The following is a 57,671-nucleotide window of genomic DNA, read 5'->3' as shown; positions in this document are numbered from 1 at the left end:
GTAAACTTGGCTGACTACGATAAGTATGTGATTACGCTCGAAGGATCAGAGCTACCTCGTGGTGGTGGTGGTGCTCGTTGTATGACTATGCCTATCCGTCGTAAAGCAGTTAACTGGTAAGCTAAACGATATATTTTAAAGAAAGCCTTGTAGATCTATGATTTGCAAGGCTTTTTCTATTTATAGACTTGCTATTCCATTTTGATTGCAAAGGATGTAAGACATCCCCAATTCTATTTTGTATTGCTTTTGTTCTATATTCTTTGGAGTTTGTTCACTCTTTCCCACAGTAGATTTACGCCAATATTTGGCTTTAAAGTCTTGTTCTAATCACAAAATAGCTTCTCCATCCATGGGAAATACATTTTTGTGATAGATGATATTCATTTCATAAGAAACCACCAAGGCCCCGTTATTACTGATGTTTTGTCTGTTTTGTGACTTGTTAAAAATCAGCACTCTATAATATAGAATACATCTAAGAGGTATGTACTTTGCAATGCTAGGTAAGTTTATTTATATTTGTTGACACGAAATCAATAATTGTTGTACGACCGCAATAAAAGGAGTCAATAAAATATACCCATCATGAACAAGAACAAATCCAAAGAGTACGATGTGATAATCATCGGGGGTGGAGCCACCGGTGCTGGGACGGCACGAGATTGTGCAATGAGAGGATTAAGTGTTTTACTTGTAGAGCGTCATGATTTTGCCACCGGGGCAACAGGACGAAACCATGGTTTGTTGCATAGTGGGGCACGTTATGCTGTAACTGATCCTGAATCAGCTTCAGAATGTATTAAAGAGAACATGATTTTGCGTCGTATTGCAAACCATTGCGTTGAAGAGAATAATGGATTATTTCTAACCCTTCCCGAAGATGATATCGCTTTTCAGTCTCAATTTGTGGATGCTTGTACAAGTGCAGGAATTAGCAATGAAATCATAGATCCTGATTTAGCTCGTCGAATGGAACCTTCTGTTAATCCTAATCTGATTGGTGCTGTGAAAGTACCTGATGGTTCTGTAGATCCTTTCCGTTTGACCATGTCGAATGCCTTGGATGCAAGACTTAATGGTGCAGAGCTTTTAACACAACACGAGGTGACGGGTGTGATTCGTGAGCAGGATAGAGTTGTAGGTGTTGAGTTAATCAATCACAATAATAAAGATAAAGTAAAGCACTATGGTAAGATCGTTGTAAATGCTTGCGGAATTTGGGGACATCATATTGCTAATCTTGCAGGTGTTAATATCAATATGTTTCCAGCCAAAGGTTCCTTATTGATTTTTGGTCACCGCGTTAATAAAATGGTGCTTAATAGATGTAGAAAGCCAGCTAATGCAGATATCCTGGTACCGGGAGATACCATTTGTCTGATTGGAACCACATCAGAACACATCCCATACGATCAAATCGATAATATGTTTGTATCCAGGGATGATGTGGATGTGCTTATTCGCGAAGGTGTGAAGCTATCTCCAGCATTGGCTACAACTCGTATTTTACGTGCCTATGCAGGTGTTCGCCCTTTGGTTGCAGCTGACGATGATCCAACAGGTCGTAGTATTAGCCGTGGCATTGTACTGCTGGATCACCAGAAGCGTGACGGGCTTTCAGGTTTCATTACCATTACTGGTGGTAAACTGATGACTTACCGACTGATGGCTGAAGAGGCAACTAATTTAATCTGCCAAAAACTTGCTGTTGATAAGCAATGTGAAACGGCAGAGATAGCCTTACCGGGATCAGAAAAGAGTGATTTATCCATGGAGAATGCTTCTAAGAAAATATATTCAGGTTTAAGTATTGCTCAAAAATCGGCGCAAGACCGTCATGGATCTTTGGCATATAAGGCTTCCAATGGAGGTGATAATGATGAGGCATTGGTGTGTGAGTGTGAAGGCGTATCTATAGGTGAGGTGAAGTATGCCATTAATGAATTGCATGTTAATAACCTGATTGATTTACGTCGTCGTACCCGTGTGGGTATGGGTACTTGTCAGGGCGAGTTGTGTGCTTGCCGTGCCGCAGGATTGCTTTGTGAGTCGTTGGAAGAAGCTGGCAGAGCAAAAGATGATTTGGCTAATTTCCTTCAGGAACGATGGAAAGGGATGTCGCCAATTGCTTGGGGAGATACAATTAATGAAGTTCAGTTTACTTCATGGATTTATGAAGGAATTTACGGATTGAAAGCAGATAACAATTAAGAAAGCATTAGTATGAAGTTCGATAACATTATTATAGGAGGTGGGTTGAGTGGACTCACATGTGGCATTAAGTTGGCAGAGCAGGGAAGAAAATGTGCGATTGTTTCATCTGGGCAGAGTGCCATTCATTTCTTTTCAGGTTCTTTCGATTTGCTTGGTCAAGTGAATGGCGAAGAGGTAAGTAATCCGATTGTGGCAATGAAAAGCTTAGCGGATACTCATCCCTATAAGCGCGTGGGAATTGAGAATGTTTCCCGTTTGGCAGAGGAAGCGCCTCAATTATTGGACCGCGCAGGCTTGAGATTTTGTGGCAAGGCAGATCAAAACCATTTTGTATTAACCCCTATGGGTATCATGAAACCAACATGGTTGACCCTAGATGATTTCACACGTTTCGATCAAAAAGATAGCTTTCCATGGAAGAAAGCGGTGATCTTAAACTTTAGTGGCTTTCTTGACTTTCATACTTTGTTTATTAAAGATGGTTTGAAAAAGTTAGATGTGCATGCACAGATTAAGAATGTTTCGATGAAACAGTTTGAAGCCATTCGTAAAAACCCAAGTGAGATGCGTTCTACCAATATTGCTAAGGTATTCGATAAGGGAGATGCACTAAAGGAATTTGCAGAAAAAGTAAATCTGTTGAGCGAAGGATTTGAAGTGGTTGTTTTGCCAGCAGTCTTTGGTCTGTTTAATAAAAAAGTTGTAGAAGATCTTAAGTCTAAAATAAATAAACCGATGGTCTTGCTTCCAGCTATACCGCCTTCAGTTCCAGGAATTCGTAGTCAGATACTGCTTAGTCAGCGCTTTCAGGAACTAGGTGGAACTTTTTTTATGGGAGATAATGTTGAAGAGGGCAATTTCGAGAATAATAGACTATTGGATATCAAGACCAATAACCATGGTGATATAAAGCTGGAAGCTGACGAGTTTATTCTGGCTAGTGGGAGTTTTTATAGTAAAGGAATTGTGGCCACTCACGATAGGTTATACGAACCTATTTTTGGTTTGGATATAGATGGTGATACCGATCGTGCAAACTGGTTAGATGAGAAGTTTTTCAATGATCAGCCCTATATGCATTATGGTGTAAAAGCCGATAGCAATTTCCGTGCTTTGATGAAAGGACAAACCATAGAAAATTTATATGTAGCAGGTTCGGTACTTGGAGGGGCTAATGCCCTAAAGGAAGGCAGTGGAGCTGGTATCAGTTTATTGACTTCGCTACATGTAGCTGAGCAAATTTTAAAATAACAGGACGATGAAGAAGGAAATATTTGAGCCGTTTAATATCAGCGACAATAATTTTGAACAATGTGTTAAGTGTACAATTTGTACAGTGTATTGTCCTGTTCTGGAGGTAAATCCTGAATATCCGGGTCCTAAACAATCAGGTCCCGATGGGGAACGATTACGTTTAAAGGATCCCGGTTTTTACGACGAGGCATTAAAATTATGTTTAAACTGTAAACGTTGTGAGATTGCTTGTCCTCATGGTGTGAAAATTGGAGATATCATCCAGATGGCACGCATCAAACACAGTAAGAAAAAACCAAAGTTTAGAGATATGATTTTGGCCAATACGGATATTGTAGGAACCATGGCAAGCACATTTGCACCCATTGTAAACCCTATGGTTGCCCTTAAGCCTGTCCGTCGAATAATGGATGGTGTGCTTAAAATAGATCATCACCGTATATTTCCGAAATATGCAGGGATGAGGTTCGAAACATGGTACCGCAGATATGCGGCCAAGAAACAAAAGGATTTTAAGAAACATGTCAGCTATTTTCATGGCTGTTATGTGAATTATAACTTTCCACAACAAGGTAAGGATCTCATTAAGATTATGAATGCGGCAGGTTATGGTGTTCATCTTCTTGAAAAGGAAAAATGCTGTGGGGTGGCTTTAATATCCAATGGTTTGATTAAACAAGCTACCAAACAAGCACGACATAATGTTGAGGCCTTTAAGAAATCTATTGTAGAGAAGAAGATGCCGGTTATCTCGACTTCTTCAACTTGTATATTTACGATTCGCGATGAATACCCACATTTGTTAGGTGTGGAGAATAAAGAAATTCGTGATGAAAGTGAATTGGCAACCCGTTTCTTATTTCGTTTAGTCGATTCTGGAAAGCTTAAGCTGGTTTTCAAAAAGGATTACAAAAAGCGTATTGCTTATCATACCCCATGTCATATGGAAAAGCTGGGTTGGTCTATTTATTCAACTTCGCTATTGCGAATGATTCCAGGAGTGGACTTTGTGACGCTTGAATCACGATGTTGTGGTATTGCAGGAACTTATGGATTTAAGAAAGAGAATTACGAAACCTCACAGGGCATTGGTAAACCTCTATTCGATCAAATAGATAACTCTGATGTTGATTTTGTAGCTACAGACTGTGAAACCTGTAAGTGGCAAATTGAGATGTCAACATCAAGATTGGTGCAGCATCCAATCTCTATACTTGCAGAAGCATTGGATGTGGAAGCTACTATGAAACTATGGCAAGAGCAAAATGTCGAAAGTCTAGAAGAATGCCCTAATTAGTAAGGCACACATTAAAAAAGAAGTTAGATTAAGTAAAGGTTAGTTTTAGAGATGAATGCCGTAAATATAGGATAAGTAACACCTATATATGCGGCATTTTTTTATACAAACGGGTCTTAGTTTGAATGAGATATTATAGCTTATCTCTACTACAAAAGTGTTTTTGTATTAATGTGAGTAATGTGCTTGTATTAATGGGTTTTGCGATATAATCATTACACCCTGACTCTAGCGCTTTTTTTCTATCTCTTGCTAATCCATAAGCTGTTTGTGCAATAATAATAATAACTTTATTAAACTGGCGTATTTGTTTTGTGGCTTCATAGCCATCCATTTTTGGCATTTTAATATCCATTAAAATCAAGTCAATATCTGAATTGTTGCGACATGCTTCAACAGCTTCAATCCCGTTAGTGACTTTTATAATTTTATTGCTGAATTTTTCAATGGAAATAGTTAATAATGAATCTGAAATTTCATCATCTTCTGCAATTAAAATATTTAATCCTTCAACTTCAGGAGGAATAATCTGATCTTGTTTATCTAGTGTTATCACATTATCAGTAAGGGGTTCTTCATTTTTTTCAGATTGATAAGGCAAAGTGAAATAAAAAGTAGACCCATATCCTTCTTCGCTTTCCACCCAAATAGTACCGCCAAGCATTTCGATATATGATTTGGTAATTGATAGCCCCAAACCTGCTCCTTGTAGAGCCATTTTATCAACTATGTCAGCTTGGATAAATCGTTTGAAAATAGCTTCTAATCGTTCTTCGTGAATTCCTATCCCCGTATCTTTCACGTAAAATTCTAGATTTGCACCCTTCTTATTATAGCCAAACTCTATGGAACCGTAGTTCGTATATTTAATAGCATTCTTAACAAGGTTTGTTATGATAGCAAAGACTTTCTCACGGTCGGTGAAAATGATCGATTTTTCTGATGGTAATGTGTTATTGAAAGTAAGTTTGAGTCCTTTTTCTTCAATTTCTGGCTTGAAAAAAGTGTAGATATATTCTATTTGCTCATTTATATTCGATTCATTCAGATCGATTTTCATTAGACCAGCTTCAATCTTCGAAATATCTATAATATCATTGATAATATTTAGCATTCGAATACCGCTTTTCTCAATTATATCGATAAATTTTTTCTGCTTATCGGTTTCAAGTTGTGGGTTTTTAAGCAAACCCGCAAAGCCTAGTATCCCATTCATTGGAGTGCGAATTTCATGGCTCATATTGGAAAGGAAAGCTGATTTTAAACGATCACTTTCTTCTGCTTTTTCTTTGGCTTCAATTAGTTCCGATTCAGTTTGTTTTAATTTTGAAATATCAACATTCGTTCCAAGTAAACGATACACATGACCATTTTCATCAAGAAGAGGTTTAATTGTTGTACTTAGATTAACCTTTTTGTCAAGGAGTATTCTTTCCTCATATAAAGTGGTTGATTCTTTTGAACTAACCACCTTATCATATAAGTTTTTGACATAATCTACCAATTCCGCATCATATTTATTTAGTAATACATTGATGTTACGCCCAGCTAATTCAGAATTCTTAAAACCAATAATTTTTTCAGAGATTGGATTACTGGAATTAAAAATATATTCATTTTCTTCATCTATGTCAACAACAAATATTCCATTTGGCGAAGAGTTAAAATATTCTTTGAACATTTTCTCACTAAGCTCAGCACGTTCTATGGCAATTCTTAATTCCTCGTTTGTTTGATTAAGTTCTTCGTTTTGCGCTTCAATTTTAGCGGTTTGTTTTTGCAACAATAAGGCTGCTTTTTTTCTTTCCGTAATATTTGCCATGGTACCAACCATACGCATGGCTTGTCCGTTCTCATCCCTTTCTACAACACTTCCTCTGCCAAATACCCATATCCAGTGTCCTGATTTTGTTCTAAGTCGATGTTCTCTTTTCCAAAAGTCTGTATTCCCTTTTAAATGATCTTGAATACTTGCAATAATCACCTCTCTATCATCTGGATGGATTCTATTTAGCCAAGATTCGTATTCCGGATTTACACTTGTCTCACCTAGTATTTTTGAATAAGACGGGCTAAAATAAACTGTTCCTGTTTGTATATTCCAGTCCCAAAGACCATCCATAGTGGCATCCATTGAGAGTCGATACTTCTCTTCGCTATTTTGTAATAATTGAATGGATTCGGTCTCTTTTGTAATATCACGAGAGTTATAAAGAAGATAATTCTTTCCATCTACCGAGTTAAATATTGGCGTATATGATGTCTCAGAATAATAGGGTTTTTCCTTAAGAATAAAGCTTTCTGTGATAATTATTTGTTTTTTAGTATCAATAGCTTTCTGATAATAATCAACCGTATAATCGAAAAGTTCTCTCTCAAGCTGAAGAGTATCAATAACTAATTCTTTTAAGTTTTTTCCAGTTAGATCTTTTTCTGTATGTTCAAATCCAAACTTATTTATCGTATTTATGTATGAATTATTTGCTGCAATAACTTTAAATTTTTTAATTCCTTCATATCTTGATAGTAATTGCGAATCTTTGGTGTTGTTAAATACCGCAGACAGATAATTTTGACTGTCTCTTAATTTAAGATCTAAAAGGTTACTTTCGGTAATATCTGTATGAGTTCCGACAATTCGAATTGCTTCACCATTATCATTAAAAATAGCCTCAGCTTTTGAAAGAATATCAATCCAATGCCCATCTTTGTGTTTCATTTTAAACTCCAACACAAAACGATCTATTTCCTTATTGATTAATTTTTGTTGGTGCTCCCATGATTTTTTAGAATCCTCTTCATTGACTCTTTCTTCCCAAACTGAAAAATCGTTCGGAAGTTCATGATCCTGATAGCCTAGCATATTTTTCCAAGCTGGAGAGTAATAGATATCATTAGTTTCGAGGTTCCAATCAAATAATCCATCATTAGAGGCTTTCATTGCTAGCTTAAATCTTTCCTCGCTTTGTTCGGCTCTATTTATAGATTCTATTAGTTCCTGCTCAGCTTGTTTACGTTTGCTTACGTCTGTAAAAGCAATAGCTACTTGTCCATCACATACTTTCCAAGCATTAATTTCATAATATTTGCCTAGTTCGACTCCATAATTTTCATGACTTTCAAATTTGCCAGTTTTATCAACTTTTTCGTATGATTTTAACCAATGATTTTCAACAATCCCAAATAGGTCTTTCGCTCGTTTACCTATTAATTCCGCTTTCTTTTTATTCACGAGTTTTTCAAACGCAGAGTTTACTTGAATATAATAATAGTCTATTACCTTATCATTTTTATCATAGATGAGTTCGATAATTTGGAACATAACAGCCATAGAATCAAAAATCCCCTTATAGTTCTTTTCGATTTTTTCTAGTTTATCTTTTTCTCCAGGATTGTTATGTTTCATAACGACTCTCTTTGTTTAAATCTTATCTATTTCTAGTTTGAAATTTTGCTTGATATTGCTAAGATATTTGTTGATATTCGTTTGGTGATAAAGGATTTAATTTAGTAAATAAAAACTGAATATAAAATTTACTAGATTTTTTGCAAGCAGCTTAGGTTAGGAATTAATATTTATATACACTTGAACGGAACCTAAATTTAGCTGTAGGGGATAACATCATATGTTTGCCGCATTTTATCACGGTAGCTATCGGATTGGGAACTTGCAAAGCTTCGATAGTTATTTCTAATTTAATTATAGATAAAGGAACGCGATACTACCGACCATAGGGAGTTCAGTGAAGCTAATCGCCCATCAACAGGGGGCAGTAGTGTTGTTAAGCTTTTTCTGTTTTTCATTTGTGAGTTATCCGATGAATTTTCATCATATAGAGTAATCATCGGATAACTGACCAATTATTTATCGATAAAGGAACGTGATACTACCGAAACGAAGTGTAGATCAGCGAAGCTAATCGCACACCAGCTTGGTGCATGTTAGCTGTTGTTTATTATTTATTTTTCGGATAATTGAGTGATGAAGCTAGATTCGGATTTATGAATTGAATTATATGTGTTACTTTTGAAGCATTGAAATATTCCATCATTAATCTTTAGTTTATGCCATATCAAGATATGTTTGTTCTTTTCTGGGAACAGGTAGAAGAAAGTGTGCAAGAAGGCCGTTTTGCCAAGTTAACCATGGCAAAGACCATTGGTAAGCCTAACTTGAGAAATATATTTGTCAGACCAGTCAATTCTGAGGATGGCTTTAAGGTCTTAGTGAAATTGCGTTACAGATCTAAAGAGACCGAGGATGAGGAAAGCGAACTTACACTAGAAGAGGCTTTTGTTGTCTTGAAATCACATCTAAAGAAGCATTTTTTTTCTGTTCTGTTATTTACCACAACAAAGGATGTTACTTTCAAAATTAACAAAAAGGGTGCGGGTAGCATTACCGAGAATTTGCCAACATTTCGTGAGGTTACACAAGCTCAAAATGATTCGGAATAACTGGGCTCTTAGCTAGTAAGCCAAAAGATATATTTTAAAAAGAAAGCCTTGCAGATCTATGATTTGCAAGGCTTTCCTTTTATTACGGTCTTGCGAAGTTTAGTTGACTCCCGATAGCTAACAGGATTAAAACTGTCTCCAATTGTTACCGAGGATTGTATCCTGTGGTTTTTAATTTATGAATAATGGAACGCGATACTACCGAAACCAAGTGTAGATCAGCGAAGCTAACGCGCACCAACAGGGTGTAATGTTGTAGCCAGTGCTATATTATTTATTTCGTTGACAAAATGCCCTAATAATTGGTTCTGCTTTTTTAAGATCAGATTCTTGGATAAAAAAATCAATTGCAGATGGGCCACCTCCAAAAAATCCTGCTAATACTCCAGAATTATAGTCATTTTGGATTAAACCAGATATCCCAATTTGATCTAATTCGTCATTAAGCAGGTTTACTTCTAATTCTGTACCTGAAAATACTCTTCTAATTTTATTTTCTTCTTTCATTTTGTTAAATTCTTATCCTTTAAATAGGCTTGATGGTCCCGACTCGTAGGGATTAATTGAACTATCCCGATTGCTATTGGAATAAAAATGCTCATCAGCGCCTATTAAATTTTGCTTTTGTTACCACACGTTTTTTTCACATATTCATATGATGAAACCCTAGATGAAAATTATCATCTGATATAAATCTGTTAAAAAATATATCTAGAAAACTCTTTAAGTCTTTATTCATAGGTTTTGTTTCGCTCAGAAATCCAAATCTTGGGTTTAAACTATGATATAAAGTTTTATCTTCTCTTTGCTTAAAAATACTATTACATAGAATTATCATCCCAAAATTCATTTCTTTATTCAAATACCCAAACCCTTTAAACAGCTCTTTGATAATTTCATTAATGTTAAGATTAAGTATCTTCTCATATGCTATAATATTGGTTATATCAATAAGCAATGCACATCTTTCGTTTGAGTATGGTTTGTTATTTTTTTCTAAAATACACTTTGTTATTTTTGAAAGAATTATTTCTTTTGATTTCGGTGGGTTTACAAATTTAAGAGTTGTTAATTCTATTCCCAGTTGCGTTTCATTGTGTTTAAATATTAGGTCAGGTTCAATTCCGTCAACACCTCTATTTAAATCATTAATAATATCAGGATTCGCCTTTATCAATTTTGAGTGGATATAGACTTCAAATTTTTCTCCCCAAAAGTTTAATTCGCCTTTAGTCTCATTGATTTTTTCAATATATCGGTCAAATGATTTTTTGTCAAAATCTTTAATATTACTCAAACCATTCAAAAAGTCCATATGAAATAATTCAAATTGTCTATTTAAAATTTCATTTGAACTACTCATTCTGTTTAAAAATTCAACAAGAACTTTATTTTTCTTAGTTTCTATTCCAAGCAATGAATAACCATTTTGAATTCTGTCTTTCATCTTAAAATGTGTGGTGACGTGTGTGTAAACGTAACTAGTTACGTTTATATCTCTTTTATCTATTTCAATTTATACGTTTATCCTTCTAATTTAGCTGTGTAAACGTATTAGGCTGTTTTTATTGTCTATTTTCTTATTTCAAAACAGTTTCTTCCATTGCTTAATCTAAACGTTTAAGTATAGTCTGTTGGTACATATGCTTTGAAATAGAAATCTAAAATTAAGTAAAATTGATGGATTAAAACTAATGTTCATATTGTAAAACTGAATTTAGTTTTAGAGGGTTTATATGAGAATTATTGAAAAAAGGAATCCGACTTGGTTTCCTTTTTCTATTTTTGTGCCCATAATCAAAACAAGAGTCAAAGATGAGGAAGTTGAAAAATAGCGAACTAAATCGCAAAAGTATCGATGAGTTTAAAACGGCAGAGAAAACACCATTCATTATTGTGTTGGACAATGTGCGTAGCTTAAACAATATTGGTTCAGTCTTTCGTACATCTGATGCTCTTTTGGTTGAGGCAATTTACCTGTGTGGTATTACTGCGACACCACCGCATCGCGATTTGCACAAAACAGCTTTGGGTGCTGAAGATTCTGTGGCTTGGAAATATTTTGAGAAAACAGAAGATGCTGTTGCCGATCTTAAGGCGAAAGGTTTCGATGTCTATTCAATTGAGCAAGCTGAGAATTCGATTTCTTTACCTGATTTTGAAATTGAGTCGGAAAAGAAATATGCTTTTGTTTTTGGTAACGAGGTGAAAGGTGTACAACAATCTATTGTTGATGCTTCTGAGGCGTGTATTGAGATTCCTCAGTTTGGAACCAAGCATTCATTTAATATCTCGGTAAGTTGTGGTATTGTACTTTGGGATTTATTCTCTAAGTTGAGATACTAAAAACTGTCCCTCGCAAAGGGCGCTAAGTTTTTCCGCAGATGTCGCAAAGAGATAATCTACTGTTGTTAAATCTTTGCGTTCTTGTAATTTTTCTCTGCGTGCTTTGCGTGAAATTTAAATTTATCTTATTGAGAGATGAATGTCTTAAACATTGAATTCTAAGGTAACAATGGTTCCTGGGAACTCTTTGCGGGTAAGCTTTGAGAATCTACGGTGCTTCACTTGTTTCCATACACCATTTCCCGATATAATTTGAATTTTACCATCGTTTTGCTCAATAAACTGACGAATGGTAAATAATCCCATACCATTGTGTTTAAATGGTTTTGATGTTGATCCTGACTCAACAGCCCATTGGATGGCTCCCATGCCATTTTGAGCCTTTTTTAAGACACCAGTTGCTAATTGTGGAATACTGGCTCCTCTATTTACAATACTAATGATTAGCTTCTTATTGTGTACCGATACGTAATGTGATATAAAGAGCTCTTTACGATTGCTATGAGTAAAAGCATTTCGGAATATCTCAGCGACACATAGCTCAATTGCCATTTTTAGCTGAGGGTTAAGCGCAACATCCGGACGTTCCGGGAATATTTTATTTTCCAGATAATCGGTTAGTTCACTTTCATCATCACTTTTAAAGAATTGGCATTTGATAAGGCTCTTCCAGACATCTTTTTTCATGCCACCTCTAATCATTTTCTTGGTATAGAAAAGGTTAAGGATGGAATCTTGAAGATTGATTAAACGAACCTTATTTTTACGTCTCTCAAGATCCATAATAAGACTTCCTAATACAGCAAATAGATTGGATTCAATAAGTTTAGTCTCATGAAAATTCAGAACAATTTCGTCCTTTATCAATTGCTTCGTAGAGGTGTACAATTCCGTTAGGAACAAATGACTCTGAAAGTTATTAGTAAGTTTTTTAGGGATAATGATTTCCATATTGCTTTGTGTTGAATTCAAAATTTTAAAAAGATGATACTTCTTCCAGTAGTTACTTGAACTACCTCTTTTGGTTTAAAAGTATCATAGTTTACAAAATGGAGAAATTTCAGTGGCGACTAAGATATAAAATATCCATCAGATCCATATATCCTTGACCAATTTAGATGGTTTTGGACTTGTAATTTGATGAATAGAAGAAAATTATAAAGTATATGAGCGAAAAAAAACGGCCCTTTAGAGAGCCGTTTTTTTTATATGCTTTAAGATTGAGTTTAATTACTCAACAATAGCTTTGAATTCTGCATTTTCAAAAACTGTATAGAATTCAAGATCTGACTTAGCGAAAGCTTTCAATGAAGCATCCTTAGCAGTAGCTGATTTCAAGTTAGAGAAAATTAAGTTGTTGTTGTTAGTTCTTGCACCAACAATAGCTTTAAGGTAATCAACCATAGCGTCATCACTTGTGTTCTTGTTCAATTTCTCAAGAGCAACTGTGTATTTTCCAGCTAAGATGTTTGCTAAAGCAGAGTTTACAGCGTAACACTCACCAAACTGCTGAGTTGCTAGATCGTACTGAGCTTTCTTGATAGCAACGATACCTAAGTTATAGTTTACTTCTTGACCTGCACCTGTAGCAGCACCAAACAATACTTCAGCTTCAGCAACATTACCTTTTACTAATTCTACAGCACCTAAATTGTTTTTAACAACTGGGTTGTTAGCAGAAAGTTGATCAGCTTTGTCGAAGTTAGCTTTAGCTTCGTCGATTTTCTTCATTCCGAATAAAACCATACCAGCATCGTTATGAGATCTCCAGTCAGCAGCAAATTGTTTCTTAGCTGTGTTGTAGATAGCTAATTTTTCACTTGCTACTTCAGTAAGAGTTGCAGCATAAAGCAATTCTTCTACGTTCAATTCAGCAGGATTGTTCTTAGCAAGATCTTTAATTTCTTCGTCAGATTTTCCAATGTTATCAACGTTTACTAAGAATTTAGCTCTTCTCAGTTTAGGAAGAATTTCTTCTTTAACTTCAGAGAAAGCAGCAGAAATATTCTTGATTTCTTTTTCACGTACTTCAGGATCTGAGTACATAGAAAGAACACGTAGAATTAATTCTTTATCTCTAATGTTAGACGCTTGCATTAATTTTTTGAATCCATCCCAGTCCTCAGGAGTTACATTAGACTTGAAGAACTCTTCGCTAGCGTAATCAGAAAGTTTAGCTTTCTTCATTGATTTCTTCACATACTTAGAAGAAGTAACTTCACGCTTACCAGCTAATTTCTCATTGAAATCTTCTTTTCCATCTGGAGATGCATAAGCAGAAACCTCAATGCCTTTATATTCTTTCTTAGCGTCAGCTTCAACAGTTTTGAAGTACTCGCTTAGAGCTTTAATATCTTCGCTTCTCATTTCTGACCAACGAACGTTAGAGCTGTTGATTAGGTAATGAAGATCAGCTTCTTTAGTTTCAGCAATGATTCTTTTGAAAGCATCTTTACCAATAATGTTAGCAGGCTTGTTTTGAACAAGAGTAGCAGTTGCTTTAACACCTTGTGCAATCTTCACAGGATCGAAATCCAATGTCTTTTCACCTTTTTGAGCTGTCATTCTAACCTCAAGATCAGAAATACGCATTGCTTTTTCGTAATCGATAGATCCTTTGTAAGTAATTGTTTTACCAGCCTCGTAAGGTACTACCATTGCATTTCCCTGAACTTTTTCACCTTGAAGAGTTTTAGGAGCAAAAGCAACTTCGCCACCTTCAAATTTCAATACTGGAGTTGCAATTAAAATTGCTTTCTTGTTGAAATAGTTAGCAGGTATTCTAACGCTAACCTCAACATCAACTTTTCCCGCGTGAGTTTCAAGAAGCTCAGGAGTTACATTGTAATCAATGTCACTTGCGTTTTTTTTCATCTTACTCATTCCAGCACAACCAGAAAGTAAGGCACCAGCTAATAGCATTGCTGCTAAGTGATTAAGTTTCATTTTTCTCATGATAATAACTTAAATATGTTGTTGTAATTAATTAAAAAAGGATATAGAAACAAATTTAATAAAAAAATATTAACCAAAAGATTCAATTTTGATTAATGTTTGAATACTTATCTATTAGATTATGACTCTATTGAGACCTTTATTGTGTTTGGTATTAAAGATCGCATCACAGATTTTCGAATAGTCAGACTTATCTCCCATAAAATCGATGTTATTCGTGTCAATAACGAGGAAATTCAGATCTTGTTGTTGCTTGAAGAAAGAAAAATAAGAGTTCTGAATTTTCAAAAGGTAATCAGCTGTGATTTCTTGCTCGTAACCTCGACCTCTTTTCTTTATATTCGCCAATAACTTGTCCACATCAGAATGTAAATAGACATATAGATCTGGCTTTGGTAAGGAGTTGTAGATGATATGAAAAAACTGACTGTATAGTTTATATTCGTCATCCTGAAGTGTTTGTTTAGAGAAAATCAAAGACTTCATAAAGTAGTAATCAGCAATGGTGAACGATTTAAATAAATCTTGCTCACTCAGTTCATTTTTTAATTGATTGTATCTATCGGCTAAGAATGACATTTCAAGAGGGAATGAGTATTTCTCAGGTTCCTCATAAAACTTGGGTAGGAAAGGGTTCTCTGCAAACTGTTCCAGAATAAGTTTTGCGTTGAATTCTGAGGCAATTTTGTTTGATAAAGAGGTTTTTCCGGCACCTATATTTCCTTCGATGACGATAAAATTATAATCCATTAAATATGTATTTCTGATTTGGATGCGTAAAAATATAAAATGCAGTTTAAATAATAGGCCTTTTTAAAAATAAGAGTAGCCATTGTTGATAAAAAAAAATAATGACTACTCCTGTAAATTCTAGTCGATATACCTTAAGTTATTTTATGTCAGGGCTTATATCCATGTTATAAAAGATGAATGACCAAATATCTGCATATTCTTCAATTTGCTTTGATGTTGGCATACCAGCACCATGACCTGCATTCGATTCAATTCTTATAAGAACAGGTTTATTTCCTTTATATTTTTCTTGTAGCGTGGCCATATATTTGAATGAATGAGCGGGTACCACTCTGTCATCATGATCTGCCGTTGTAACCATTACAGCAGGATAGGCTTTATTCTCAATATTGTGAATAGGCGAGTATTTATAGAGATAATTAAACATCTCAGCGTTATCCTCACTGGTTCCGTAATCGCCGGCCCAAGCCCAACCGATCGTGAATTTATGGTAGCGTAGCATATCCATAACCCCCACTTCAGGAATAGCGACCTTGAAAAGATCGGGACGTTGATTGATAACAGCACCAACTAATAAACCTCCGTTTGAGCCACCTTTTAAGGCTAACTTATTAGCATTGGTGTATTTATTCTCGATTAGGTATTCAGCTGCTGAAATACAATCGTCGAATACATTTTGCTTCTTCATTTTTGTACCAGCCTGATGCCAATCTTCGCCATATTCACCGCCACCTCGTAGGTTGGCAACAACGTAGACGCCACCATTTTCTAACCAGACTAAACGGCGAGGGGTGAAGTAGGGTGTTAAACTAACATTAAACCCGCCATAGCCATATAATAAACAAGGGTTCTTGCCATCCAATTGTGTTCCTTTTTTGTAGATAATAAACATAGGAACTTGAGTGCCATCCTTACTTGTATAGAATTTCTGTTCGGTAATAAAATCTTCAGGATTGAAGTTGATCTTAGGTTGATAAAATATTTCTGATTTCTTTGTTTCGAAATTATACTTGTAGGCAATTTCTGGTGATGTGAATGATTCGAAGCTGTAAAATGCGTCTTTCTCATCTTTCTTACCAGAAAAACTTCCTGCTGTACCAATTCCTGGTAATTCAAAATCAGAATCGAAACTACCATCTAAGTTTAAAATTTCGATTTTTGAATAAGCATCTTGCATGTAAGTGGCTACAATTTTACCACCAGCAAGTTTTACACCACTCAAAACATTCTCTTTTTCAGGAATGATGTCTTTCCAATTCTCTTTTGATGGATTCTTAACATCGACAGATACCAAGCGGTATTTTGGAGAACCGTTATTAGTGTACATCAATAGGCTACCATTGATATCATCAATAATATTGTGATCGAATGTTAATTCGTCGGTAATCAATTTAAAATCGGCTCCTTTTTTGTCAAGTTCCTTAAAATAAAGTGCGTTCCCATGTGATGCAGACATGGCTGAAAGAATTAAATATTTTTCGTCATCGGTAACTGAAGCACCGTATAGTCGTTTTGGGAATTTAGAATCCTGATAGACCAACTCATCTTCAGATTGCTTATTACCTAACCTGTGATAATAGACTTTATGGTATTCATTAGAGTTGGACAGTTCAGTACCTACTTTTGGTGCATCGTATGCCGCATAGTAGAAACCATCTTTATACCAGGAAACACCTGAGAATTTAATCCACATCAAATGGTCACTGATATCTTCACCTGTAGCAATGTCTTTAATATACACTTCGTTCCAATCCGATCCTGATCGAGCAATTAAATAGGCCAGGTATTTGCTATCGCTGGAAACAGATATGCCTGCAAGAGCAACTGTTCCATCTTCGGATAATTGATTCGGATTGAGAAGTACACGGGGCTCCTCGTCAAGTTTTGATTGGACGTATAAGACCGATTGGTTTTGTAAACCATCGTTTCGATAATGGAAATACAAATCGCCCTTTTTAAAGGGAACACCAACCTTAGGGTAGTTCCAAACTTCGGTTAGGCGTTCTTTAATCTTTGCTTTGAAAGGAATCGCATTAAGAAATTGGTCTGTTACTTTATTTTGCTCAATAACCCAAGCTTTGGTTTCTTCAGAATTATCGTCTTCTAACCATCTGTACGGATCGGCAACTGTGGTTTTGAAATAAAGATCTGTGCTGTCAACTTTCTTTGAAATGGGGTAGTTCATTTTTGTTCTTTCGTTGGAACAGGAAACCATTATCGAAAAGCAAAATAATGGCAAAATTAGTTTTTTCATGACTTGAGCTTAATGATTAGAAGTAGAACTTAAGTGACATCAGTTTACTATCCAGATGATTTATCTGAATGAAAAGTATTTGTCTAAATTAAGAAATATAAATCTAATAAGTCAATTCTTATGTTGGTCTATGAGAAAGGAAGCTCTGTCTGTTAGGCTTTTAAAGTTGCTTCCCCGTTCGTGCCTGATGCTTGTCTTTTTTAGCTCCAAGGAGATTCCCAACTATCATTCCTACTCCAGCACACATGAAAAAGATGTGGGGATTGAAGCTGTAGAAAAGGCCATAGCTTAAAAGTAGACCAAAGGCAACGCCAACTAGGGTAAAGATACCAGAATACGTGTAAGTGAAATGATGCGCTTGGTATATTTGATGCTCGTCTTTAAGATGTTTAATAAGTTTCTCAACTCTTTTTTCGTACTCACTGCGATCGACACCCGATTTATTGATTAGGCGATCCAGTTCATTCACAATTTTCTCAAGTTCTTTCTTACCATGTTTGCAGTTCAGACAATTTTTGTTCTTGTCTTTATCTTGCAATGCAGCTATACGCTTAAGTTTTTCAATTTGATAGAAGCGATAATCCTTTATAGAGATATGATCTTCAATTTGATTGTCAATGTTAGTATTGATGCTATTGAGCCAAGAGTTTTGCATAGAATAAAAATATTTTGTACAAATTTAATGAAATAAAGAGAGAAATACTTACAAGTTTCTCACATGGAGATAAGTCATTTATATATATCATTATAATGATTTTAGTGATATGTATTTACTTAGTTGTATGATTGGGATTTACCTACTACCTTTGTGCATTCAGAAAAAATAGAATAATAAGTAGACAAATGGCAAAGCAAAGACAAGAAATGTTGTTCGGGATTAGAGCAACAATGGAAGCGATAAATAGTGAAAAAGAAATTGAGAAAGTATTGATTCGTAACGGTCTTGCTGGACCATTGTACAATGAGTTTTTCGAATTGGTTCGCACAAAAGATGTGCAATATCAATTTGTTCCAAAAGAAAAAATCGATGCACTAGATCAAAGAAATAATCAAGGTGTTATTGCTATAATTGCTCCAATTGCTTATCAAGAAATTGAAGATGTATTGCCAGAGATTATGGTTGGAGGGAAAATTCCTTTAATCTTGGTTTTGGATCAGATTACAGATGTTAGAAACTTTGGGGCTATTGCTCGTTCTGCTGAATGTGCAGGTGTACAGGCTATCGTGATTCCTTTCAAGAATTCGGCTAAGGTAACTCCAGATGCGATTAAAACATCCGCTGGTGCCTTATACAATATTCCTGTTTGTCGTGTACAAAACCTTAAGACTTTAGTTCGTACTTTTAAGCAAGAAGGTATTCGTATTGTTGCAGCTACTGAGAAGGGTGATAAGATGTATACTGAAGCTGACTTGACTTTAGCAACCGCAATCATTATGGGATCTGAGGATGTGGGTATTGAAGATGGTTTATTACGTCTTGCTGATGAGCAAGTAAAGATTCCAATTTTAGGATCTATTGAATCATTAAATGTATCTGTTGCTTCTTCATTAATGATTTATGAGGCTGTTAGACAAAGAAATTTGTAAGTCGTTAGCTTAGCTGACCAAATAAAAATATTCCAATAAAAAAGTCATTCGATATTAAATCGAATGACTTTTTTTATGCCTGAATTTATTTTGAATAAGGAGACTACTCGACCTCCTTCGTATCATATTTCCTATAGTTGTAATAAGCCGTTACACTCAATACTATAAGTATTCCAACCGTGTAATACACCCAAGATGGAATAGGAACCGGATCACCTTTGGCGTAGGAGTGAAGACCTGCAAGGTAAAAGTTAACTCCAAAGTAGGTCATAAGAATGGAACTGTAGGCCCATACAGATGCAAGATTAAAGGTGAAGATTGATTTTAAACCCGGAATGTAGCGCATATGAAGAACAAAGCTATAGACTAATACACTAACTAAAGCCCAAGTTTCTTTTGGGTCCCAGCCCCAATAACGTCCCCAAGACTCATTGGCCCAGATACCGCCTAGAATTGTTCCAATAGTTAGACTATATAAACCAATAATCATTGTCATTTCGCTAATTCTGCTTAACTCAATTACCGTTGTATCAATTCTAATTTCATTCTTTTTGTTTTTCAAAACTATTAATAAGAGGCTTATCATACCAAGAATAGTAGCTAAAGCAAGGAAGCCATAGCTACCAGTAATAATGGCAACATGAATGGTTAACCAGTACGATTTCAAAACAGGAACCAAGTTGGTTATTTCAGGACTCATCCATGATAGGTGGGCAACAAATAAAGTTAGACCAGCCAATATTGATGTTGCAGCCAGAGCAAATTTCGATTTACGAGTAAATAGGAAACCGGCAAGAAGACAAGCCCAAGCCACATAAGTCATCGATTCAAATCCATTACTCCAGGGTGCACGGCCAGCAATATACCAACGAGCACCTAAACCAATTGTGTGCATTAAAAAGGCAACACTTAGAATGACAAATGCAATGCGGAATAACCACTTGATTGACATTTTTGGCGTAATGATTTTAGCCACTAATGCAATAATTAGAATGAAACCAATAAGAAGGTAGTAAGGGAATAGCTTTTTGAAGATGTTGATATTATTGTAAAGAATCTCCGTTTTAATCTTTGTTTCTGATGGCATCACTTCTTTACCATAGGCATTCTGATATTTTTTGATACCCTTGATATACATATCAGAAGAGTCATAATCATGGGCTTTAAGAGCCTGACTAAGCATTAATATCGACTTCTTAATGAACAATGAATCTTCACCTTGTACATGAATAGACTCCTTTGGATGATACCAAGCATGGTTTTTATCTTTAGGATCGGGGAATAGTTTTAGAAACTCACCCGTAAATACCATATAGCTAATATTTACTCTTTCGTCAACTGAGATAATTTCTTTGTCGTAAGCAGTACGATTAGAAGGCTTACGTGAATAAGCATCCTGAACCTTTTTCCCAAGCTTGTATTGCCCTCTTTCGTCAAGGAAATTAGAAAAGCTTGCATATTTACCACTTGCTCCAATCTCTCGAATTAAGTCTGGGTTGCTAACCTTAATAAGTGGTGTTTCTTCCCAGTTCTGAGGATCGATAATCATACTCAGGAATACTTGATCAGCATTAAGACCATCAATACTACTCTTTTTACTGATCTTACGAATAACCTCACTAGCTAATGTATTGATCGGTTCAAATCGACCTGTTTTGTCTTGAACAACCAGCTCTCCAAAACTTTTTGCTTGTTCCAAGGGCACTTCGATTCTTTTTCCATTTTGAGCGTAAGTTGTTACACTACCTCCCAAGGCTAGAATTAGAACAAGAATTGTTTTCAAACTTTTACTTTTCATCTGACTCAAAGTTTTAAAACGAGTTCCAGACGCGATTAATGACCAAACCATACCAACAATCATTAAGAAATAGCCAAAGTAGGTTACCATCATTCCCCACTGGTCATGATTAACTGACAGAATAGTTCCTCCTTCATCTGTGTCGTATGACGATTGATAAAATCGGAAGCCCTGATGTTTTAAAATGTTATTCATATAGATACGATAATCTTTTTTGATGGAGCTTAAGGTATCAATCAAGGTTACTTCACTTGCAAATGAAGAGGGGCTCATAGAACCAGGATAGCGTTCCAGCTGAAAATCGTTTAGCTTAATAAAGAAAGGTAAATTCAAATATTTTGAGCCATAAGATACCGTAATATCTAAGCCATTAACTTGAGTTGTTTCAGGCGTCCCGATATAGTCTTTAAATCCTTTTACGATCAATTCTTTTTCTTGCTCTCCACTTTTAACATCGAAAACTAAAACCGTTGGTGCTTTTTTATCCTGTGTATTTACATACTTGTATTTTGCAGAAGGATAGAAATTTTTAATGATCAAACGAATACCATTAATCTCATAAAGTTTTCTTGGACCAATAGCATGCCACATATTGCTTTCTAATTGAACGCCTTCGCCACCCATCATATTTAATTCCTTAATTGGGTAGGGGCTCTTCATTCTCAAACTATCTGTATAAGAGAAATTGGTTGCGAGTTCTGTTTCTTTTTTGCCAAATGAGAATAGATTTTCACCAAGAACTTTATTACTGTTGTAATCAAGACTGAAAGTTTGCATGCCTTGCATTTGATTCTCACTTGTTGCTGCAAAAGTAATCACAGGAATACCTCCAGCTTCTTCAATCAGGCTAGTTGATGCGTTTGGAATGTAATGCTTAAGACTGACTTTAATGTCCTTCTCATTAAGCGATAATTTTTCATTAAGACTAATATTGCTCAATGCACTCATATTGAGTTTTATTGACTCCTCTGTTATTTTACCATTCTCTTCAACTTTTATATCTACATAGCTATCGGTACTGGTAATTTGACTTGTCGCTTTTCCTTCTCTAATATGCATACTGCCTTCGTAGCCCACATATCGTGTAATACCTGAACCAATAAGAATAACGATGAATGAAACATGGAAAAGTCCCATAGCCCATTTTTCTTTTTTGTAGAGTTTGTATCTATTGATATTAGCTACAAGGTTTACCGTTATTAAAAACAGTAATATCTCAAACCAAGTTGCATTATAAACAACAGCTTTTGCGGCTTGAGTGCCAAAATCATTTTCAATAAATGTGGCTGCACCAATAGAAATCGCAAAAACGGCTATTAATGTGCCCATCATCTGCATGGAGAAGAGGAAGTTGAGTAGTTTTTTCATATAGTTGTAAGTGTAATAAGAACCTATTAGGCTTATTGAGGATGAAAATGTCTTTTTAAATTTACGACTTGAAGATAGGATTTTCCATGTAAATTAAACCATATGGAAACGATAATTCGAGTAAAAAAGATCTAGTTTAGAATATCTAGTTCCTAAGACTTTATGAGGGTTATTAAGAATGGAAATGAATTATTAAGCGCTGAATGTGAGTTATTCTTTTAGAAACGATTGATAATCAACGTGAGAAAAAGATAAAGAGATATTAATATTTAGATATAATAAGTTTAAATAGTCTTTTATTATTGAAAAACTTCTTTATACTCAGTAATATTGTAAATGTTAAAAAATATTACAAACTTGAGTCTCAGTTTGTTGAATTTCATTTTTTAATGAGAAATCAAAGTTTTGAAAATGAATGAGGTTTTTATTCAAGCTATAATTCTCAATTGAAACGATGATTTGATGATGAAATTATTTGAATTTTCAACCTTATACGACCTACCCAGTTGTATTATGTCGTGTTGAATCTTCAGTTGTTAAACTAAAAACTAAATCATAATCAAATGAAAAAATTACTGCTTTTACTTGTAGTCCTTATTGGAGCTCTATTGCCTAATACAATAATGGCACAGTTGAAATTTACTGGAGAAATGCGACCACGTACAGAGTATCGCAATGGTTTAAAAACTTTGTTTAATTCTGAAGATGATGCTGCATTATTCACTTCTCAGCGTACTCGCTTAAACTTAAACTATACAGACGCTAAATTTAAAGTTGGTTTGTCTCTTCAAGATGTGAGAACATGGGGAGACGTGAAGCAATTGAATATGTCTGATAAGAATCAGTTGATGTTGCACGAAGCTTGGGGAGAATTACTTTTTACTGAGAATTTCTCATTAAAAGTTGGTCGTCAGGAATTAGTTTATGATGATTCTAGAATTTTAGGTAATGTAGGTTGGGCTCAACAGGCGAGAAGTCATGACTTGGCATTATTGAAATTCAAAACGGATGATAAAGGTCAATTACATATCGGTTTGGCATACAATAATGATATGGAAGGTTTAAAAGATCAATTGTATACAACCTCATACAAGAGCATGCAATTTGCATGGTACAATCGTAAATACGATAATTTCAATTTCAGCTTATTGTTCTTGAATAATGGCTTGCAAAGACAAGATGGTGATGATTTAAAAACCTATTACAGTCAGACTTTGGGAGCACATATGAATCACAAAAAAGACAAGTTTGGCTTAACGGGTTCTGCTTATCTTCAAATGGGGAAAGATGCCGCTGATCGTGATTTAAGTGCTTACTTAGTTTCTTTAGGAGCTAACTACGCTTTGAGTTCAAACTTTAAAGGGAATATTGGTTTTGAGATTCAGTCAGGAACAGATTCTAATGAGCAAAATGCAAATTTTGATAACAAATCTTTTACACCTCTTTTTGGAACCAATCATAAATTTAATGGTCATATGGACTACTTCTATGTGGGTAACCACACAAGTAATGTTGGTTTAGTTGATGCTTTTATTGGAGGTTCTTATTCTAAGGATAAAATTTCTTTTGGAGCAACACTTCACCGTTTTGCTACACAGGCTGATTTATTTGCAGCAGGAGAGAAGCAAGATAATTACCTAGGAACAGAACTAGACTTGTCATTCGGATACAAGTATTCTAAGTCAGTAACATTTAAAATGGGATATTCACAAATGTTTGCTTCAGACTCAATGGAAGTTCTTAAAGGTGTTAATGACGCTGAAAAAGCAGCTTGTTGGGGATGGATGATGTTAGTGTTCAAACCTAATTTTCTAAAATAATACCTGATGTTTTTGATCTTTGGCATTTGTCAAGGATCAGAAATATTCAGTCACATTCAATCTAAGAGCCAATGGTAAAACTATTCAAATTATTAACCCCTCCACCAAAATGGAGATTTCCGGTGATGATTGTCTTGGGTGCTTTTGTCGGATTAGGAATTCACGTGCTTTATTTATCAAAGGCACTTTCTTACCTTTCTGATGATCCTAAAACTTGTGTCAACTGTCACGTAATGGCACCTCAGTATGCGACCTATCAACATAGTTCGCACCGCGAAGTTGCCACATGTAACGATTGCCATGTACCACACAATAATGTGTTCAACAAGTACTTTTTTAAGGCAAAAGACGGTTTAAGACATGCAACGATGTTTGCTTTAAGAATGGAACCGGAAGTCATCTTTATTTTGGAAGAAGGACGCGAAGTGGTTCATAATAACTGTATTCGCTGTCACAGTCAAACACTGACTGATCCCAAACTGGCAACACAAGTTCCACAACACACCCATAATACGCAGGGTAGAGTGTGCTGGGATTGTCACAGAGAAGTACCCCACGGAAGGGTTAATAGCCTTTCGAGTGTTCCAAACGCACGTGTACCTGTACCTTCAAGTCCAATTCCAGATTGGATGAAAGATTATTTAAAAGAAACTGATACCAAATAAAACTTAAATAAAATAAACTATGAAGCCTATTAACGAATCAGTAAATAGAAAACCCTTATTGGGGTGGCTTATTTTCTTAGCTTCTCTAATTGTTGTTGTCTTGTTGGGGATTTTAGCATCTTCCATTATGGAAAGAAGAGCTGAATCTGTTTTTGCTTATACACCACAGGTTACGTATGACCAGTGGGAGCCTCGCAACGAGGTTTGGGGTGAAAACTTTCCTCGCGAATTTGAAACTTATTACAATACTGCCGATACTAGCTTTAACAGCAAGTACAATGGTAATGCAGTGATCGATATGTTGGAAGTTGACCCTCGTTTGGTTGTGCTTTGGGCAGGTTATGGTTTCTCAAAAGACTATAATCAAGGTCGTGGTCACTATTATGCAATTGAGGATTTACAGAATTCTCTTCGTACTGGTGCACCAAAGAAAGCAACAGATGGTCCTATGCCAGCAACCTGTTGGACATGTAAAGGTCCTGATGTACCTCGATTGATGAACGAAATTGGAGTTGCCGAGTTCTATAAAGGTAAATGGGCTGGAAAAGGTCATGAAGTGGTTAACCCTATTGGTTGTGGTGACTGTCACGATTCTGAAACAATGAGTTTGAGAGTTACTCGTCCTGCTTTAATTGAAGCTTTCCAGCGTCAAGGAAAAAACATCGAAGATGCAACTCATCAGGAGATGCGTTCTTTAGTTTGTGCACAATGTCACGTTGAGTACTATTTCGATAAGAAAAGAGTAGAAGGTGCTAACTACCTAACTTTACCTTGGGATAAAGGAATGGACGTAGAGTCAATGGAAGAATATTACGATGAGATTGAGTTTAAAGATTGGACTCATAAGTTGAGTAAAGCGCCTATGTTGAAAGCTCAGCATCCTGGTTACGAAGTTTACCTAAAAGGTATTCACGCTGATCGTGGTGTTTCTTGTGCTGACTGTCATATGCCATACAAATCAGAAGGTGGACAGAAATTTACGGATCACCATATCCAGTCTCCTTTGAATAATATTGCTAACTCATGTCAAGTTTGTCACCGCGAGGAAACTGAGAAATTGATAAAGAATGTTTATACGCGTCAGGATCAAATTATCGAAAATCGCGATAAACTTGAAGAACTTCTTGTTCGTGCTCACGTTGAAGCTAAGAAGGCTTGGGATTTAGGAGCTGATGAAGCAACGATGAAGCCTGTACTAATGATGATTCGTCACGCACAATGGCGTTGGGATTATGCAGCTGCTTCTCATGGTGGATCTTTCCATGCACCAACTGAAATTAGCCGTGTCGTATCAACGGGTATCGTTCGTGCTCAAGAGGCAAGATTGCAGTTAGCTCGTATTTTTGCTAGTAAAGGTTTCAACGAAGAGGTTGCTTACCCAGATATCGCAACTAAAGCGAAAGCTCAGAAATTTATTGGTTTGGATGTTGATAAATTGAAGAAAGAAAAAGAAGAGTTTAAGAAAACTGTACTTCCTGAGTGGAGAAAGAAAGCTGACAAACGTGAAAGTGGTTATCAGGTTAAGAAATAATCTTAGATAGATATTTATTCAAAAAATGCTACCCATTTAGGGTGGCATTTTTTTTATGCTTTAGATTATTATTCGTACTTTCAAGTCTTTTATTATGTGAGAATAAAACATCACAATAATAATTGTTAAGAACCTTACTAAGCCTAATTACACACGCTATATGTCAATTAAGAAACCCATCTGGCAGCAACCCTGGGGATATGCTGAAAGCTTCATTATTTCATTTGGTATTTTAAGTGTTGGATTCATACTGGAATTTATATTACCCAAAACACAATCGACTCTTGTCTTTCCTTTAAACCTTATTTTAGGAGCGAGTTTTTTTACGCTATTAGTTCTTTCTCATTTCCTTTTCAGGAAGACAAAGATTCATGCATTCCTATCGAGTATTCCACTTACCATTGCTTTAGTTTCCAGTTTAAGTGTTCTGGTTATTCTGATGGGTATTTTACCTCAGATTCCAAGTCCTAAAACGGGAATCATTCAGCTCTTAGGTTTAAATCAGATGACCAATTCGTATCCTTTTTTACTGACTAGTCTTTCCTTATTGGTGGTTTTGGGTCTTGTGAGTTTGCGAAGAACCTTTCCTTTAAAATTGAAAAACTGGGGTTTTGTATGTAGTCATTGGGGTTTATGGATTGTGATTTTTGCAGGAGGTCTAGGATCTGGTGACTTACGTCGATTGAAAATGGATGTGTATGAAAATAAGATGGAATGGCGCTCTTACGACGAGCAAAACCGATTTTATGAAATGCCATTAGCTATTAAGCTTAAGGATTTTCTAATTGATGAGTTTAATCCTAAGTTGGCTGTTGTAGAAAATGAGTCCGGGGAATTGTATGAGGCTCAAAAGCCATCTATGATAATGATAGAAAAAGGTTTAGTTTGTGATATCCAAACCTGGAAGGTTGAGGTGGAAGAATTCTATGTCACATCAGGTAGGGCAGGTGATCGTTATTATAAATTAGTCGATTTTGGCGCTGCACCAGCTGCCAAGGTTCAAGTTGTATCACTACAGAATGATACTTTAAAAGGTTGGATATCTTGTGGTAGTTTCAACCGTCCTCATGAATCTTTAAAGCTCAATGATCAGTTTTCTTTGGTGATGACTGTACCAGAACCGAAGCGATTTTCTTCTGATGTTACATTTATTACACCTGATGGTAAAAAGCGAGATGAGGTCCTTGAGGTAAACAAGCCTGTGACTGTAAACGGATGGAAAATATACCAATTGAGTTATGATGATAAGATGGGACGCTATTCAGACAAATCGATTTTAGAAGTCGTCCAAGACCCTTGGCAACCCTACGTTTATCTTGGTATCTTCATGATGATGATTGGTGCCGTTTATATGTTCTGGAAAGGACGAGAAAGCATCAGTGAGTAGATCGGTTTCTATAAGTTATTAAATAATACCCCTCATTTACTCTTTCACATTTTCACACTTTTACTTTTTATTCCATGATTTGGTCCAATTTTATACTCGTCTTACTTAGCAGTAGTTTATTCTGGTTATTAGCTCTTATTCTTTATAAAAAGGAGTTATTGAAACGTTTATTCATTATTCTTGGCACAGTTTGCATTGGTGTTTTTATAGCCTTTCTGTGGGTGAAGCTAGAACGACCTCCTTTACGTACCCTGGGTGAGACACGCTTGTGGTATGCTTTCTTTTTGCCTGCTATTGGCATGATAACCTATTTGCGTTGGCGTTATAATTGGATGCTTTTTTATAGCTTGGGATTATCTCTATTATTCCTTCTGATTAATTACACGCATCCAGAAAATTTCTCTAAAACATTAATGCCAGCTCTTCAGAGCCCTTGGTTTGTACCGCACGTGGTTGTGTATATTTTTGCCTATGCATTCTTGGCTGCCTCCTCTTTGGTTGCTGTTCGTGGCTTGTATCAACATTACTACAAAACGCTCGATCGTAAAGTCATGCTTATGGCTGACAACTTGGTTTATCTGGGCTTTGCTTTTCTGAGTTTAGGTTTACTTTTTGGAGCACTTTGGGCCAAAGAAGCTTGGGGGCATTATTGGACTTGGGATCCTAAAGAAACTTGGGCGTTTATTACTTGGCTAGGTTACTTAGTCTATATCCATCGCCGCCACCACATGCCAAACGTATTTAAATCCTCACTTTGGATTCTCGCATTGGCTTTCGTGATTTTGTTGATCTGTTGGTTTGGTGTCAATTATCTGCCATCAGCTCAGTTCTCTGTTCATACTTATAGCCAAGCACCTTAATTAATGATTGTGTTGGTCTTTGATAATACTTTATCAATCATATTTAATCAGCGTCAAAACTTAATAAATACAAAAGCGACTACCCAAGGGCAGTCGCTTTTTATATGTCTAAAATTGTAAGCTTGGTTTAGCCTTCAATCTTATGTAGAATCATTTTCTTAGCCTTGCTGATTGCCGCATCGATACCCTGAGGATCTTTACCACCTGCAGATGCAAAGAATGCCTGGCCACCGCCACCACCTTTAATTTCCTTAGCAGCTTCACGAACAATTGCTCCAGCATTCAAATCGTATTCTTTAACTAAGTTGTCAGAGAATATGATAGTCAAGTTTGCTTTTCCACCAAGATCAGCACCAGCAATAAATACCAAGTTTTCAACTTCAGCTTTTAGAGAGAAAGCAATATCCTTAATATCACCAGCAGATTTCACATTCATCTTTTTACTGATGAAATTCACACCTTTGGTTTCAGATATTTCAGATTTTAAAGCATTCTTCACAACCTTAAGTTGATCTTTTTGGAAAGCTTCAAGACCCTTCTTCATTTCAGAATTCTCAGAAATAAGAGCTTCAATATTTTTAAGAAGATTTTGATTCGACTTAAAAGTACGTTCAATCTCTTTAAGCGTGTTTAGCTTATCGTTTATATACTTTTCAGCTTTATCAGCTGTAATCGCTTCGATACGACGAACACCCGCAGAAATAGCACCTTCTGAAGTAAATTTGAACAAACCAATCTGACCTGTTGCCTTAACGTGAGTTCCACCACAAAGTTCCACCGACTCATTTAGTTTTACAACACGAACTAAGTCTCCATATTTTTCACCAAATAAAGCCATGGCTCCCAAATCAACAGCTTCCTGCATAGGAATTCCATTTTTAATCTCGCAAGTTGCGTTTTCACGAATCTTCTGATTCACGATCCCTTCAACCTTAGCAATTTCTTCTTCACTCAACTTTTGGAAGTGAGCAAAGTCGAAACGTAAATGATCAGGATTAACCAAAGAACCTTTTTGCTCAACATGATCACCCAATACTTCACGAAGTGCAGCGTGCAATAGGTGAGTTGCTGTATGATTGTTTGCAATTAATTGACGTTCCACTTTGTTTACAACCGCTTTAAAAGTTAGAGTTGCATCGCTAGGCAATTCATCAACAATATGAATAATTAAACCGGTTTCTTTCTTTGTATCTGTGATAGAAATTTTCTCGCCATTGGCTTCGATATAGCCTGTATCACCAACTTGTCCACCACTCTCCCCATAGAAAGGTGTGATATTGAATACCAATTGGAACAAATCTTTCCCTTTGATATTCATCTTACGGTAACGTGTAATTTTTACGTCAGTCGATAAATAATCGTAACCAACAAATTCTTCGGTATCGTCTTTCAGAATCTCAATCCAATCGCCAGTTTCCATCGCTGTAGCCGAACGAGAACGATTTTTCTGAGCTTCCATAGCCTCATTAAATTCTCTTCGATTCACGACCAGGTCGTTCTCTTTAAGAATCAACTCAGTTAAGTCTAATGGGAAACCGTATGTATCGTAAAGTTCAAATGCCACTTTACCTTGAACAACTTTAAAGTCGTCTGCTTTTGTCTTTTCAATAATCTGATCAAGTAACTTGATACCGTTAGCAAGCGTTCTTAGGAAAGAATTCTCTTCCTCTTTCACCACTTTCTCTATCAAATCTTTTTGCTTAATCAATTCTGGGAAATGCTTACCCATTACCTCGATAAGAACTTCAACCAATCGGTACATGAAAGGATCTTTCAAATCAAGGAAGGTGTAGCCATAACGTACTGCTCGACGAAGAATTCGACGAATTACGTAACCCGCTTTATTATTCGATGGTAATTGACCATCAGTAATCGCAAATGAAATGGTTCTGATATGGTCAGCAATAACACGCAAAGCGATATCAACCTCTTCGTTTTCGCCATAAGTCTTACCACACATTTTAGCAATGGCTTGAATAATTGGCTGGAAAACGTCAGTATCGTAATTCGATTGTTTCTTTTGTATAGCCATACAAAGACGCTCGAATCCCATTCCTGTATCAACATGCTGATGAGGTAGTGCTTCTAAAGAACCATTAGCCTTACGGTTGAATTGCATGAACACTAAGTTCCATATTTCAACAACCTGTGGGTGATCCATATTAATAAGATCACGACCATCAACTAATTTTCTTTCGTCTTCGGTTCTAAGGTCGATATGAATTTCAGAACAAGGACCGCAAGGACCGACATCACCCATTTCCCAGAAGTTATCCTTCTTGTTTCCATTGATAATGTGGTTTACAGGTAGGTATTTCTCCCAGTAGCCTGCTGCCTCGTTATCACGCTCCATCTTATCATCTTCGCTACCTTCGAAAACACTGGCGTATAAACGATCCGTAGGAAGTTTTAAAACATCTACTAATAATTCCCAAGCCCAATCGATGGCTTCTTGCTTAAAGTAGTCGCCAAAAGACCAGTTTCCTAACATTTCGAACATGGTATGGTGATAGGTGTCATGACCTACTTCTTCCAAATCGTTATGCTTTCCTGATACTCGCAAACATTTTTGAGAGTTGGTAATTCTTTTATATTTGATTGGTGAGTTGCCCAAAAAAACATCCTTAAACTGGTTCATACCAGCATTGGTGAACATTAATGTCGGGTCATCTTTAATCACCATTGCTGCTGATGATTCAATTTTATGTTGTTTGGATTCAAAGAAATCCAAAAAAGTTTGTCTGATCTCGCTAGAATTCATCTTGTATTATGTTTTAAATCAGTGTGATTTTGATACTTAGCTTGCAAAGTTAGATTATTTCCTTAATTTTGCTCACATGCGTGAAGAAAAATGTATGTTTTTCTGAAAAAATAAATTGAATATTAACCTATGGCAAAAACCAAATATCAGTTTAATCCTGAGTCTATTAGTTACGAAGAAGTTGAAGTAAGCTTTAAGACTCGAGCATTAGGCTTTTTAAAACATATAGCTTCTAGTTTGGTACTTGCAGTTATTATGGTGGTTATTCTTTTCAATTCCTTTGGCTCACCAAAGGAACGTTCCTTAGAACGTGAGAACCAGGAATTACTCTCTCAATACGAAAGATTAAATAACGAATTCAATAAAGCTCGGGTTGTTTTAGGAGATCTGGAGCAGCGAGATGACAATATTTACCGTGTCATTTTCGAAGCAGAACCGATTCATAACAATATCAGAAAAGCAGGTTTTGGTGGTGTTAATCGTTACGAGAATTTAGAGAATTTAAAGAATGCGGATCTTGTTATCTCAACCGCGAAAAAGCTAGATCAACTTTCAAAGTCTATATATGTACAAACCAAATCGTATGACGCGGTTGAAGTGATGGTTAAGAACAAGTTTAAACTCTTAGCAGCAATCCCGGCTATTATGCCAATTGCGATCAAAGATTTTAATCGAATTTCTGCTGGTTATGGCTGGCGTGTTCATCCAATTTACAAAACACGTAAATTTCACGATGGTATGGACTTTACAGGTAAGACAGGAACACCACTTTATGCAACAGGAGATGCAGTTGTTAAGAAGGTAGGGAAGCAGAGGGGATATGGAAATACAGTTGTTTTAGATCATGGTTATGGTTATACAACTCTGTATGCTCACTTAGAAGGATATAATGTAAAGCGTGGACAAAAAGTGAAACGTGGTGAAGTAATTGCATTCTTGGGTAATACTGGGAAATCAACAGGACCACATTTGCATTACGAAATAAGAAAATCCGGTAAACATGTAAATCCAATTAATTATTATTTTAATGACCTCAATGCAGATGAATATGACCGTATGGTAGCATTTGCAGCTAACACTGGTCAAACAATGGATTAGTTTCACCATAAAGATACTGGCAAACATAAAAAAGTGGCTTGGAAAATTTAACTTCCTGCCACTTTTTTGTTAATTTGGTCTAAGCTTAATACTTTAAGCTCCTGTCATACTATTTGAAAAAGAGTCTACTGTGCCATATCGTGAAACGAAAATAGAAAAACTCTACTACTCCATTGGAGAAGTTGCCGAAATGTTTTCGGTAAATACTTCCCATATCCGATATTGGGAAAAAGAGTTTAATATTATAAAGCCGAAGAAGAACAAAAAAGGTAATCGTTTTTTTACTAAGGCCGATATCGATAATTTCCATTTAATTTATCACCTTGTAAAAGAACGAGGGATGACCCTTAGTGGTGCTAAGTTGAAGTTAAAGGAGAATAAAGAGGATACCCAGAATAATTTTGATGTGGTAACCAGACTTCAGGATATTAAGACCCTTCTTCTTGAGATGAAAGAAATGATCTAGAATTCCGAATCAGGAATTGAACCCTTAAATTTTTTAGAATTGAAAGTAAAAGATATAGTAGCTGCGATAGAAGAAATAGCACCCTTATCTTATCAGGAATCCTATGACAATGCAGGTTTAATTGTTGGGAGATATGATTGGGAATTGACTGGTGCATTAATCTGTCTCGACGTTGTTGAGGAAGTTGTTGAGGAAGCTATTGAAAAAGGACTAAATCTGATTATATCACATCACCCAATTGTTTTTAAAGGATTGAAACGATTTAATGGTAATAACTATGTGGAACGCACAGTGATGTTAGCTATTCAGAATAATATTGCAATTTACTCAGCTCATACCAACTTAGATTCTGTAAGAGGTGGTGTGAGTGATAAAATGTGTGATGTGTTGGGCTTAATAAATCGTAAAATTCTAGATCCGGTAAGCGAAGATTTGAAGAAATTGGTGACTTATGTGCCATCAGATAAAGCAGAAGAGCTTCGTAAATCATTGTTTGAAGCGGGAGCAGGGCAAATCGGGAATTATGAATCTTGTAGTTTTAATTCAATAGGAGAAGGAACTTTTAAAGCGAATGAATCTGCCACACCTTATGTAGGCAAACCAGGCGAGTTACACTATGAAACTGAAACTAGAATTGAAACAATTTTCCCTAAGCACATGCAAGGAAAAGTCGTTAATGCTCTTTTTCGCTCTCATCCTTACGAAGAAGTTGCCTATGATATTTATTCTTTAGACAATAAAAACCCTCAAGTTGGTTTGGGTATGATTGGTGAATTAGAGACGGCTATGGATAGCTTAGAGTTCATGAAAAAACTTAAAGATTTATTCCATTGTGGAGCTATACGACACACGCCTATTATAAAAGATAAGATTAGAAAAGTTGCACTTTGTGGTGGCAGTGGAAGTTTCTTACTAAGAAAAGCCATGGCATCAAAAGCTGACATATATATAAGTGGAGATTTTAAATATCATGAGTTTTTCGATGCCGAAGGAAAGATAATTATTGCTGATATCGGACATTATGAAAGTGAACAGTTTACTAGAGAGATTTTTTATGAGATAGTTACAAAAAAATTCCCTAACTTTGCAGTTCGTATCTCAGAGATAAATTCAAATCCAATAAATTATTTGTAAACATATGACAACACAAAATCCAAAAGCTGCAGATTTAAAGGATATTTCAGTTGAAGAAAAATTGCGTGCACTGTACGAAATGCAAAGTATTGATGCTGAGGTTGACAGAATTAAGACGCTAAGAGGAGAACTTCCTTTAGAAGTTCAGGATTTGGAAGATGAAATTGTGGGGCTTGACACCAGGATTAATAATCTTAACACTGAAGTGAGTGATCTTGGTGATACTATCACTAAGAAGAAACAAGAGATTAAAGAAGCTGATTTATTGATTAAAAAGTACGAGGCTCAACAGTCTAACGTTCGAAATAATCGTGAATTTGATTCTATCTCTAAAGAAATTGAATTTCAAAAGCTTGAAATTGAGTTATGTGAGAAGCGTATCAAAGAATTCACAGTAGAGGTTTCTAGTAAGAAAGTTCAGATTGAAAAATCAGATGCTGTTTTAGCTGATAAGAAAATTGATCTTGAAGCTAAGAAAAGTGAATTGGATGCTATTGTTTCTGAAACTCAACTTGAAGAAGATAAGTTGAATGCAAAATCAGCTGAATACAAAACCAAAATCGAAGAGCGTTTAATTAATGCTTACACTCGTGTTCGTGGTAACGCTCGTAACGGTCTTGCAGTTGTAACTGTAGAACGTGATGCTTGTGGCGGTTGTTTCAATAAGATTCCACCTCAGCGCCAGATGGATATTCGTACTCGTAAGAAAATTATCGTTTGTGAATATTGTGGTCGTATCTTGGTTGACCGTTACATCGTAGATTACGATAGTAGCCTTGAAAAAGCTGATATTGAAGAAGCTGAAGCTAAGCCAAAAAGAAGAACTCGCAAAACAAAAGCGTAACTCTTACTATAGATATAGAAAAGGCCGTCGAATTTCGACGGCCTTTTTTGTACGCTAGTTTATTGAATTTAAAACGATCTATTTTGTTGGCGTAATTAAACCTTCTCTACTAATGTTCAATTTAGCTTCAGGAATATCACTTAGAGTTAATTCTTTCAATTTCAGGGCAGCTTTATTTTGTTTGTCGATTCGTGTACCTAAACCTTTGATTTGTTTGCACGAAATAACTTGAGCTTTTTTAAATTCGCCTTTCTTGTTGGTGTATACTTTCAAAATAGGAGCTAAGCCATTAATGCCTGAAACTTTCATACGACTATACGTACAGAAATTTCCCAAGCTGTAGATGATAAAACGGTCTTTGTACAAATCAACAGCTCTTAAAACATGTGGTCCATGACCAAAGATGACATCAGCACCGGCATCAATCATCTTTCTTGCAAATTCATATACATTACCTCTATTTTCACCCAAAAATATTTCACGCTTTCTAGTCAGATGTTCGTATTTCGATCCTTCAGCTCCACCATGAAAAGAAACAACCGTAACATCACATTTATTGTTTAGAGATTTTACAATGCGTACAGCTTCTTCTGTATCATTAATATCGCAGGTGCCTCTAATAGGAGCAAAGGCACAAAACCCAAATTTGACACCATCACGCTCAATAACAATACTCGGATATTCTAATAGACCGACATGACTTAAGCCAGCCTTTTCAATCTGTTCTATGGTATTTAATCTGCCAGGCACACCTAAATCACCCGAATGGTTATTAGCCATGCTTAGAACATTGAATCCAGCATCAACAATATGCTTAAAGAGAAAGTCTGGGCTTCTAAAAGCATAGCAATTAGCTGTATCCTGACATCTTTTTGTGATAGGTAAAGAATCAGAAAAAGCACCTTCTAAATTTCCAAAACTGATGCTTGCATCACTTAGAAATGTGTAAAGGCCTTTCATTAGATTATCTCCATTTTGTGGAGGTAGATATTTGGGGTCAGGAAAATTGGTTCCAAGCATGATGTCTCCAACTCCAACAATACTGACTAGTTTTTCGTCAACTTGTTTCTGAATCGTACCTGAGATTACAATGATACTATTTTGTAAAGGAATTGTATCAATAACCTCTTGTGCTATAAGGGCTGATTGACTCACAAATAGTAATGAAATAATCTGAAGTAAAAGTAGTTTCATAGATAGTTCTTAGAAAATTTAGTTGTAAATAATGACGGTGTGAATCTACATTATTTCTATGAAATAGATTTAAAACTGTCGAATATTAGATAATATGTGTTCCTAATTAGGATATATGGACAAAAAACTTAGGTGTAACGACAGAGTTAAGTATTCAATTTTATCTATTATTGACTTAATCCATTACCAATATTGGGAATAGGATAATTGCCTCAAAGTTGTAATTTTGAAGTGACAATTATTCAAAATAGCCTAAATGTAAAAGGGAGATTCATATCTCCCTTCTATATAAACTTATAATATGCAAATTCAATCTTTAAATGAAATTGAAAAACTTAAAGAACAAGAGGTTTCTTTTTGTATCTATTTCTCATCACCAAATTGTGGCGTTTGTCAAGTATTAAAGCCCAAAATAATGAGTTTGATGAAGGGTAATTACCCTAAAATTCAAACTTATCAAGTAGATACAGCTGTCTATCCTGAAATTGCAGCCCAGATGGGGTTTTATACGAACCCTAGTTTCATCGTCTATTTAAATGGACAAGAATTCCTAAGAAGATCCCGATCGATCAGTTTACAAGAGTTAAATGAGAGTTTGGCTCGTCCTTATAAATTAATGTTCTGAACCAGTCGACTTAATAAGTGCCCACATTTAACATGACTAGAGGGCAAGCTTGTTCAGTAATAATACCGTTTGCACGTGCTTTTATCTCAAATTCCGGATTCTCTGTTCCAGGAGGAAATAATATGCGTTGTGGTTTTAAACTGATTAAATAATCGTAATAACTTTCCTGATTTTTTGCTGAGACATAAATTGCAACTGTATTAATATCAGTATAATGAGGGAATCCAGTTTCAATATTTACAGTGTAAACAGTACCCTCCTTATTACCAATGGCATAAGTCTTTATTTTATGCTCTTTTAAGAGCTTGATGCATTTGTTTGAATAGCGTTCAACATTAGTGCTTGCGCCAATAACCAGAGTTGTTTTCATTTTGGAAGCTTAATGGTTAATATTTTGTTACCATATGAATATACAAAATATTTAGCATAAGTCGAAAAATAGAAATGTGAATTATCTAAAAATCATCTTTAGCATTTCCAAATATCTTGAAATTGTATGTAATAGTGAAAATTGGTTTTCCGAAAACTGACATTTTATAACCTTGTACTTTTTCACCTTCTGTTCTAAAGAAAACATTAGAGGCATTTTGTCTGCCTAGTACATTATAAATAGCAAAAGTCCAGGAGCTATGGTTAAGCTTTTTAGCGACAAGATTCCCATTAATCGTTGCTGCAATATCCAAACGACAGTAATTAGGCATTCTCATAGAATTTCGATCGGAATAATAAACTCTGTCACTTCCTGCAAAATTATAGTAAGCTACAGGAGGAGTGAATGGCCGCCCTGTGCTGTATGAAAAATTAGTCGATATGTTCATTCTGCGACTAAGTTTGTAGTTTGCAATAAACTTAAATTCGTGAGGTTTATCGTAGTTTGCAGGGAAGTAGTCGCCCTTGTTAACACGCTCTTCTTCAAATTCACTGTCAATTTTATGAAGAATTTTTGAATAGGTATAGTTAATCCAACCTGTTAATTTACCTGTTTTTTTCTGTAGCATGAGTTCTACCCCATAGGCTTTCCCCTTACCATTTAAAACATCAGTTTCCAAATGTTCATTCATAACCAATTGTGCTCCACCTTTGTAATCTATAATATTTTTTAAATCTTTATAGTAGGTTTCAATCGAAGCTTCATATCGATTCTCCCTCATGTTTCTGTAAAGGCCAATGGAATATTGATCACAACGTTGGGGTTTTAGATATTTATCACTCAACTTCCAAATGTCCGTTGGTGTCATAGCTGCTGTGTTAGAGATCATCTGTATGTATTGATTCATTCTATTGTACCCGATTTTAAGAGAGCTGCTTGTGCCTAGTTTGATATTTGATGATATTCTTAATTCCGGTCCTGAATAGGTATCAATAAAGCCAGATTTCTTCTCTGTAATATTTTTAATGGATGAAACATTTCGGGCTTGCTCTTCTAAATAATCGAATTGACTTTTAGGTCCTAGGTTACCATAGAAAGAATAACGCAATCCTGCAGAAAGAGACATGAAGTGTGTTACTTCGAATTCATCACCAATATAAAGTGCCATTTCTAAAGCTTTTTCCCCCTCAAGGGTTTTAGCTGTAATAAGTGATTCTTTAGTTGATGAACGACGTTCACCAGGAGATAAATCGTAAAGGGTTGAGTGGAAGCCAAAACCAATTTTATGATTTAAACTTGAATGATATGTAAAATCTGATTTGAAGAGATATTGATTTAATTTATAATCAACTTTGTATGATTGACTAGGTTCATTTCGTGATTCAGAGGTGTAATTGTAGTCACTTACAACTGCAGAAACAGTAGAGAAGAGCTTTGGACTGAATATATGTTTCCATTTTAAAGTTGTAGCGAATGTGTTGTACTGGAAAGCATCTTCCTGATAATGATCAAATTTATCATGACTGTAATAACCCGATAAATACACGCTGTTTTTTTCATCGAATTCATAGTGTAAATTACCTTGTAGGTCATAGAAGTTGGCTTTACTTTTTTTCAGTTTTTTATCCTTTAGGAGTTTTAAAACCCAATCGGAATAAGTGGTTCGACCAGCAATAATAAATGAACCTTTACCTTTATTAATTGGTCCTTCAAAGGTCATGCGACCTGAAACGGGACTAATCCCTCCGTTTAGTTTATAGTTCTTTTTATTTCCATCTTTTAATTTTAGATCCATAACGGATGATACGCGACCACCATAATTAGATGGAATGCCACTTTTAAACAAAGTGATATCTTTAATTATATCAGAATTGAAGCCTGAGAAAAAACCGAAAAAGTGTGATGTGTTAACAATTGGAGCTTCGTTTAGAAGAATCAAATTTTGATCTGTATTTCCTCCTCTTACATTAAAGCCATTAGATGCTTCTCCTACACTTTGAACACCAGGGAGTAGTAGGGTGCTTTTTATGATATCAGTTTCCCCCATTCCTAGAGGTAACTGCTTAAGTGTTTTCATTGTGATTTTTTCCACACCCATACGTAAATTTCGAACTTCATCTCCCGATTTTGCTGTAATTACCACTTCTTTTAGTGAAGTAGGGTTGCTTTTCATCTCAACATTTAGTTTCCCATCCGAATAGATTACAATATTTCTATGAGTTGTTTTCATCCCTATAGATCGATATTCAATTTTGTAGGACCCTATAGGGAGTGAAAAGGTGTACAAGCCATATTGATTGGTCACACTTCCATCTTTTAAATCTTCGATGTAAACAACGGTACCTATTAGGGGCTCACCATTTTCAATATCTCTAATTTTACCACTTATTGTTACTTTGCGTTTACGTGGATTATTTGCTCTATTACCTATGGTGAAAACCTTATACTCCTTACTGATTGTGTTTTTTTCCTGAGACACAGTTTTGGGAGCTTCATATTTTATAGTGTCGTTCTTTTGTATTTTTATGTGCGATAAGAATCTGATATAATCTTCTGAGAAGTTTGTTTTAAGTTTATAATCCTTTGTGAAAACTACATTTTTGTTGTCTAGAATCTTAAAATTAAGTTGTGTTTTATTTCCAAGCCAATTGATCACTTCATTAAGATTTGTTTCTTTAAAGTTGATGTTGAAAGTCTTGTCATTAACCCATTCATTGGCATAATAGAAATGAAAATCGGATTGTTTCTCAAGTATGGATATTATTTCATCAAAAGAAATGGAATCTCTTTGTGAATTAATTGTTTGTCCTTTTAATAGAAAGAATTGAAAAAATAATATTAAGGCGATTATGATTTTACGCATGGAGTAGGTTTATAGCGTTTCAGTAAATTTTATAAGCTCAATTAATTGAGCAGTTGTAAATTCATTATAGGTCGAATTGAAATAACGAAGTTTCTTTTTTACTTGTTTCTTATAGTCGGGAAAAAGATTAATGAATTTTTTCCTACTATTAATATTGAAATAAGCATTATCGATTTTTAAGTATTTTATAATGTTATAGGTATAAGTTGTAATTCCTTCAGAGTTTCCTTTGTCTGAATTGTGCCTGAGCAAAAGCTGAAATTTTCCCTTATGTGGTATCTCATAAAAACCATTAGAGATTTGATTATGTTCTTGCTCATTTTTTTTAAGATGATGGAATAGATATTTGCCGTCATCAAATTCAATTGAAAAGGAATCAACTTTAACCTTCTGTATCTCTATATTAATATTTGATGATTTATTTAATAAAGTATTAACTACAAGAACATCTTTATGCATGTCATAAAGGATAATTTTATTGCCATAAACATAGCCGTTACTATAGATGGTTCCTTTACCATGACGACTATTTAAATATGGGTTATCTTGCTTATAGCTGTGATATATTTTATATTCTCTTCCTATAACATAATCAAATTCGTGATGTATTTCATTTTGATATAATAATAATGCTGAGTCGCAATTAAGAGTATAATCAGTTTGGGTGTTTTGTGAAAGACTTACGAGGTTTGATATAAACAGAATAAAAATGACGTGTAAAGTTCGATACATTATAATAGATTAATATTAAGGATTATGAGCGTGTGAACAAAAATAGAAAAATTGATAGTTTATTTGTTTTTTTTTGCAAAAAAAATAAATAATAATAATTGTTATTATTTATGATGTTGTGATTATTTTTAACAACTTTGGAAGCATTTATTGCCAAGATATGTTTTTAAAACTTAACTATATATATGTTTATGCGAAGGGATATTACTTTTTTATTGTTTCTTTTATGTTTTTTAAGTTCATGCATTGATTCCTACAATGTAGATGTGAAAAAATATGAAAATTTATTAGTTGTTGATGCCCTCATAACCAATGAGAATAAATCTCATCAAGTTAAATTAACTCGTTCCATTGCTAATTTGGATGAAACACCGATGGTTGAAACAAAAGCAACAGTTTTAATCTCATGTAATGATGGAAGTGTAGAAATCCTTAAAGAAATAGAACCTGGTATATATAGAACTGACAGTACGAAATTTGTTGTTGAAATAGGTAAAACCTATCAGCTTAAAATTCAAACTGAAGGAGGGAAAAGTTATAGTTCTGATGATTGTGAAATTTTGACATCAACAGATATTGATAGAACATATTTTAACAGGAAAGATGTTGTAAGTGTCAATAATGTAGAACTTGAAGGGGTTAGCTTTTTTGTTGATGGGAAAGCACCTAAGGATTCATATCTAAGGTGGATTTATGAGGAAGATTGGAAATTCTCAATCCCATATCCTACACTCATTGGTTTTGATGAAAATAAAACAGTCGTTTATTTACCAACTCAAAATTCATATTGTTGGAAAAAATCGATTTCACATGAGATAATTATTCAATCTTTAAAAAATCAAAATTCGTCTGATGTAAAAGGAAAAGAGGTTTGTTTTATTCCTTCGGACAATACTGATAGATTTAGTAGAAGGTATGCTATAAACGTAAAGCAATTGAATATTTCGAGAAAGGAATATGAATTTTGGAATAAATTGAAAGAATCTTCTGAAGAGGTTGGTGATATATTCGGAACTCAGCCTTTCACAATAAAAGGGAATGTGAAATCAGATGATGCTGAAAATGAACCTGTTTTGGGTTATTTCCAGACTGGAAGTGTAACATCACAAAGAATATTTTTTGATTATACGGATGTTGTTGAATTGAAACTGTCATTAAGGAATAGTAGACCTATTTGTGTTTTAGACACAATTTCTGTGGGTGATGATGGATTAAATTCAGAATACGAAATTTATGAGAAATATGTTTTGGATTATGGGCTTGGTCTTCATGATCAGACCGATATGGGGGGTGGATTAATACTTTCTGAGTCTACTTGTTGTGATTGTTCTTTAACAGGCTCTCCAAAGAAGCCATCATTTTGGGAGGATTAATTATGAAAATGAATAATAATATAAGGTCATTATTGGTATTGCTTTTTGTATTGACTAATATCAATTGTGAACTAAAGGCTCAAGAGAAGGTTTTATTGAGTACTGATAGAAATATTTATATTGCTGGAGAAAATATTCGGTTTAATGTAGGTGCTTACAAACTTAACTCAAATCAACTTTCGAATTTAAGTCAAGTTGTATACGTTGAATTGATTAATGATAAAGGGGTTCCAGTAATTCAAGTTAAAACAAGAATAAATAAACTGAATTCTCAATCGCAGGTATTGATTCCAGACACGCTATCTACAGGTAATTATTGTCTTAGGGCTTATACTCGATGGATGAAGAATAAGGATATTAGTTTGTTCTCTAAAGAGGACATATCAATCGTTAATCCTTTTGCAACCAATTTTTTGCCTTCTGGTGATAAATATTTTACTAATGACACAATTTTCACTTACCCTGAGAGTGGAATGTTGTTTCCGGCTGCTGAGAATAAAATGTTGATTAGAGCCTTAAATCCTAAAGGAGAAGGGAAGTGTGTCGAAGGATATATAGAAGATGATGAGAATAAAAAGATTACCGTATTTAAAACAGATAAGGAAGGATATGGACTTTTAAGTTTTATTCCAGAAAGTAATTCTGATTATTATTATTGTTTTAATGATACTAGAATTCAACTACCAACTATTTCTGAGAAAGAAAATTACTTGAAACTTTTTCATTATAAAGAGGGCATTTTTACTTTTAAGGTTTTGGGGAAACAAGCAAAAGGGCTGTGGTTAGATATTGTAAAAAAAGATGGAGAATTTGTGCATAGATATTCTGTTCCAAATGACGGAGAAATTCAGGTTAAGAATCAGGATGAAGGTATATTGTTTGCATTATTAGTTGATGAAAAGAAGAACGTTTTAGCCTATCGAGCATTCTCAAATTCTGAAGAGAAGGATTTGACTGAAATAAAGCTTAAAACGAATCAATATTCTTACAAGAGAAGAAGTGAGGTTGAAGTGAATATTGAGGGTGTTGAAAACTTAAAAGATATTTCTGTTTCAGTTGTTAAGTCATGTTTACTGAGAGATAAGAGTCATATCGTTAATGATTTAGAAATAAATGATAATTTATTAGTTCTCAACTCTCCTAAATTTCTTAGTAACACTCCAAAGAAACTTATGTTGCCTGAAGTAGAAGGAGAGTTAATAACAGGAAATATCACGAATATTGAAACGGGAGAGCCAATTGTAGATAAGAAGTTTATGCTTAGCTTTATAAGCAAAGAGCCGATTCTGAAATTTTCAACTACTGATTCGTTGGGACGATTTAAATTTGTAGTTAATCGTTATGGAGAGGAAGAAATGGTGATTCAACCAGTTTCGAATGATACCACATTAGTGAATTATAAGGTTAACTTAATTGATAATTATGCATCAAAATATAATCAATGTGTAAAAAAAGTATTTGTACTTGATTCTTCAAAAGCAAAAAAGATCAATGATGCAATTGTTAACATGCAAATAAGTACGCTCTATAGCTCGTTTAAAGCCAAGAGAGTTTTAGCTGATTCAATCCAGAAGCAGGATGCTTTTTATGGGAAGCCGAATGTCTCACGCTTTGTTGGCAATTATATTGAACTGCCAAGTGTTGAAGAGGTTGTTAGAGAGATTGTTTCTTTTACTTGGATTCGAAAAGATATGGGAGAATACTACTTTCGAGTTTATGAAGATAATTCTTTGTATCCTAGAGAATGTTCTACCTTGACCTTTGTAGATGGTGTACCAATTAAAGATGTTAAAAATATATTTAAGATATCACCTCAAGAGCTTGAGAGAATTGATGTGGTTAATTTGGGTTTTTTCCTACAAGATGAGGAATTAGGCTATCTTCTTTGTTTTTACACTAAGGATGAGAATATGGCTGAAATGGAATTCGATCAACGAATTTTCAGACAGGTGCATAAAGGGTTTATTTACAATTATCAATTTAGGGGGCCAAATTATTCAGATACAGAATTGAAAAATTCGCGCTTGGCAGATTTCAGAAATGTTTTATACTATAATGTATTTAAAGGGAATAATGAATCGTTAGACTTAAATTTTTTTACTGCTGATGAAGAGTCTGAATATACAATTGTTGTTAAGGGAATAAATGAGGTTGGTGAATTTGTCGAGAAAAGAAAAAATATTGTTGTGTTAGAGGGTTTAAAGAACTGATAAGTAATTTATTGATGTATATACTTGTGATTATTATAAGCCTTTCTTGTTAATAAGAAAGGCTTATTTTTTTTTGAGAAGTATTTATTTCTGAATGAGAATAGTTGCATAGGCTGAAACACCATCTTCAGAGCCTTCAAAGCCTAATTTTTCTGTAGTTGTAGCTTTTATAGCTAAGTCTTCAATATCTATTCCCATAACCTCTGAGAGCGTTTTCTGCATTTCCAGAATATGAGGATTGATTTTTGGTGTTTGCAAAGCGATGGTCGAATCGATATTACCGATGGTAAAACCTTTTTCTGCAATTATCTCAACAGTTTTCTTCAGTAATATTTTACTATCAATTCCTTTTAGTTCAGCTAATGTGTCAGGGAAATGAAAGCCAATGTCTCTCATGTTTGCAGCGCCCAATAAGGCATCGCAAATGGCATGAATTAAAACGTCACCATCTGAGTGCCCAACACTTCCTTTATGATGATCTAATTGAATGCCACCTAACCAAAATTCTTCACCTTCTGCTAATTGGTGAACGTCGTATCCGAATCCTACTCTAATTTTCATTATCTGAATTATTATCTTCTTTTACAGCAAAACGATTTAAGATCATTATGTCGTGTTGAAATGTAGTTGTACAAAAAAATCCTCACGTGAAATGAGGATTTTAAAGTTATATATTTTTTTAGTTTATCTTCTATTCGATTTTAAATCTAGATTTGCAGAAATTGAAACACGCAACGTGTTTTGTAGCGGGTTGTTCTGACTTGATGGGATTAAATATGAAAAATCAAGATCAAACATACTCAGTTTAACACCAACACCAGCTGTGTAGAATTTACGATTCCCTTTATCTTCGTTTTCGTGAAAATATCCTGTGCGAATGGCAAATTGATTTTGATACCAATACTCGAAACCTAAGCTCCAAGTTATCTCCTTAAACTCCTCACTCATGCCATCGGGAGCATCAGAAAATGAACTAAAAATACCAGACATTACACTTCTGTCATTTATATTTGATGATATATCCTCAGTATCATCATTAATTTTCTTTCCAGATGAACTTGGAACAAGTAACTTGTTCATATCAAGAGAGACAGTGATAGAATTGTACTGATCAATTTGATGTTTATAAGACGAACCAATTCTTAAATTTGTTGGAATAAATTCTTTTTCACTATCATCAGAATAACTTATTTTGGACCCAATGTTAGATACATTTACTCCCCATGACCATACTGAAGGATTATGAGACGAACCGTATTCTTTTCGATGATAAACAGATAAATCAGCAGCAAATGCATTAGCAGATCCAGATTCGTTGTTATAACCTCCTTGAGAAATATCTGAGAAGATATAGCGGAAAGCGATTGCCCCTGAAAAATTGTCTCCTAATCGGCGTGAGTAGGCAACATCAATAGATAGTTCGTAAGGACTTTTTTTAATAGGCGTTTGATTTGCTTCTTGTTGTAAAAATATATCACCAAGAGAAAAATATCTAAAAGATGCAGCTATTGTTTGATACTTATCTAAGCTGTAATAGCCCGAAAGGTAGGCTAAGCTCATGTCATCTGTGATTTCTCTTAACCAAGGCGTGTAGGAAGCACTAACACCTGCTTCACTTTTCGTAAAGCTATATTTCGCAGCATTCCAAAACATCGAGTTGTGATCAGGACTTGTGGCAACTCCTGTATTACCCATGGCACCAGCTCGGGAATCAGGTGTTATAGAAAGAAAAGGAACAGCAGTTGAAATATAATTTGCACCAGTCACTGATGTCTTTTGAGCTGTAGCTTTGTTTAATAGAGTAAAAAGAGCAAGTATACAAAGTGCTCTAGATAAGATTTTTTGAGTATTCATAAAGTTAAAATTGATTCGATCTGCAAATATATTATAATAACTTGAATTACTTATTTTTATTATTTAAGGATGACTAATTTTTGAAATTTATTTGCAGTTTTTCCATCCTCTGTTCTCAGTTTAACTCGATAAAAATAGACACCTCGGCCTATTGAGTCACCGAAGTCATCTTTTCCATCCCAGTTTATGGGGCCGATTCTAAAACCAGAGGAGTTTATCGATGTTGTAATAGTCTTGACAAGCTTACCTGAAACGGTCAATATTTGAATTAAGATTTCAATTTCTCCACTTGCTTGATTGTGTTCAAAATAGAATCCAGTGTTTGTGGTAAATGGATTCGGATAATTGAGTAGATGCTTAATGGCTAATTTTGCATCCTGTGCTACGATAAAATCAATTTGAGATTCAGATGAATTGTTCACATTATCCCAGACCTTCAAATTTAATTGATGTTCCCCTTCTTCAAGATTAGAAAGTTGGTAAGTTATCTGGCCTTTTTGGTAACTATCTAGTTCGGCTTGATAATGATCATTCAATTCAATACTGTTATCCTTGTTTTGATCTATTGTAGCAAGAATATTATGTCCCGAATTGGTGCCTAGTGTGTTTATACCACTTGAATCTTGAACCATAGCAAGTAGGAGTGGAGATTCATTGGTGGCACCTCCATTTACAAACTGTTCATCATTCATGTAGAGCTCAATTTCAGGACCTACTTTATCGTTAATAGTGTTGATATCTGAACCACCTACAATAATGTTATCGCTATATCCGCTTGCAGTCGTAGTGCTAGACTTTGCATAGTATTGGATTTTCCCCTTACCATATTCAAAATTGATATCCTTTGGTACAAGAAAACTAAAGCTAAATTCGCCATTTTTGATGCTTGCTTTACCAGAATAAAGAACATTACTTTGTTCTTTGTACTCAAATGGTGTTTCGTCATTACCTCGTGAAATTTTATCAGCAAATTTATCGAAAACTGTAGGGAAGAGTGTCCCATTAAAGAGTTCGAGTTTTTGTGCATTTTCATTCTCAACTTGTCCAGAGATAGTGATTTTACGATAAGCTTTTAATGTATCTGTTGCTTGATTTATATCGACATTATTGAGCTTTAGACTTGTGACATTATCCATTGGATAATTTAATTTTAAAGCAGGGTCTCCTAAAAGTGTGAAATTACGTTTGTTGTTACTTGAACCACTTGCATTTTTTGTAAGTCGCATGATATCGCCCAAACGTAGGTATTCATTTTTGCTATTTCTTGAGAAAACCTGATTGTAAAAGTTCTGATTTAAATAAAAATTAGGAGTTGAATAAACCAATCGAGTTGTCGTAAATAGGCCAATTCCACCACCATTATCTCTCAAAAGTATTCTTTCGCCACCAGATAATTTCTGATATTGATCAAATCGACTGAATTCACATGTAGCTGTCATAAATAGAGGAAGGCGGGTCTCATTTTTCCATGAGTCAATATCTTCAAACATCATTATTCTTTCATGAGCCAATCCATTCTCATTTCCATGCCCCGTATAGTTAACGATTAAGTTTCCTTTGTTGATATTATCTTCTATTTTTCTATTCACTTCAGGGTACCTATCTCCAGCAGACGTGCTTACTTGTGTAAAGTCATCAAGGAAAATACGATGAATTCTATATTCAGGATTACTTTCTTCAAGCTGAACGGCTAACCTGTTGGCATCGCGCATGTGGACGTTATTATCTTCATCATCTCCAATAAATGAAATTGCGGTTTGCCATTTCCCTAAGTTCTCACTCTTATTGTAATTTAGAATCTTAGAGGTTACGATCTGGGCTTCTTCGCTTGAATTGACGGGTAAGCGACCAATGCCAATATCAACCAATCCATAGGCTTCTCCCTCATTGTCATCAAGTAAACCAAAAAAATCATCGGTAATAAATGATTGAGTTGGGGATAAAGAATAAATCGACTGATAGGTAGGAATTTTATTGGTGTTAGTTGAACTAATCCATTTGTTGTCGTAAGAACCATCACCAAAGAGTAGAAGGTATTTTGGCATTTCGTCTTCAGTCGATGCTCTATCGTAAAACATTTTAACAAAATTTCGTATCGCTGATACATCTACTGTTCCGGATGAAAATTCGTTATAGATACTTTCTGTACTGACTAAAGAAACTTTAAGTTGATCTTGGGTTTTGTGAAAATCAGCAAGCTGATTGGCGTATGTTAAGAAGTCAGGATGACTCACTATTATGAGGTCGCTGGCAGAAAGGCCATGCAAGTTTTGATTTTGTATTTCTCCAACAAACTTAGGCTTTGGAAATTTAGAATTGAGATCGAAGGCAATCAGTTCTTTTAATCCGTCTTGTGATACATTAACACTGCCAGTAGTTCCATTTATTTCCATGGCAATTTGTTTCACTTGTGAAGTTTCGCTTACATCCCAAACCTTCGTATTGGTGTTTGCATTCTTAAGCTTAAAACTTACAATATTACCTACACCAACTGATCGTGAATCACGAAATGATAACTGCTCTCCTTCAAACAGTAGCTGACATCTGGCATTTAATCGCATATAGTCTAGCCATCCGATTGATGAGGCAGAGCCTTTTTCATATTCGATTTTAATATTGAATTGATCTTTTGTTGCTTTAAAATTAGTGAAGCGTTGTCTAACTTGAGCAGCATAACTAGCCGTATAGCTACTTGTATTGACTGTTGGGATATCAATTTCTCCAATATTATTATCGTTTGAACTTAAAATGAATTTTGTGCTTGAGGAAGAACGTCCAGCAACATGTGTATTAATGCTGATATTTTCATTCGTATTTAGGTTCTTAAAATTGAAAGGGAGTGTGTAAGATGTCGTGATGTCGAATATCTGTCCGAACCACAGTTGGCCCGACCTAAGAAGATTCTTTTTATCTAAGTCAATAACTCTATAAGAGTCAAAATCGTTGATTAGAACATTAGGGTTTTGCTCATTATTCACTTGCGAAATAATTGGAGAAGCTGTTTTGTCTGATGTCAAAAAATAATGAGAGGTATGACTGTAAAGGTGATTCTCGTGCACAAACTCGTCGGTATCTTTATCGTATCGCCAAGATCTTGGTCCTTTTGCATAAAATAAAATATAATCTCCTGAATTGAATATTCCATCGCTACCTTTCGACATATAAATGTGATTTAATACGAGATCATCACTTTTATCAGCATTATTCATTTTGGGAAGCATCCCACCACCATTACCATATACCCTGATATCTGTAGGCTTGTCAATGCCCATATCTAGAAGTTGCTGATAGCTTATCTTATGGATGGCTGTTGTATCCACACTTATTTTAATCCATTTACCGTTTGATAATATTGAGTTGTTTGCATAAACAGCTTTAATCCTGCTTTTTGTTTTTTGTTCCGAAGTTTGTGAAATAAGTTTGATTTCGAATTTTTTTAATTTTTCAAGCAATCCTGTTGATGGGTTTTTCCTGATTGGAAGAAAAGTGACCTGTAGGTAGCCTTTTTTTCGGATTCCAGCTTTATTTAGTTGAAAATTAAAGCGTGAAGCAATTTGGGTGGGATCTATGAGTTCTATTTCTTGTTGAGAAAGCGATTCATAACTGGTGTTGTTTAGGACAACAGAATAATTAGAACGACTATCATCAATTTTTAAGTTTTTTGAAAAATAAGGTAGGAAATTTGTGCTTGCGTCAAAATTTGCACCTTCGAAACTAAGTGTTTTAATTGATTCTCCTTCATTAGTATAAACTTCAGAGGAAAACCAGTTAAGTTCAAATTCTGCTTGATCTTGAGCAAAACTTAAATGTGATGCAAGTGTTAATATAAGTATAAGGAGCTTACGCATTATGGATTTAAATAGAATCGGTTTATTAAAAGAACATCAATGAAAATGAACTGTGAAGATATTCATAATTTGGATGAAGAAATAATATTACATTAGAAGATCAATAATCTAGATTAAAAAGATGCTTAATATGCGATTAATAAAAGATTGATAATTAGGATAAGTATTTAGGTAAAATGAGACTTGGTTTAATTAAATGTGTAAAAAAGTGAAAATCTATACAATAAGTTCTATTTACTTTTAGTTATATTTGTTGGGTGAAGAGTGCCTTTTTTTTGATTAAAGACTAGTTTTCTTTAACTATTGGAAAAATTGAGGCTGTTTTAAACTTCCTTTACTCAAATTGTTATTAGTTAAAAAAAATAGGTAAATTAGAACCTTTCACGACTACTTTGTTCAATAGGTATGAAGATTGTATACTTTGAGGAATATTTACCGGATGAGGTTTAAGTAGCATATTGAAAATAAATATCATCTCATTCTAATTGTTTGATGGTGAGTTTTTTAATTATATGTAGGGCAATTAGAGATTTTAAGTTGTACTTTCCCCATCATTATCTGGGAAAAATTAGAAGTAAAAAGAAAATTTAATCATATGAAATCGAATTTATTATTTTCTGCATTCGCAATTATTTTATTACTTTTTTCATCTTGTTCTAAAGTGAAGAATCTTGTAGGTAAGGAAGAACGTTCGTCTGCAACAGGTTGGGCTTATAATGATCCTGAGAATGGCGGGTTTGAATACAAAAAGGGGTACATTCAAAAGACTGGACCAGGTTTGGTATTCGTTGAAGGAGGAACATTTGTATTGGGCCGAACTCAGGATGATGTCATGTTCGAATGGAATAATATGCCACGTCGTGTAACACTTCCATCATTCTATATCGATAAGACAGAGGTGAAAAATGTTAATTATTTAGAATATTTACACTGGACTAAACGTGTTTACACCGATTATCCAGAGGTTTATAAAAAAGCTTTGCCTGATACGATGGTTTGGAGATCAGAATTAGCTTACAATGAGCCATATGTGAATAATTATTTGCGTCATAAAGCTTATTCAGAATATCCAGTTGTGGGTGTTTCCTGGGAACAAGCTTCAGATTTCTGTGAATGGCGTACAGATCGTGTAAACGAAAGAATTTTAATTGAAAAGGGGATCTTAAAAGATAATCCTGATCAACGTAACGAAAATAACTTTAATACTCAAGCGTATTTGATGGGACAATACGAAGGTGTTGTTGGTACCAATCTTAAAGATTTAAATCCGGATAACGAAGAGCGTCGCGTACGTTGGTCAGACGGAATCCTACTTCCAAAGTACCGATTGCCATCAGAGGCTGAGTGGGAGTATGCTGCATTAGCAACGATTGGTAACTCCACTGATGAGCGTATTGGTGATAAAAAGATGTTCCCATGGAATGGACATTGGGTTAGAAATGACTCTAAGAAACATAGAGGCGAGATGATGGCTAATTTCTCGAGAGGGAAAGGTGATTTTATGGGATCGGCTGGTGCTCTTAACGATGCTGGTGATATAACTGTACCTGTTGAATCTTATTGGCCTAATGATTTTGGTTTATTTTGTATGGCTGGTAATGTTAATGAGTGGGTTGCAGATGTCTATCGTCCACTTTCATCTTATGATGTTGCTGAGTTTAACCCATATAGAGGTAATGTTTTCACTACGCCATTACTTGACGAAGAAGGTAATATTGCTGAGAAAGATAGTTTAGGGCGTATTCGTTATCGTAATCAAAAAGATGAGGAATTGGTTAATCGTGTAAACTACAGAACATCTGATAATAGAAACCATAGAGATGGTGATTTGGCTTCAAGTGTTGTTGCTGATACAGAATGGACAAATGATGAACTTCGTTCTAAGGGTTCTTCTTTAATGTATTTGAATGCTCAAGGAGCAGACAATAATTCTTACAATACATTGATTAACGATGAATCACGTGTTTATAAAGGTGGTTCATGGAAAGATAGAGTATTCTGGTTATCTCCTGGAGCACGTCGTTTCTTAGATCAAAAGAGTTCTAGAGATGATATTGGTTTCCGTTGTGCAATGACACATGTTGGATCTCCAGTAGAAGGAAAATAGATTATATGATTCTTATATAAATTTTTACCCCATCGCTATAAACGATGGGGTTTTTTCTTGTAATTTTTTTTTAAATTCGCTAGTTCAATTTCAAGCACATTCTATGAATATCTCAGAGATTTATATCCTATTCAAAAAATATTCTATTATTGTAACTGATAGTAGGAAGGTTGTTAAAGATTCCATATTCGTTGCCTTAAAGGGAGATAGTTTTAATGGTAACAAGTTTGCATTAAGCACTCTTGAAAATGGTTGTGCTTATGCGATAGTTGATGAAAAAGAGTATGCAATCGACGATCGTTTTATATTAGTTGATGATGCTTTAACTTGTTTACAAGAGCTCGCAAGAGAGCACCGTAGAGCGCTTGGGATTTCGATTCTTGCGATAACTGGAACCAATGGGAAAACAACAACGAAAGAACTGGTTAATGAAGTCTTGAAAAAGAAATTTACAACTTCAGCAACCCAAGGCAACTTCAATAATCATATTGGAGTCCCCTTAACTCTTTTGGAAATGAATTCTGACACAGAGTTTGGGATTGTTGAGATGGGAGCGAATCATACTGGAGAGATCAAGATGCTTTGTGAAATTGCCGAACCTAATTATGGCTTGATTACAAATGTAGGTAAAGCTCACCTAGAAGGCTTTGGTTCCTTCGAAGGTGTGAAAAATACGAAAAAGGAGCTGTATGATTATCTATCAACTCACGATGGAGAGGTCTTTGTTAATTGTGAAAATGATCATTTATTAGGGATGCTTAATAACCAAAAGAAAGTTTTCTATGGCAATTCTGATAAGGCTTATTCTAAAGCTCGATTCCTACAAGCTGAGCCAAAACTGATTATTGAACTCCGTTCTCCTATTGGGAAGTTATATATCAAAACACAATTGATTGGAGCTTATAATTTTGAGAATGTTTTAGCTGCTGTTACTTTAGGTCGTTATTTCAAAATTGATGAAATCGAGATAAAAGAAGCATTAGAAACTTATACGCCGAGTAATAATCGATCTCAGTTGAAAAAAACAGATAATAATGTTCTGTTTCTCGATGCTTATAATGCGAATCCAACCAGTATGGCTGCAGCAATTGAAAATTTTGCAGCGATGAAAATGAAGAATAAATTTCTCATTTTAGGAGATATGTTGGAGTTGGGAAATGAGTCTGAAAAAGAACATCTGGATTTGTTAGAATTATTGAATCAGAATGACCTCTCTAATACATTGTTGGTTGGAGATATTTTTTCAAGTTTGTCTTCAAAATACAAGTTTGAAACTTTTAAGACAGTTGATGATCTAATTATTTACCTTGAAAAATTGAATCTAAAGGATAAATATATTTTAATTAAAGGATCAAGAGGAATTAAGCTTGAAAAGGCGATTGTAAAATTATAACTTATGAATATAGCTTGGGTTTATTTATTGATTGCAGGACTTTTTGAAGCAGCCTGGGCGATAGGATTAAAATATACACAAGGGTTTTCTCGTTTATGGCCTAGTGTATTTACTATTATTGCAATGGGAATAAGTCTTTACTTTTTGGGCTTAGCTCTTAAGAATTTACCTGTTGGAACTGCTTATGCTGTTTGGACAGGAATTGGTGCCTTTACAACAGCTATACTTGGCATTATTTTATTCGGCGAGAGTGTTCATTTTGCTCGCATATTCTTTTTATTCCTACTACTGGTTTCAATAGTAGGTTTAAAATTTACCGCTAGTTAGTAGATCTTACTAGAAAGTTAGATCCGAGAATCTCTTTTTATTCTGAATAAAATAGTCAGCAATAATACTTCCTTTATATATTTCCCTATGGAATTCTGTCGTTACTAAAGGGTTTAATGTTCTTCTTTTTTCACGCATTTTACTTAAGTTGGTATAAAATGAGTAGTGAGCTTTTAATAAAGCCATGAAATTGTCGAATTCGAAGCTAAGAAGAAATTTAACACCTGCTACACCATCCAATATCATTCTTAATATTAGGGTTGTTAGTAGTTTCTCAGAGGGCAAATTTTTAAAAAGCATAAAAAGGTTATTTCTGAAATTCAGATGTAGTTTTCGTGAACTGTGATTGGGAAGGGTTGCACCACCAACATGATAGACGACACTCCCAGGATGACAGACGATTCGAAAGCCTCTATTCTTAATTCTCCAGCAAAGATCGATTTCTTCCATATGTGCGAAAAAATCACCATCAAGCCCTCCCAGTTTTTTATATACTTCTGATCGGATAAAAAGGGCAGCTCCACTTGCCCACATAACATCAGTAAGCTGATCGTATTGACCAGAATCATGTTCGATAGTATCAAATACTCTACCTCGACAAAAAGGATAGCCTAAATGATCGATATAACCACCAGAGGCTCCTGCATATTCAAATTCGGACTTATTATTAAATGCTTTAATCTTTGGTTGAGCTGCTACAATATCAGCTTCCTTTTCGAATAATTCATAAATAGGGTCAAGCCAATTTTCACTCACTTCAACATCAGAATTCAAAAGAACAAAATAGTCATGATCAAGTTGATCTAAAGCTTTATTGTAGCCATCGGCAAAGCCATAGTTTTTATCTAAAACGATGGTTTTAAGGTTTGGATATTCTCTTTTTATAAAGGAAATAGAGTCATCAGTGGAAGCGTTATCAGCTACAATAACCTCAGCCCACTCTCTATTAGAAAACTGGGTGACAGAAGGAAGGAACTGTTCTAATAATTTCTTTCCATTCCAATTAAGGATAACCACTGCAATTTTATTCATGACTGAGTATTGTGCTTGATGTGAATTGTGAGTTAAATATAAACTAAATTACGGACCTATGAAGTTTGTTTGTGTTTCCATCTTTTGTGAGACCACAACCAGTATGATGGATTTTCATTGATAATTTCTTCGAGCATGCGAGTATGTATTTCTGTAATCTCGTTTTCCTCAGTTTCCTTTGGTTTATCAGTAATTGTAATGAATTCGTATTCGTAATAACCACGTTTGATCTTGGTCATTTTTGTGTATACAACTACCTGATCAAGTTTTTTAGCAATTCGTTCAGCACCTTGAATAATAGGCGTGTTCTGGTTCAGAAAATTGGTCCAGTAATGCAAATTTCTACGGTTAGGTGTTTGGTCACCAATAAAAGCTGTGATAGTAAAATGATCTTGATTTTTATGTCTGATCATTGTGCGTAGTGTGTCATTTTTTGCAAGTGTTTTCGCTCCCAAACGTTCTCTGATTTTGATATACATGTTGTCGAAAACTTTGTTGTGTAAAGGCTTGTATATGGGCAGAAATTCTCCATCAACGTGAATGGCTAAAGAACTTAACCATTCCCAGTTGGCGTAATGACCCGTAATTGCAATAATGCTCTTGCCTTGATCCTTATATGGAAGATAGAAATCGGGATTCTTGCATACGCAACGTTTCAGTATTTCTTCTTGACTAAAATTCCATAATTTAATGGTTTCAATAAATAAATCGCAAAAATGATGGTAGAATTCTTTTCGTATTTTTCTGATTTCTTCAGATGATTTTTCAGGAAATGAATTTCTTAAATTTTCGTTTACGACTTTCTTTCTGTAGGCTATAACTCTATAAATAATGAAAAAGACAAAATCAGAGAAAATATATAAGATCCAAAGAGGAAGAACACTCAATAAGCGACAAAAGGCATAAGCCAAATATGAAATAAAATGAGTCATATTTTAATTAATATTTTAAAAGTGATGCTATGATTTTAGCATAAATTTCTGAACGCAATTTTTGAATTCAGTAAAATTAAATGAATTACTTGCTATTATTTCCATTCCAAAGATGTAATCGTCTTTACCATGAAAATCACAAACATTGCCACCAGCTTGTTGTACTAAAAAGGCACCTGCTGCTACATCCCAAGCTTGAAGACCATATTCATAAAAAGCATCGAAACGGCCGCAAGCAACATAAGCCAGATCAGTTGCAGCTGAGCCAGGGCGACGAACACCTTGAGAATTGATGCATAAATGTTTGAGCAGTTCCATATAGTTATCCAATTGTTCGAAATTCTGATATGGAAAGCCAGTGCCAACTAGGCTCGTTTCAAGTGTATCGGCTTTTGAAACTGATATAACTTTGTCATTAAGATAGGCAGGAGCTCCCTCCCAAGAATAAAAACATTCGTTTAAGCTTATTTCATAAACGACACCCAGAACAATTTTGTCTTCCTTCTTTAGTGCGATACTAACTGCAAATGGAGAGAAACCATGGATGTAGTTCGTTGTTCCATCTAATGGATCAATAATCCAATTATATGATTCTCCAGTTTTGGTCTCAGTTCCTTCTTCAGCAATAAAACCCGCTTCTGGAATAAGAGGTTTTAAAGCCTCTATGATTTTAGCTTCAGATGTTTTATCAACAAAGGTTACAAAGTCATGTGTGCCTTTGCTTTCAATAACACTAGCATTTATTTTACCTTGTTGTTCTTTTATAAACGCGCCAACTTCAATGGCAATTTTTTGAGTTTGTCTGCAAACTGATTCCAGATCTATCATGAGCTGTGTGGCTTTATGTTAGAATTTAAGCAAGTTTAAATTTAAAACTTTTTTCATCGATAAGTTTAACTTTTACGTTCCCATTATCTTTTATTTCAAACAAATTAACTTCAGCGATACGATTGCTAAGATTTGGATTGTATTCGATCTCGACTTTAATATAATTTTCAGTGAAACCATACATGATTCCATCATTATTATAGTCTTCAAATAAAACCTTTGCATTTGTTCCCAAAAAGCTTTGGTAGAAGGCTCTGAGTTTCTTTTCTGATAGAATTTGAAACATTTTAGCTCTTTTCTTTTTGTCTTCTTGACAAACTACTTCTTTAATTTCCAGCGCTTTTGTTCCTTGTCGTTCAGAATAAGGGAATACATGGAGCTGTGAAATAGGTAATTCGTTTATGAAATTATAAGCATCAAGGAAATCTTCCTCTCTTTCACCTCTGCTACCTGCTATAACATCAACCCCTATAAACGCATCAGGAGTGAGATCTTTGATTTTAGCAATTCGCTGAGCAAAGAGTTCACGATTATAACGACGCTTCATTAACTTAAGCACATGATTGGATCCAGCTTGAAGTGGAATATGAAAGTGGTTGACAAATTTATCTGATTGAGCTACAAATTCGATAATCTCATTACTAAGTAAGTTTGGTTCGATAGACGAAATTCGAAAACGCTCTATGCCTTCAACCTTTTCTAAAGCTTTTATTAAATCGAAGAAATTTTCATTTGTACTTTGCCCAAAATCACCAATATTAACACCAGTAAGAATGATTTCTTTGGCGCCTTGTGCAGCTACTTTTTCGGCTTCTTTCACCGTATCAGCGATACTCATATTTCGACTTCCACCTCGTGCAAAGGGAATGGTGCAGTATGTGCAGAAATAATTGCAACCATCTTGAATTTTTAAGAAACAACGTGTTCTGTCTCCCATAGAGTATGAAGCTTGAAAATCTTTTACTGATTCAACTTCACATGGATGCATTTCTCCAGTGCCTTTTTTCTCTAAGTGGTCAATATATTTATGTATGTTGAATTTTTCATTTGTGCCTAAAACTAAGTCTACTCCAGGAATCTCTGCTATTTCTTTGGGCTTTAATTGCGCATAACAGCCAATTACAACCACA

43 protein-coding genes (2 of these 43 running past the window's edge) are annotated in these 57,671 nt (G+C 34.9%); 22 read left to right on the top strand and 21 right to left on the bottom strand.

All coding sequences use genetic code 11. The features are described 5' to 3' along the window. The 4 genes from ACXR6G_RS13675 to glpC form a co-directional block, all read left to right on the top strand. Positions 1–120, top strand: partial view of an arginine deiminase gene (locus tag ACXR6G_RS13675; protein WP_458361998.1) — the final stretch only. The gene continues 1,170 nt to the left of window position 1, outside the view; the window shows 120 of its 1,290 coding nt (coding positions 1,171–1,290); the start codon falls outside the window, past its left edge; it ends in the stop codon at positions 118–120. A 468-nt stretch (positions 121–588) separates the two neighbouring features. Beyond that, a complete protein-coding gene (glpA, locus tag ACXR6G_RS13670) occupies positions 589–2,214 on the top strand; it encodes an anaerobic glycerol-3-phosphate dehydrogenase subunit A (RefSeq protein WP_458361997.1) in 1,626 nt (541 codons plus the stop codon). Positions 2,215–2,226: 12 nt separating this feature from the next. Further along, positions 2,227–3,468, top strand: coding sequence for a glycerol-3-phosphate dehydrogenase subunit GlpB (gene glpB, locus ACXR6G_RS13665; protein ID WP_458361996.1), 1,242 nt, complete (start codon positions 2,227–2,229; stop codon positions 3,466–3,468). A 7-nt stretch (positions 3,469–3,475) separates the two neighbouring features. After that, entirely contained in the window at positions 3,476–4,768 is a 1,293-nt protein-coding gene (gene glpC / locus ACXR6G_RS13660; RefSeq protein ID WP_458361995.1) for an anaerobic glycerol-3-phosphate dehydrogenase subunit GlpC, read from the top strand. A 133-nt stretch (positions 4,769–4,901) separates the two neighbouring features. On the opposite strand, the gene ACXR6G_RS13655 is transcribed toward glpC, so the two are convergent. Next, positions 4,902–8,174 carry a PAS domain-containing hybrid sensor histidine kinase/response regulator gene (locus tag ACXR6G_RS13655; RefSeq protein WP_458361994.1) on the bottom strand — a complete coding sequence of 1,091 codons (3,273 nt, stop codon included), beginning with the start codon at positions 8,172–8,174 and terminating at the stop codon, positions 4,902–4,904. 659 nt (positions 8,175–8,833) lie between these two features. Here ACXR6G_RS13655 and ACXR6G_RS13650 point away from each other — a divergent pair. Then, on the top strand, positions 8,834–9,226 hold the full coding sequence (locus tag ACXR6G_RS13650; RefSeq protein WP_458361993.1) for a hypothetical protein: 393 nt from the start codon (positions 8,834–8,836) through the stop codon (positions 9,224–9,226). A gap of 270 nt (positions 9,227–9,496) precedes the next feature. On the opposite strand, the gene ACXR6G_RS13645 is transcribed toward ACXR6G_RS13650, so the two are convergent. Together ACXR6G_RS13645 and ACXR6G_RS13640 are read right to left on the bottom strand one after the other, a co-directional pair. Continuing rightward, complete coding sequence (locus ACXR6G_RS13645; protein WP_458361992.1) at positions 9,497–9,733, bottom strand: hypothetical protein; 237 nt, start codon at positions 9,731–9,733, stop codon at positions 9,497–9,499. Positions 9,734–9,869: 136 nt separating this feature from the next. Next, complete coding sequence (locus tag ACXR6G_RS13640) at positions 9,870–10,673, bottom strand: hypothetical protein (RefSeq protein WP_458361991.1); 804 nt, start codon at positions 10,671–10,673, stop codon at positions 9,870–9,872. 368 nt (positions 10,674–11,041) lie between these two features. Between ACXR6G_RS13640 and ACXR6G_RS13635 the strand changes: the two genes are divergently transcribed. Next, a complete protein-coding gene (locus ACXR6G_RS13635) occupies positions 11,042–11,572 on the top strand; it encodes an RNA methyltransferase (protein WP_458361990.1) in 531 nt (176 codons plus the stop codon). Between the two features lie 144 nt (positions 11,573–11,716). On the opposite strand, the gene ACXR6G_RS13630 is transcribed toward ACXR6G_RS13635, so the two are convergent. The 5 genes from ACXR6G_RS13630 to ACXR6G_RS13610 form a co-directional block, all read right to left on the bottom strand. After that, positions 11,717–12,523: a hypothetical protein gene (locus tag ACXR6G_RS13630; protein WP_458361989.1), complete on the bottom strand. Its 807-nt coding sequence runs from the start codon at positions 12,521–12,523 to the stop codon at positions 11,717–11,719. 279 nt (positions 12,524–12,802) lie between these two features. Then, complete coding sequence (locus ACXR6G_RS13625; protein ID WP_458361988.1) at positions 12,803–14,527, bottom strand: tetratricopeptide repeat protein; 1,725 nt, start codon at positions 14,525–14,527, stop codon at positions 12,803–12,805. A 114-nt stretch (positions 14,528–14,641) separates the two neighbouring features. Continuing rightward, positions 14,642–15,277, bottom strand: coding sequence for a deoxynucleoside kinase (locus ACXR6G_RS13620; protein ID WP_458361987.1), 636 nt, complete (start codon positions 15,275–15,277; stop codon positions 14,642–14,644). Between the two features lie 139 nt (positions 15,278–15,416). Beyond that, complete coding sequence (locus ACXR6G_RS13615; protein ID WP_458361986.1) at positions 15,417–17,534, bottom strand: prolyl oligopeptidase family serine peptidase; 2,118 nt, start codon at positions 17,532–17,534, stop codon at positions 15,417–15,419. Between the two features lie 160 nt (positions 17,535–17,694). Beyond that, positions 17,695–18,189 carry a hypothetical protein gene (locus ACXR6G_RS13610; RefSeq protein ID WP_458361985.1) on the bottom strand — a complete coding sequence of 165 codons (495 nt, stop codon included), beginning with the start codon at positions 18,187–18,189 and terminating at the stop codon, positions 17,695–17,697. Positions 18,190–18,377: 188 nt separating this feature from the next. Between ACXR6G_RS13610 and rlmB the strand changes: the two genes are divergently transcribed. Then, a complete protein-coding gene (rlmB, locus tag ACXR6G_RS13605; RefSeq protein ID WP_458361984.1) occupies positions 18,378–19,121 on the top strand; it encodes a 23S rRNA (guanosine(2251)-2'-O)-methyltransferase RlmB in 744 nt (247 codons plus the stop codon). 103 nt (positions 19,122–19,224) lie between these two features. Here rlmB and ccsA (ACXR6G_RS13600) read toward each other — a convergent pair whose 3' ends face one another. Then, a complete protein-coding gene (gene ccsA, locus ACXR6G_RS13600; protein WP_458361983.1) occupies positions 19,225–22,287 on the bottom strand; it encodes a cytochrome c biogenesis protein CcsA in 3,063 nt (1,020 codons plus the stop codon). A 563-nt stretch (positions 22,288–22,850) separates the two neighbouring features. Here ccsA (ACXR6G_RS13600) and ACXR6G_RS13595 point away from each other — a divergent pair. The 5 genes from ACXR6G_RS13595 (at position 22,851) to ccsA (ACXR6G_RS13575) (ending at position 28,550) form a co-directional block, all read left to right on the top strand. Beyond that, positions 22,851–24,107, top strand: coding sequence for an alginate export family protein (locus ACXR6G_RS13595; RefSeq protein WP_458361982.1), 1,257 nt, complete (start codon positions 22,851–22,853; stop codon positions 24,105–24,107). 125 nt (positions 24,108–24,232) lie between these two features. Beyond that, entirely contained in the window at positions 24,233–24,772 is a 540-nt protein-coding gene (gene nrfH, locus ACXR6G_RS13590; RefSeq protein WP_458362059.1) for a cytochrome c nitrite reductase small subunit, read from the top strand. Between the two features lie 19 nt (positions 24,773–24,791). Next, complete coding sequence (gene nrfA / locus ACXR6G_RS13585) at positions 24,792–26,303, top strand: ammonia-forming cytochrome c nitrite reductase (RefSeq protein WP_458361981.1); 1,512 nt, start codon at positions 24,792–24,794, stop codon at positions 26,301–26,303. A 160-nt stretch (positions 26,304–26,463) separates the two neighbouring features. Further along, positions 26,464–27,690, top strand: coding sequence for a cytochrome c biogenesis protein ResB (locus ACXR6G_RS13580; protein ID WP_458361980.1), 1,227 nt, complete (start codon positions 26,464–26,466; stop codon positions 27,688–27,690). Positions 27,691–27,764: 74 nt separating this feature from the next. Continuing rightward, complete coding sequence (ccsA, locus tag ACXR6G_RS13575; protein ID WP_458361979.1) at positions 27,765–28,550, top strand: cytochrome c biogenesis protein CcsA; 786 nt, start codon at positions 27,765–27,767, stop codon at positions 28,548–28,550. 127 nt (positions 28,551–28,677) lie between these two features. On the opposite strand, the gene alaS is transcribed toward ccsA (ACXR6G_RS13575), so the two are convergent. Further along, positions 28,678–31,311 carry an alanine--tRNA ligase gene (gene alaS, locus ACXR6G_RS13570; RefSeq protein ID WP_458361978.1) on the bottom strand — a complete coding sequence of 878 codons (2,634 nt, stop codon included), beginning with the start codon at positions 31,309–31,311 and terminating at the stop codon, positions 28,678–28,680. Positions 31,312–31,440: 129 nt separating this feature from the next. Between alaS and ACXR6G_RS13565 the strand changes: the two genes are divergently transcribed. The 4 genes from ACXR6G_RS13565 to ACXR6G_RS13550 all read left to right on the top strand — a co-directional run bounded on the left by ACXR6G_RS13565 (position 31,441) and on the right by ACXR6G_RS13550 (position 34,853). After that, a complete protein-coding gene (locus ACXR6G_RS13565) occupies positions 31,441–32,409 on the top strand; it encodes a M23 family metallopeptidase (protein ID WP_458361977.1) in 969 nt (322 codons plus the stop codon). Between the two features lie 130 nt (positions 32,410–32,539). Beyond that, positions 32,540–32,875: a MerR family transcriptional regulator gene (locus tag ACXR6G_RS13560; protein ID WP_458361976.1), complete on the top strand. Its 336-nt coding sequence runs from the start codon at positions 32,540–32,542 to the stop codon at positions 32,873–32,875. A 39-nt stretch (positions 32,876–32,914) separates the two neighbouring features. Beyond that, positions 32,915–34,009 (top strand): Nif3-like dinuclear metal center hexameric protein, encoded by a 1,095-nt coding sequence (locus tag ACXR6G_RS13555; RefSeq protein ID WP_458361975.1) that lies wholly within the window; start codon positions 32,915–32,917, stop codon positions 34,007–34,009. A 4-nt stretch (positions 34,010–34,013) separates the two neighbouring features. Beyond that, positions 34,014–34,853: a zinc ribbon domain-containing protein gene (locus ACXR6G_RS13550; protein ID WP_458361974.1), complete on the top strand. Its 840-nt coding sequence runs from the start codon at positions 34,014–34,016 to the stop codon at positions 34,851–34,853. Between the two features lie 78 nt (positions 34,854–34,931). On the opposite strand, the gene ACXR6G_RS13545 is transcribed toward ACXR6G_RS13550, so the two are convergent. Then, complete coding sequence (locus tag ACXR6G_RS13545) at positions 34,932–36,047, bottom strand: CapA family protein (RefSeq protein ID WP_458361973.1); 1,116 nt, start codon at positions 36,045–36,047, stop codon at positions 34,932–34,934. Positions 36,048–36,348: 301 nt separating this feature from the next. On the opposite strand from ACXR6G_RS13545, the gene ACXR6G_RS13540 reads away from it, so the two are divergent. Next, entirely contained in the window at positions 36,349–36,672 is a 324-nt protein-coding gene (locus tag ACXR6G_RS13540; RefSeq protein WP_458361972.1) for a thioredoxin family protein, read from the top strand. Positions 36,673–36,682: 10 nt separating this feature from the next. On the opposite strand, the gene ACXR6G_RS13535 is transcribed toward ACXR6G_RS13540, so the two are convergent. From ACXR6G_RS13535 to ACXR6G_RS13525, 3 genes are all read right to left on the bottom strand, one after another. Then, a complete protein-coding gene (locus ACXR6G_RS13535) occupies positions 36,683–37,042 on the bottom strand; it encodes a CoA-binding protein (protein ID WP_458361971.1) in 360 nt (119 codons plus the stop codon). An 85-nt stretch (positions 37,043–37,127) separates the two neighbouring features. Then, complete coding sequence (locus tag ACXR6G_RS13530; RefSeq protein ID WP_458361970.1) at positions 37,128–39,905, bottom strand: carboxypeptidase-like regulatory domain-containing protein; 2,778 nt, start codon at positions 39,903–39,905, stop codon at positions 37,128–37,130. A gap of 9 nt (positions 39,906–39,914) precedes the next feature. Further along, a complete protein-coding gene (locus tag ACXR6G_RS13525) occupies positions 39,915–40,637 on the bottom strand; it encodes a hypothetical protein (RefSeq protein WP_458361969.1) in 723 nt (240 codons plus the stop codon). A gap of 185 nt (positions 40,638–40,822) precedes the next feature. Here ACXR6G_RS13525 and ACXR6G_RS13520 point away from each other — a divergent pair, with 185 nt between their 5' ends. Further along, positions 40,823–42,010, top strand: a complete 1,188-nt coding sequence (locus tag ACXR6G_RS13520; protein ID WP_458361968.1) for a DUF4249 domain-containing protein — start codon at positions 40,823–40,825, stop codon at positions 42,008–42,010. A gap of 8 nt (positions 42,011–42,018) precedes the next feature. After that, positions 42,019–44,220 (top strand): hypothetical protein, encoded by a 2,202-nt coding sequence (locus ACXR6G_RS13515; RefSeq protein WP_458361967.1) that lies wholly within the window; start codon positions 42,019–42,021, stop codon positions 44,218–44,220. Positions 44,221–44,304: 84 nt separating this feature from the next. Here ACXR6G_RS13515 and ispF read toward each other — a convergent pair whose 3' ends face one another. The 3 genes from ispF to porU form a co-directional block, all read right to left on the bottom strand. Then, positions 44,305–44,781 (bottom strand): 2-C-methyl-D-erythritol 2,4-cyclodiphosphate synthase, encoded by a 477-nt coding sequence (gene ispF, locus ACXR6G_RS13510; protein WP_458361966.1) that lies wholly within the window; start codon positions 44,779–44,781, stop codon positions 44,305–44,307. Between the two features lie 123 nt (positions 44,782–44,904). Beyond that, a complete protein-coding gene (porV, locus tag ACXR6G_RS13505) occupies positions 44,905–46,074 on the bottom strand; it encodes a type IX secretion system outer membrane channel protein PorV (RefSeq protein ID WP_458361965.1) in 1,170 nt (389 codons plus the stop codon). A 59-nt stretch (positions 46,075–46,133) separates the two neighbouring features. After that, positions 46,134–49,922 carry a type IX secretion system sortase PorU gene (porU, locus tag ACXR6G_RS13500; RefSeq protein WP_458361964.1) on the bottom strand — a complete coding sequence of 1,263 codons (3,789 nt, stop codon included), beginning with the start codon at positions 49,920–49,922 and terminating at the stop codon, positions 46,134–46,136. Positions 49,923–50,517: 595 nt separating this feature from the next. Between porU and gldJ the strand changes: the two genes are divergently transcribed. From gldJ to sugE, 3 genes are all read left to right on the top strand, one after another. Continuing rightward, positions 50,518–52,029 carry a gliding motility lipoprotein GldJ gene (gene gldJ / locus ACXR6G_RS13495; RefSeq protein ID WP_458361963.1) on the top strand — a complete coding sequence of 504 codons (1,512 nt, stop codon included), beginning with the start codon at positions 50,518–50,520 and terminating at the stop codon, positions 52,027–52,029. 103 nt (positions 52,030–52,132) lie between these two features. Next, entirely contained in the window at positions 52,133–53,422 is a 1,290-nt protein-coding gene (locus ACXR6G_RS13490) for a UDP-N-acetylmuramoyl-tripeptide--D-alanyl-D-alanine ligase (protein WP_458361962.1), read from the top strand. 3 nt (positions 53,423–53,425) lie between these two features. Beyond that, positions 53,426–53,749 (top strand): quaternary ammonium compound efflux SMR transporter SugE, encoded by a 324-nt coding sequence (gene sugE / locus ACXR6G_RS13485; protein ID WP_458361961.1) that lies wholly within the window; start codon positions 53,426–53,428, stop codon positions 53,747–53,749. 9 nt (positions 53,750–53,758) lie between these two features. On the opposite strand, the gene ACXR6G_RS13480 is transcribed toward sugE, so the two are convergent. The 4 genes in view from ACXR6G_RS13480 to mtaB are tightly spaced (at most 56 nt apart) and all read right to left on the bottom strand, a layout consistent with a single transcriptional unit that may run on beyond the window. Next, positions 53,759–54,781 (bottom strand): glycosyltransferase family 2 protein, encoded by a 1,023-nt coding sequence (locus tag ACXR6G_RS13480; RefSeq protein WP_458361960.1) that lies wholly within the window; start codon positions 54,779–54,781, stop codon positions 53,759–53,761. 56 nt (positions 54,782–54,837) lie between these two features. Then, the gene (locus tag ACXR6G_RS13475; RefSeq protein ID WP_458361959.1) at positions 54,838–55,713 is read right to left on the bottom strand and encodes a lysophospholipid acyltransferase family protein; all 876 of its coding nucleotides are present in this window, start codon (positions 55,711–55,713) and stop codon (positions 54,838–54,840) included. A 27-nt stretch (positions 55,714–55,740) separates the two neighbouring features. Then, a complete protein-coding gene (locus ACXR6G_RS13470; RefSeq protein ID WP_458361958.1) occupies positions 55,741–56,541 on the bottom strand; it encodes an inositol monophosphatase family protein in 801 nt (266 codons plus the stop codon). Positions 56,542–56,566: 25 nt separating this feature from the next. Next, positions 56,567–57,671, bottom strand: partial view of a tRNA (N(6)-L-threonylcarbamoyladenosine(37)-C(2))-methylthiotransferase MtaB gene (mtaB, locus tag ACXR6G_RS13465; protein ID WP_458361957.1) — the 3' portion only. Its footprint extends 269 nt past the window's final position; the window shows 1,105 of its 1,374 coding nt (coding positions 270–1,374); its start codon lies off the right edge, out of view; it ends in the stop codon at positions 56,567–56,569.

It is taken from the genome of Ancylomarina sp. YFZ004 (genome assembly GCF_054254355.1).
The sequence above is the reverse complement of the archived record's forward strand: the minus strand, read 5'-3'. Positions and strand labels throughout refer to the sequence as shown.

Bases quoted from the DNA above. Each gene is read 5' to 3' on its own strand.
- gldJ (WP_458361963.1), top strand. From the start codon at position 50,518: ATGAAATCGAATTTATTATTTTCTGCATTCGCAATTATTTTATTACTT.
- ACXR6G_RS13530 (WP_458361970.1), bottom strand. From the start codon at position 39,905: ATGCGTAAAATCATAATCGCCTTAATATTATTTTTTCAATTCTTTCTA.
- rlmB (WP_458361984.1), top strand. From the start codon at position 18,378: ATGGCAAAGCAAAGACAAGAAATGTTGTTCGGGATTAGAGCAACAATG.
- ACXR6G_RS13610 (WP_458361985.1), bottom strand. From the start codon at position 18,189: ATGCAAAACTCTTGGCTCAATAGCATCAATACTAACATTGACAATCAA.
- ccsA (WP_458361979.1), top strand. From the start codon at position 27,765: ATGATTTGGTCCAATTTTATACTCGTCTTACTTAGCAGTAGTTTATTC.
- ACXR6G_RS13595 (WP_458361982.1), top strand. From the start codon at position 22,851: ATGAAAAAATTACTGCTTTTACTTGTAGTCCTTATTGGAGCTCTATTG.
- ACXR6G_RS13480 (WP_458361960.1), bottom strand. From the start codon at position 54,781: ATGAATAAAATTGCAGTGGTTATCCTTAATTGGAATGGAAAGAAATTA.
- ACXR6G_RS13630 (WP_458361989.1), bottom strand. From the start codon at position 12,523: ATGGAAATCATTATCCCTAAAAAACTTACTAATAACTTTCAGAGTCAT.
- ACXR6G_RS13620 (WP_458361987.1), bottom strand. From the start codon at position 15,277: ATGGATTATAATTTTATCGTCATCGAAGGAAATATAGGTGCCGGAAAA.
- nrfA (WP_458361981.1), top strand. From the start codon at position 24,792: ATGAAGCCTATTAACGAATCAGTAAATAGAAAACCCTTATTGGGGTGG.
- ACXR6G_RS13490 (WP_458361962.1), top strand. From the start codon at position 52,133: ATGAATATCTCAGAGATTTATATCCTATTCAAAAAATATTCTATTATT.
- ACXR6G_RS13540 (WP_458361972.1), top strand. From the start codon at position 36,349: ATGCAAATTCAATCTTTAAATGAAATTGAAAAACTTAAAGAACAAGAG.
- glpB (WP_458361996.1), top strand. From the start codon at position 2,227: ATGAAGTTCGATAACATTATTATAGGAGGTGGGTTGAGTGGACTCACA.
- ACXR6G_RS13550 (WP_458361974.1), top strand. From the start codon at position 34,014: ATGACAACACAAAATCCAAAAGCTGCAGATTTAAAGGATATTTCAGTT.
- ACXR6G_RS13520 (WP_458361968.1), top strand. From the start codon at position 40,823: ATGTTTATGCGAAGGGATATTACTTTTTTATTGTTTCTTTTATGTTTT.
- nrfH (WP_458362059.1), top strand. From the start codon at position 24,233: ATGATTGTCTTGGGTGCTTTTGTCGGATTAGGAATTCACGTGCTTTAT.
- ACXR6G_RS13615 (WP_458361986.1), bottom strand. From the start codon at position 17,534: ATGAAAAAACTAATTTTGCCATTATTTTGCTTTTCGATAATGGTTTCC.
- porU (WP_458361964.1), bottom strand. From the start codon at position 49,922: ATGCGTAAGCTCCTTATACTTATATTAACACTTGCATCACATTTAAGT.
- ACXR6G_RS13470 (WP_458361958.1), bottom strand. From the start codon at position 56,541: ATGATAGATCTGGAATCAGTTTGCAGACAAACTCAAAAAATTGCCATT.
- ispF (WP_458361966.1), bottom strand. From the start codon at position 44,781: ATGAAAATTAGAGTAGGATTCGGATACGACGTTCACCAATTAGCAGAA.
- ACXR6G_RS13635 (WP_458361990.1), top strand. From the start codon at position 11,042: ATGAGGAAGTTGAAAAATAGCGAACTAAATCGCAAAAGTATCGATGAG.
- ACXR6G_RS13535 (WP_458361971.1), bottom strand. From the start codon at position 37,042: ATGAAAACAACTCTGGTTATTGGCGCAAGCACTAATGTTGAACGCTAT.
- ccsA (WP_458361983.1), bottom strand. From the start codon at position 22,287: ATGAAAAAACTACTCAACTTCCTCTTCTCCATGCAGATGATGGGCACA.
- ACXR6G_RS13655 (WP_458361994.1), bottom strand. From the start codon at position 8,174: ATGAAACATAACAATCCTGGAGAAAAAGATAAACTAGAAAAAATCGAA.
- glpC (WP_458361995.1), top strand. From the start codon at position 3,476: ATGAAGAAGGAAATATTTGAGCCGTTTAATATCAGCGACAATAATTTT.
- ACXR6G_RS13545 (WP_458361973.1), bottom strand. From the start codon at position 36,047: ATGAAACTACTTTTACTTCAGATTATTTCATTACTATTTGTGAGTCAA.
- alaS (WP_458361978.1), bottom strand. From the start codon at position 31,311: ATGAATTCTAGCGAGATCAGACAAACTTTTTTGGATTTCTTTGAATCC.
- ACXR6G_RS13640 (WP_458361991.1), bottom strand. From the start codon at position 10,673: ATGAAAGACAGAATTCAAAATGGTTATTCATTGCTTGGAATAGAAACT.
- ACXR6G_RS13565 (WP_458361977.1), top strand. From the start codon at position 31,441: ATGGCAAAAACCAAATATCAGTTTAATCCTGAGTCTATTAGTTACGAA.
- porV (WP_458361965.1), bottom strand. From the start codon at position 46,074: ATGAATACTCAAAAAATCTTATCTAGAGCACTTTGTATACTTGCTCTT.
- glpA (WP_458361997.1), top strand. From the start codon at position 589: ATGAACAAGAACAAATCCAAAGAGTACGATGTGATAATCATCGGGGGT.
- ACXR6G_RS13650 (WP_458361993.1), top strand. From the start codon at position 8,834: ATGCCATATCAAGATATGTTTGTTCTTTTCTGGGAACAGGTAGAAGAA.
- ACXR6G_RS13645 (WP_458361992.1), bottom strand. From the start codon at position 9,733: ATGAAAGAAGAAAATAAAATTAGAAGAGTATTTTCAGGTACAGAATTA.
- ACXR6G_RS13515 (WP_458361967.1), top strand. From the start codon at position 42,019: ATGAATAATAATATAAGGTCATTATTGGTATTGCTTTTTGTATTGACT.
- ACXR6G_RS13625 (WP_458361988.1), bottom strand. From the start codon at position 14,527: ATGAGAAAAATGAAACTTAATCACTTAGCAGCAATGCTATTAGCTGGT.
- sugE (WP_458361961.1), top strand. From the start codon at position 53,426: ATGAATATAGCTTGGGTTTATTTATTGATTGCAGGACTTTTTGAAGCA.
- ACXR6G_RS13475 (WP_458361959.1), bottom strand. From the start codon at position 55,713: ATGACTCATTTTATTTCATATTTGGCTTATGCCTTTTGTCGCTTATTG.
- ACXR6G_RS13525 (WP_458361969.1), bottom strand. From the start codon at position 40,637: ATGTATCGAACTTTACACGTCATTTTTATTCTGTTTATATCAAACCTC.
- ACXR6G_RS13580 (WP_458361980.1), top strand. From the start codon at position 26,464: ATGTCAATTAAGAAACCCATCTGGCAGCAACCCTGGGGATATGCTGAA.